Raw genomic sequence first — 56,539 nt, 5'->3', positions numbered from 1 at the left:
ATCGCTGTCACCGGCACGTGTGCCCGCGCTTTGAATTAAACCGCAAACGCATCTTGCGTTCTTCTTATTATGTTCTTCTACCTTAGCACAGCAAAGTTATTATATCTAAGTCTTTAATTGCCAAACAGATATGCCGCACATTCACCTTGGAGAAGGGTCATTCCCCCTCTGGGCGCTCGTGCTGTGGACGCTGCTTGGTGCTGGACTGATTTCCACCGTAGTCTATCGGATACGGAAAGGTGGAATAAAAACACACCAGATCGCACTCGCGGGTATTGGCGCGGCTGCGAGTTTTGCGGTCTTCCAGCTTAACATTCCAGTGTGGGGCGGAATTCACATGAACCTCACCGGGCTCGTGGGTATCATCGCCGGACCGCTTCTCGGCGCGCTTGTCGCATTGGTCGTCAACATCTTTTCGGCGGCGCTCGGACACGGAGCGGTCGGCCTAATCGGGGCGAACACGCTGATCAACGCCAGCGAAGCGATCGTCGCCTACTACGCGTTCAAGACGCTGATGGGGATGGAGTGGGACGTCTTCCCCGCCAGCGCGAGTGCCGCGACACTCGGCCTCTCGGCAGGGTCATTCCTGATGGGGGCGATCATCGTTATCAGCGGGGTTAACGGGAGCGCGCTCCCGCGTGGTGACCTGCTGATCGCCGTTGGTGGACTCTCCGCTCTCAACCTCGGTGTTGCGGTCGTTGAGGGGCTGCTTACGGGACTTATCGTCCAATTCCTCGCCTCAGTGCGTCCCGACCTCGTCGGACTTACCGACCGCGACACTCGCGATGAGCCCTCGGGGGTGACAGCCTGATGCAGCGCTGGAAGCAGTACGGTAGCATGGCTGCCGTCTTCTCGGCGTTCCTCGCCGTCGGCTACTGGGGGTTCACTGCGACCGGTGGTGCCGTTCCATGGGCAAAGCGGGCCTCGCAAACGCTTCAACGCGGCGTCCAAGACGGCGGTGGCACGCTCGTGAATCTTGGACGTGGTATCGTCGTTGCCGGTCCCATCCGGAAGGGCGGACTGATGGTCGAATTCGGCGGAATTGTTCTCGCCTTCGCCCTCTTGGGTCTCGGGCTGTACGTCTACGTCGACCGTTACGGCGGCTTCGGTGATGACGAACGACCGACACGGTAACCGTGACAACGCTCTCGAATCACGTCCCTGACCCTCGGCTCATTACGGCGTTCGCCGAGCGGCGAGACGGACCGTTACATCGAATCAACCCGTGGACGAAGGTCGGCGTCGTCGGTGTGCTCGTTCTCGCCGTCACGGTGTTCGACCGCCTCGCGCTCTTGGCCGGTCTGTACGGAACCGTACTGGTAGTCTACGGACTCGCTGACCTGCCGTTTCGGCGGCTCATCGGATGGTACACACTCCCGATGCTGTTCATCATCTCGGTCGCCGGACCGCTTGCGTTTCTCGAACCGGGGACGCCGATCGGGGGCGCAGTCCCGACGCCCTTCGGCGGTTTCTCGGTTACGTGGGAGGGTCTCACCCTCTTTTTGGAGCTCAGTTGTCGGTCGCTCACGGTCGTCACGTTTTCGCTGACGGCGTCGATGACGACCAAATACACGGACGTCGCGTACATGCTCGGGCGGTTGCTTCCGCGACCGATCGACCAGGTCGCCCTCCTCACCTACCGGTTCACGTTCGTTATGCTTGAGACGCTTGAGGACTTGGTGAAAGCCGCGCTCTCCCGCGGAGCGAACTTCTCAGAATTCTGGTCGAACAAACGGCTGTACGCCCGGATCCTCGGCATGACGATGCTGTCAGCGATCGAGCAGTCCGAACGACTCGTCAAGTCGATGGAAGCCCGCGGATACGACGGCGACCTCACGCTGTACGGGGACGTCCCGCGACCGCCCGCTCGTGAGCTCGTCGTTATCGGCGCTTGCTACGCCGGCGTCGTCGCCTACGCGCTGGTCGGCGTCTACGAGGTGATTCCAGTATGAGTACGGATCGCTCTGAAGACCGGCGGCCCCTAGTTGATCTACAGTGTCAAGCCCACACGTACCCGGACGGGACGGTGGGTATGCACGATGTCGATTTCTCCGTGTATCCCGACGAGGTCGTCGCCCTCGTCGGCGGCAACGGCGCCGGAAAGTCCACGCTCCTCGAACATCTGAACGCCACCCTCGTTCCCGACGACGGCGAGCTCGTCGTCGACGGGACCCCGATCTCCGAGGACAACAAGCCACACGCGCGAAAAGAGGTCGGCTTCGTATTCCAAGACGCCGATACGCAACTCGTCGCGCCCACAGTCCTCGACGACGTGATGTTCGGCCTTCAGAACTACGGGGTCCCCGGAGACGAAGCGAGGGAACGCGCTCGTGAAGCGCTGGCGACTGTCGACGCGAGCCACCTCGAAGACCGAATCCCACACTACCTGAGCGGTGGGGAGAAACGGCTCGCTGGCCTCGCCGGTGTGCTCGTCCTCGAACCGAGTGTGGTCGTGCTCGACGAACCACTCGCAGGGCTTGACCCCGACCGGTCTCAGCTGGTCGCGGAGCGGATCGAGCAAATTCACGAGGACGGTATCAGTGTCGTCCTGTCGACGCACGACCTCGAATTTGCCGCCGAAGTCGCGGACCGCGTCTGCGTGATGGCCGAGGGCAACATCATCGGAGGCGGAACGCCCCGAGAAGTGTTCTACGACGACGCCCTGTTGGCGGACGCGAACCTTCACCCACCGAGCGCGGTTCGTGTGGCTCGTGACGCAGGGCTGGGGGCGACGGCACAGCCGGTGACCGAATCGGACCTCGTGTCGCTCCTGACGGAAGCTGGAAATTCCAGCACCACACCGACACCCTCCGCAGATGGACACAGACATGACTGACCGCCTTCTTCGGCATCTCTCACGACTTCTTGATGGGACGCAATCTTGTGGTCGGAGCCTGCGTGAGCGGTCTCCCACGACTCGGGAGTATTGTGATATTCGAAGATAGATCACCAATAAAATAGAGAACAAAATCATGCGCACGAGCTTCAACATTCCCGATGACCTCCTGTCCGAGTTCGATGAAACGTGGCAAGCAGAAGGGCTAAATTCGCGTTCGCGTGGCGCCCGCGAAGCGATGCAAGAGTACATTGAGGCACACACCAGATTAGAAGATATCGAAGGCGACGTCGTCGTCATGGCCTTCGATTACGAACACGAAGCGGTTATTGAAGACATCCACGACGTACAACACCAGTTTCAGGACGTCATCACGACCACGAATCATATCCATGAAGGAGAGTGGTGTCTCGAGACGCTCTTTTGTAACGGGCCAGCCTCGCGTGTTCGGACTCTCACCTATCGCTTGCGCGATTTCGATACGGTGAGTCGTGTTAAACTGATGCTCCTCGCCGAGGACTGAGCGGTGCTCAAGACTTGATGCGCTGATCAATGTGGGCATCGCCTAGTGAGGCGATCGAGTAATCCACCGCTTGGACATTCGGCACTGCTCGAACGCTGTTGACGAATCCAGATAGTACTTCTGTGGTCCCCTCTAAAACGTACAACTCCATACAGTACTGGTCTTGGACGTGTGTGTGGGTAGTTGCGGAGACGATAGCATCGTACTCGTGGCGTGCTCTCGTGAGACGCTCCTGGACGGCGGGTTGACAGTACTCGAAGACGACCGTTACCGTACACATCTGCTTTTGTCCCTCGATATGTTGCTCTTGAAACTCTTCGAATAACGTGCGTGTGCCTTCGCGAACGACTTCGCTTCGGCCACTGTACCCGTGTTCTTCGGCGAACTCGTCGATGCGTTCCAGCAAGGCCTCGGGCATCGAGATGCTAACGACGCTCATATATTAAAGTTTTATTCAGTCTTATTAGTTCCTGTTATGACAGTAGAGTATAAGCATAATAATTAGTATTTTAGTGTAGTAGATTCATAATTAGAGTATGCCGTCCAACGACTACCCGATCCCGGTAACGATTCTCAGCGGAAGTCTCGGAGCTGGCAAGACGACGACGCTCAACCACATTCTTAGTAGCGAACAGGAACTCAACGCCGCCGTTTTAGTAAACGATATGGGCGAAGTGAACGTCGACGCCGACCTCGTCGAACGCGAGTCGGATCTCACCCAGAACGACGACGAGATCATCGAGATGTCGAACGGGTGTATCTGCTGTCGGCTTCGCGGGGACATGCTTGACGAGGTAGGCCGATTAGCCGACGAGCGAGACTTCAAGTACCTCCTCGTGGAGTCGTCTGGGATCAGCGAACCGATTCCGGTCGCGCAGACGTTCGCTCGCGGATTCGAAGACGCGGATTTCGACCCTACGGGGGTCTACGAACTCGACACGATGGTCAGTGTCGTTGACGCGCACAGCTTCTGGAAGGGGTTTGATTCCGGCCAAGCTCTCACCGACGACTCCATCGATCCACAAGGGAACCGGGTCCCCGAGGAGGCGCTGATGGATCAGATCGAGTTCTGTGACGTCCTCCTGTTGAACAAGTGCGATCTCGTCCCCGACGATGAACTTGAAGAGATGGAGGCAGTGCTACGGGCGCTCCAACCGAGAGCAAATATTATCCGAACCGAACACGGGGCGGTCGACCCCGGAGAGATTCTGAATACGGGTCGGTTCGATTTCGATCGCGCAAGTCAGTCCGCCGGATGGAAGCGTGAACTCCAGCACGGCCATCACCACGAGTCGGCCGCCGACGAACACGGGGTCACCTCGTTCGTCTTCGAATCCCGCCGACCGTTCCACCCCGAGCGGATCGCTCGCCTCTTCGCCGACCTCCCCGACGGAATCGTTCGCGCGAAGGGCTTCTTCTGGTCTGCCGGTCGCGAAGACATCGCCATGGGTCTCGACAAAGCAGGCCAGTCGGTTCGGGCCGGTCCGAAAGGGACGTGGATCGCCACGCTCCCGCAGGCCCAACAAGAGCGCTACTTCGCCGCCCGCCCCGGCATCAAAGAGGATTGGGACGACCAGTGGGGCGACCGTGGATCGGAACTCGTGTTCATCGGCCGCGAATTCGATCAGGAGACACTGATCGAGCGACTGGAAGGCTGTGTCCTCTCAGACGCAGAGATGGGGGAAGACTGGAACGAGTATCCGGACCCGTTCACCGCCGACGAACAGCGCGAACTCGCACTGGCTGACGACTGATGACCGTCGACGACCACCCGCCGGTCACGATACTCAGTGGCGGACTCGGGGCCGGGAAAACGACCCTGCTGAACCACCTCCTTACCGTCGGCGGCGAGGAGTACGATATCGCTGTTCTCGTCAACGACGTCGGCGAGGTGAACGTCGACGCCGGCCTCATCGAGAACGGCTCCGAACTCTCGATGGAAGACGGCGGCGTCACGGAACTGTCGAACGGCTGTATCTGTTGCGGCCTCCAGAACGAATTGGACCAGGAGCTGCTACGTCTGGCCTTCGACGAGGAGTTCGATTATCTAGTCATCGAAGCCTCGGGGATCAGCGATCCGGTCCCCATCGCCCAGCGGTTCGTCTCGCCCGCACGTGCGTCGACGCTGTACGATCTCGATACGACCGTCACGGTGGTCGACGCCGCACAGTTCCATCGAACGTTCGTCGACGGTCGTCCGATCAAGTCGACGGATGACGGCTCTCGACCGCTTTCGGATCTACTTGCTGAACAGGTCGAATTCTGCGACGTACTCGTCCTCAACAAGTGTGACCTCGTCACGGAAGACGAACGCGAGACGGTCGAACGCGTGCTCGAAACGCTCCACCCCGGTGTCGACATCACCCGCACGACCGAGAGCGCCGTCGAACCCGACGACGTTCTCGGAACTGGACGATTCGACAGAGAACAAGCGAAACGGTCCGCCCGGTGGAAGCAGGTGCTCTCGAGCGACCACGGAGGAACCGGAGAGCCGGAATCAGCAGAGATGGATCACCGAAAAAGTCACAGCCACGACGAGGCTTCCGAGCGTGACAACGGTCACGACGGTACCCACGATGGTCCGGGTGACGACCACGATCACCGTCACCCGCCGGAGGAGTTCGGCGTCGACTCGTTCGTGTACGAGCGCCACCGACCGTTCCATCCGGAACGGTTCAGTGAGTGGCTCCGCTCGTTCCCCGAGTCCGTCGTCCGAGCGAAAGGACACTTGTGGGTCGCTGGACGCGAGCGATACGCGCTGGACTTGAGCCAAGCGGGTACGCAGACGCACGTCGAAGTCAACGGCCGATGGGCGGTCACGGTCCCAAAGTTCCAGCGTGATTCCTACCGTGAGTCACGACCGGATCTCCACTGGGACGAACAGTGGGGAGACCGTGAAATAAAGCTCGTCTTCATCGGCGCTGGAATGGACGACTCGGCCATCGCCGCCGCCCTTGACGACTGTCTCCTCTCAGAACCGGAGATGGCGGGGAACTGGGACGAACTCGAGAATCCGTTTCCGGGGACGATGGACCGGTCTCAGCCACCGATGGAACAGCGTCTCGTGGTCGGTGAGGGACAGTGACCGGGAATCACTCGGAGCTCCCGTCGGCGGCGGACCGACGGACGACGGACGAAGACGGTCACGACTGCGTTGATCCACTCGGTGTCGCAATCGTGACCGTCTCGTCGTCCCGAGGAACCGCCACGGAAGCAGACCCGACCGATCCCGGCGGTGACGCCGTCGCGAACACTCTCGTCGACGCGGGTCACGTCGTCACGTCACGCCGGACGGTTCCGGACGACTACGTCCGGATTAAGACCACTGTGAGCGAGTGTCTGGATCGGTTGGACGTTGACCTTGTCGTAACTACCGGCGGGACGGGAGTCACTGTCGACGACGTCAGTCCGGACGCGGTGAGCGAGCTCTTCGACCGCGAGCTACCAGGCTTCGGCGAGGCGTTCAGGCGGCTCTCGTGGGAGGAGGTCGGAACCCGCGTCGTCGCGACCCGCGCAACGGCGGGTATCGCCCGCGACGTCCCAGTGTTCGTGCTGCCCGGAAGCGTGAACGCCGTTGAACTCGCCACGGCCGAGATCATCGTCGAAGAGGCCCCGCATCTCGCCGGGCTCGCGACGCGACACACAGTCGGTGAGATCGATGGGTAAGCAAGTGCGCGGAGCCCCAAGCTTACCGAGGGAGCAGCAACGATGACGCTCTACGGAATTGGACTGGGGCCGGGCGCGACTGACCTGCTCACGGTTCGCGGCAAGCGACGGCTCGAATCGGCCGACATCGTCTACTCACCCGGACGACTGTCACGGCGCGTCGCGACCGAGTACGTTCCCGACTCGAAACTGGGTGACCTTGAGTTCCCGATGACGACCGACCCCCAAGAGCTTGAGGCGGCGTGGGAGGCGGCGGTCGCGGAAGTCGCGCCGAACGCGCGCGACGCCGACGCGGCGTTCGTCACGCTCGGCGATCCCTGTATCTACTCGACGTTCGGACACCTGCGTCGGACGCTTCGCGAGCAGCATCCCAGCGTCGACATCGAAGTCGTTCCGGGTGTCAGCAGTGTGACGGCGTTCGCTTCAGTCCTCGGGGTCGACATCGACGCTGGTGCTGAACTGACGCTCCGCGAGGCGACCGACGGAGAAGCACCGATCGGTCCGAATCGGTTGATCCTGTTCAAAGTGACCGACGCGCCGACGACCTACGACAAGATGACCGAAGCGGGGTACGAGGTGACATTCGGCCGGCGACTCTTCATGAATACTCAAGAAACTCTCGTTACCGACGACCCCGGTGAGGTGACGGATCGAGACTACTACACGCTCGCGTACGCAGAGAAACAGGAGGCGACTAGGTCTAAATGACGGGCGGACGGTGTCGGTCGTCCGGGTAAGACCAACGTGAACTAGCCTCAGGCGGTGACGCCGAGGGTTTCTAGTTCTTCCGTGGAGTATTCCGCGCGGAGTTCTTCTGTCGAGTGTTCGCTGAGGATTTCCGTACGCTCTTTATCACTCATCTCGGCTAGGTCGCTGAAACAGTGGCACATTACATCCATTCATTCGGGATGCGAGTACGAAAAGCCTGTTAGCACCATTCTCGGGGTTGTGTAATACGGATTTCGAGGTAGCAATAATTAGCAATTCTACGACTCGCATTAGTTACCACGACACTAGTTACTAAACTCAGATTTTGGTTAGTGATTCTTATTAACTTGACTGACTAAAATCACAGTCTTTATTATCTAATTTGCTGATGTTATCAACAGATGCCTCGATACACTCGACGTCGACTCATCGTAGCTGGACTCGGTACGGCAACCATCGGTGCGCTCGCGGGCTGTACATCGAACAACGGCGACTCCGGCGCGGCGGAGAATGACGGCTCAACAGCGACAGAGAATACCGGGCCGGAAGCCCAGTCTTCGTTCTTCGTATTCGGGGACTTAGCCAGCCAGGTTGCAGGCGACACCGCGACCGCAGAGACGCTCGTCCCGATCGGCCAACACGGCCATGGGTGGGAACCGGGGCCACAGATCCAGGGAACAGTCCTCGAATCTGACCTCTTCCTCTACGGGATGGAGGGATTCCAGCCGTGGGCTGACGACCTCGTGACGAGTCTCGGTGACGACGACGCTGACGTCGACGTGGTCGCTGCCGGTGCTGGTATCAGCCTCCTTGAAGGCGGACATAACCACGATCACGGTCACGAAGGAGATCATGAGGGCGAACACGAGGAACGTCACGAGGGGGAACACGAGGAAGGCCACGACGGCGAAGGAGAACACGATCACGGTGGGGAGACTCCTTGGGAGTGGGCTGGCCTCTACCACCTCGAAGCTGGCACCTACACGCACACGTTCCACGAGGGCCCCGATCCGAAGATGCAGCTCGCCGTCATCGCGACCGACGAGGGTGGCGACCACGGCATTCACCACGTCGAGGAAACTGCGGCAGCCCTCTACGGCGACCACGACACGCACACACCGGTCGAAGGCGGCGAGACACTCACGCCGTCCAGTGAGTCACTCTATCACCTCCAGTTCGCGGACTCAGGTGAGACGACGTTCTCCCTCGACATTGAAACAGAGGGTCACTATGTCCTCTTTGCCCAGCACGCTCCCGCTGAGTTCGACGCGACGCTCACCGACGGCAGTGGGTCGGTCATCGAGCCCGAAGTGACTGAGAGTGCGGGCGGACACGGGCACGAGGGCGATGGCGAGCATGAGGGTGAACACGGCCACGAGAGTGGTGAAGAACACGAAGGCGAGCACGAGGGAGAAGCCGATCACGAAGGCGAGGAGGGACACGGCCACAACCACTCCGGCGGAGCGGACCCGCACTTCTGGTTAGACCCCGAGCGAGCGAAGCAGGCCGTCGACAACATCCGGAGCGGGTTCGTCGACGTCGACGGCGACAACGCCAGTGCCTACGCCGAGAACGCCGAGTCGTACCGTAATCGTCTGGACGAACTCGACGAGTCGTTCCGGTCCACGCTAGAGGGCGCCTCGAAAGACGTCGTGTTCGTCGCTGGTCACAACGCCTTCCAGTACCTCGGTCAGCGCTACGACTTCGAGGTCCGGACGCTGACGGGACTGTCACCGGACGACCAGCCGACGCCGAGGGATATCGAACGGGCCCAGGAGATCATCGCCGAACACGACCTCCAGTACGTCTGTGCGGATCCGCTCGAATCTCAGACGGCGGCGAACCAGCTGGTCGCAGAGACCGACGCCACCGAAGTCCTCCCGCTGACGCCAATTCCCGGACAGACCCAGGAGTGGGCCGATGAGGGCTGGGGCTACATTGAGATCATGGAAAACATCAATCTCGAGACCCTGAAGCAGGCCCTCGACGCAGAATGAGCGACACCACGTCTGGCGACACGGAACCGGAGTGGGACGGGAACGCCGAGCCCGGCCCATCCGAGAGCCCTCGTTCGGGACTGATGGCACTGGTCGTCGGCCCAGCGGAGAGACCCGTCTGTACGATTTATCCGCCGGACGTGGCTGTTCCGTATCGAACAACAACCTGGATTACGGCGTACGAGAACTCGTTCGTCGACCTCGACGACTACCGATGACGACAGCAACGATGGAGCGGCAACAGTCGGGGAACCCCCTCATCAGCGTCGATGACGTCACATTCGGCTACGGAGGGGCCCCAGTTCTCGAGTCGGTGTCGATCGACGTCGAGCCTGGCTCCTTCCTCGGACTAGTCGGGCCAAACGGGAGCGGCAAGAGCACGCTGCTTGACCTGATGCTCGGACTTCGTCGACCAGACGAAGGCACGGTTTCGCTGTTCGGCGAACCCGCCCACGAGTTCGACGCCGGTGAGCGGATCGGATACGTCGCACAGGACGCAACGAAGGCGGCGCGCGATATGCCAATCACGGTTCAAGAGGTTGTCGAGATGGGGCGGTACCCGCGGCGGCTCTTCGGTCGATTCTCGGCAGCGGACCGGCAAGCGATCGAAGACGCGCTGGAACAGGTGGGAATCACAGACCTCGCGTCTCGCCGGGTCGGTCGACTGTCCGGTGGCCAACGCCAACGGGTGTTCATCGCCCGTGCGCTCGCCTCGGAGGCCGACCTGCTCGCGCTCGACGAACCGACGGTCGGCGTCGACGCCGAATCCAGAGAGGAGTTCTACGGCCTCATCCATGAGCTGAACGCGACCGGGCTGACCGTCATCCTGATCGAACACGACATCGGTGTCGTCACCACGCACGCGACGGACGTCGCCTGTCTCAACCGTCAGTTGTACTTCGACGGCGACCCGGAGGAATTCGTCGAGACTGATGCCCTCTCGCAGGCATATGGGAGAGACCAACACATCCTCCAGCACGACCACAAATGATGTTCACACTACGTCGCCTCGGAGAGAGTGTTCCACTCGACGACATGATAGCGACTCCGCTTTTTGCTGTCAACGTCTTCGCCCCTATCGAGTGGTTCCTCAACTACGTCTTTGGTCCCGGAATGGACGTGTTGGCCGACCTGCTCGGCATGCCGATGCTCGAATACCCGTATATGCAACGTGCCTACCTCGCTGCGTTGTGTATCGCTCTCATTGGGCCGGTCGTCGGGACGTTCCTCGTCCATCGAGAGATGGCGATGATCAGCGATACGCTCGCACACACAGCCTTCGCCGGCGTCGCCGTCGGGTTGTTCCTCAATTCGGCCTTCTCGCTCACGCTGTCGCCGCTGTTCACCGCATTCGTGGTCGCAATCGTCACGGCGCTACTCGTAGAGTTGCTCGTCGAACACGCCGGGGCGTACAGCGACACCTCGCTGGCGATCGTCCTGACGGGAGGATTCGCCGTCGGCAGCATCCTCATCACTGCCACCGACGGCGGCATCGCGGTCGGTATCGACGCCTACTTATTCGGCAGTTTGGCGACTGTCTCGACGGAGAGCGTCGGTATCCTCGCGTTAATGAGTGTCCTCGTCGGTAGCCTCGTCACGCTGGCCTATCGGCCACTCTTGTACGTCACATTCGACGCGACGGCCGCCCGCGCGGCGCGACTGAACGTCCGCCTATACAAACGCCTCATGGTCGTGCTCACGGCGCTGGTCGTCGTCAGCGCGATGCAGATTATGGGCGTCATCCTCGTCGCTGCGATGCTCGTCGTTCCGGTCGCCGCTGCGGCGCAAGTCGCCGAGAGCTTCAAGCAATCCATCTTACTGGCGATCCTCGCCGCCGAGTTCGCGGCGATAGCCGGTGTGACGCTGTCGTACGTCTACGGAATTGCGGCCGGCGGCTCGATCGTCGTCGCGGCGATTGCAGTGTACGCCGTCGCGCTTAGTAGTCGAAAGTTGGGGTATCGGCTTCCGATCGTACAACGGTTCAGTGATCGTCAGTCCAATCACCACCGAAAAGAATTGGAAGTCGACGGAGGAAAACGAGAGTGACAGTCGGTAGGTTGACGGCTGATCACTCACTGAGTGGTGATCCCCCCTACGAGTACGTGATTGTTGGCGGCGGAATTCACGGCACTTGCCTCGCAAACCACCTCATTACGGAGGGTGAGTACACGCGCGACGAGATTCGGATCCTCGACCCGCGCGAGGAGTTACTCGCTTCGTTCGCCAAGGAGGCCAATCAGTGCGGCATGGAGACCCTCCGGTCGACGTTCGTCCACCACATCGACACCGAGTCGTTCTCGCTCGAGTCGTTCGCGGAAGGACACCACCGAGCGAACGAACTCGTGTCGACGAAGAACTACCCGGACCGACCGACTCTTGACCTGTTTCTCGACCACGCTCGCGACGTTATCGAGCGTCGTGAGCTTTCCGACTGTCATCATCGGTTGAAGATAACCAATGTTTCCCGGTCTGCGGGCACAGAGACGTATCTGGTGGAAGCGGACGCGGGAGCGATTGAGACCCACCGCGTCGTCTTGGCCGTCGGGCTCGGTGCGACACCGACGCTCCCAGAGTGGACGGCGTCGCTCCCGGACGACGCGCCGCTCGCACACGTCTGGGACGAAGCGTTCGACCCGGCGACGCCCGACCCGTTCGAGGGGCGAACGTTCGTCGTCGGAGGGGGTATCACTGCCGGGCACCTCGCCTGGCGTCTGGCAGAGCGGACCGCGGTGACACTCCTGTCGCGTCACGAACTCGAAATCGAACTGACCGAGGCCGACCCGCACTGGATCAACTGGCGTCACATCGGCAAAGAAATCCACACGCTCCCGCCGGGATCGGAGGCTCGTCTCGATCGGATCCGGTCCGCCCGCAACGACGCCACGATCCCGCCGTACGTCGAACGACGACTGGCCGAAGCGCGTGACGGTGGTGCGCTTGAACACCGGCAAGGCGAAATCACGTCTGCGAACGCGACAGACGAGGGGCTGTCCCTCCGCTTCGACGACGGCACGAGAGCGACGGCCGCACGCGTCGTCCTCGCGACCGGACTCGAACCGGTTCCCGAGCAGCCGTTGGTCGACCGCGTCAGCGAGTCGCTGTCGCTCGCACGCGGGGCCGAGGGATTTCCCGTCCTCGACGATCGAACCCTCGCATGGAGACGGACCGACAGCACTGAGTCCGCGGTGTACGTTTCGGGCGCGCTCGCGGAGCCCAGCGTCGGTCCCTTCGCTCGCAATATCGTCGGTGCCCGCCGGGCCGCAGAGCGGATTCTCGACCCACCAGATCAGGCGCGGACAGACCCCCTACCGATGAGCTCTCGAGGAGGATCGTGACGTGGCTTCGACCGATCTCACGCTCGCCGTCTCGCTTGGCGCACTCGAGCAACTCGCGCGGCCCGCCCGTGCCCTTGAAGATGCCACTACCTGGACCAGCAACGTCGGGATCGTCTCCTCGGAGCCGTCGTACATCGAACGACGGCGAGTGCGAGAGGCCGGATATCACCAAGAGTTCCTGTCCGGACCACGTTCGATAGCGGAGGCGCTGACGGCGGTCCGAGGACACTTCGAGACGGAACGGTACGTATTCGTCGGGACAGACGAGACCGCGAGGGTGGTAGAGACAGTACCCGACTGGGCCTACCAGTCGGTGACGGAGGCTGCAAAGGCCGCAGGCTGGCAGCTTGAGAGTGTGTCAACAGCCGACGATGATTGGCCCTGACAGAGAAGTGGAGTTTCAGCGAACTCGTGACGAGCCGCTCGCTCAGTGATTCTCGTGGATGTGGTCGCGTAGGGCGTCGGTCTCCTCAAACTCCTCGTTACACTCGGCACACGTGTTGTGGTGAAGCGCAACGTGCTGGGTCACGCCGGCAGCGCTCTGGAACTGTGCATCGCAGTTGGAGCAGGTGTACGACATTACATTATCAACTCGGGGCCATATATACAAGAATGTTATTAAGAAATGGTTTGTGTTGACTGCTTTAGAATATTAACTTGGACCGCTTACTAACTAACTTCCAAGCTCAAAACGAAACCCAACGAACCGAACCGAGCGCTAGCGAAGCCGGTCCGCCCGCTCTCGGAGCGCTGTCGGTAGGCTCGCGTCGTCGACCAGCGCACCGAGTTCTGTTGTCGCTCGGCATCGACCAAGCGCGTTCAACGCGTTCCGGCGGAACGACCCGTTGAGGCCGTCTGCGACGACGATCACGCGAAGCTGTGTCGTCGCGTCTATCTCGGCGAGCTCGCCGATCGCCGCTTTACGGGTCTCGTGCGGTGCGTTCTTGTTGACGACAGTCCGGAAGAGGGATCGTGGCGAGGACATCGTCAGTCCGCGAGGCCGACCTCCTCGGCGCCGTCGTCGGTCGTCTCGGTCGGCTCCTCGGTCCCCTCTTCAGGTGTGGCGGAGTCTCCGTCGTCCCACGTCGGGAACCGGTCGTCGAAGGCGGTCCAGTCGGCGTCCATTTCCTCGTCGGTCAGCAGGGCCGTATTGAGGTCGGTGCGGAGCGCGTCGTGGTCCATGTCCGTACCGATGAGCACGAGCTGGGTCCCCCTGTCACCCCACTTGTCGTCCCATATTTCTTCGAGCTCCGGATTGGCCTCGAAGTAGCTCTCGCGCTCGTTCTCCGGCAGCGTCGCAATCCAACCACCGGCCGACCCGACTCGGATCGACCGTCCCGCAACGTTCAATCCGAGTGCCATTTCTTCGCGACCCGCCAGCCAAAAGTGGCCTTTCGAGCGGACGACGTTTGCGGGGAACGAGTCGAGGAGCTCGGCGAACCGCTCGGGGTGGAACGGACGGCGCGACGTGTAGACGAATGACGTGACACCGTGTTCCTCTTCAGCAGATTCGTGCGGCTGCTGGAGCTCCCGTAGCCACCCCGCGGACTGGCTCGCCGCTTCGAAGTCGAACCGTCCTGTGTCGAGGATCTCGCCGGGATCGACCGCGCCGTGTTCGGTTCGGATGATCTTCGCGCGCGGTTGTAGCACTTCGATCATATCTTCGATCTCGCCGAGCGTCTCCTCGTCGACGAGGTCGCACTTGTTCAACAGCAGGACGTCACAGAACTCGATCTGTTCGATCAAGAGGCTTCCGAGGTCTTTCTCGGTGTCGCCGTCCATCAGCGATTCCTTCGAATCGAACGTTGTCCAGAACTGGTGGGCATCGACCACAGTGACGGTCGTGTCGAGTTCGTAGTAGTCCATCACTTCGATGCCGGTCTCCTCGTAGAACTCCGTGGGATCGAGGTCGCCTTGATCGAATCCCATGGTGAGCGTCTGGGCGACCGGCAACGGTTCGGCGACGCCGGTCGATTCGATGACCAAGTAATCAAACTCGCGGGCCTGTGCGAGCTTCGCGAGCGCGTCCAGTAGGTCGCCGCGTAGCTCACAGCAGATACAGCCGTTCGACAGTTCGATCAGGTCCTCGTCGTCCTCCGAGATGTCCGAGTGTTCGGCGACGCGCTCGGCGTCGACGTTCACCTCGCCCATGTCGTTGACGAGGACCGCGACGTCCAGGTCCGTTCGCGTGTTCAGGAGGTTGTTCAGCACGGTCGTCTTGCCCGCGCCGAGGTTGCCGCTCAGCACGGTGACGGGAATCGTCTCTCGACTCATCTGTTATTAAAACTATAGCGTATATTATTTATAATTAGCTATATACTATCTCATGTTGTTAACAGTGACCTCCGAAAAAGCCCGTAAACACGAGTCGCTCGACGTAGCGATTGTCGGGGCAGGTGCCGCAGGCGTCGGTTTTGGGGCCGTCCTCGCGGATCTGGATCTCGAATCCTACGCCATCCTCGAGCGAGGCGAAGTCGGGGCGGCGTTCCTACAGTGGCCAGAAGAAATGCGCCTCATCACGCCATCGTTTCCTAGCAACAGCTTCGGCTGCCGCGACCTCAACGCCGTCACCACTGACACCTCGCCCGCATTTGCGCTTGATCGTGAACACCCGACCGGCGGAGAGTACGCCGAATATCTCCAAGGAGTCGTCGAGTTTCACGACTTACCCGTCCGAACCGGTGTAGACGTGGAGTCGATAAAACGACACGACGACGGATTCATACTCCACACGTCTACTGGCGTCATCCACAGTCGATTCGTCATCTGGGCAGCCGGGCAGTTCGGGCAACCGAACGACGATCCGTTCCCCGGCGCGAACCACTGCGTCCACAACTCCCGAGTTGAATCCTGGAGTTCATTCGCCGACGAGTGTGCCGAGGACCCCATCGTCGTCGTCGGCGGGTACGAGAGCGGTATCGACGCGGCACTCGCACTCGCCGACTTGGGTCACGAAGTGCTCGTCGTCGACGAGGACGGGCCGTGGCAGTTCCGAGGACCGGACCCGAGCGAAGTCCTCTCCCCATACACGAGCCAGCGGTTACAGGACGCATTCGAACACGACGCACCGGTCGCCCTCGAAGACGGAATCCGAGTCGAGCGCGTCGACATCGAGGAGGGGACATTCGACGTAATCGGGACCGACGGCGCGTCGTTTAGGACACGGAATCGGCCAGTGCTCGCGACCGGATTCGAGAGCGGACTCGGCATCGTCGACGAACACTTCGAGTTCGAGAATGGGCAGCCCCAGTTGACCGAACGGGACGAGTCGACCATCAGTCCCGGCCTGTTTCTCGCCGGTCCACAGGTCACGCACAACGGCCAGCAGTTCTGCTTCATCTACAAATTCAGGCAGCGCTTCGCTGTCGTGGCTGACGAAATCGCCTCCAGACTCGACGTCGACCGAACTGTCCTCGACGAGTACCGTGAGAAGAACATGTTCCTCGAGGACTTGTCCTGCTGCGAACCCGACATGTGTGACTGCTAATCATGACACGAGATACTCCGCAGAAAGACAGTGGAACTGGGCAGTCGAACGATTCGAGAGACGACGACCGACACGTCTGCCGGATGACGGGGCGCGAACAGGGCCTCGTCGGTAAGTACGACATCTGGCTCTGCCGGCAATCGTTCCGGGAACTGGCTCCAAAGATGGGATTCAAAAAATATGACTGACGCACGGAGCGTCACTGACAAGATCCCATCGACCGAGAACGATGGGAAGGAACCCGTCGTGGTCGTCGGCAAGGAGAATATCGGGAAGTCGGAACTCGGCGCTGGACTCTCCGGGACGATGCCGAAGACAGGGAACGTCCGTGAATCGACCGTCGAGGTCGGAAGATACGAGTCTGACGAATCAGGTGACGTACTAGCTATTCGATATGTAACCAAAGATTGAATCCTTTCAGCAGGTGGAGACTGTAAGAGCCGACGACGTAATCGGGTGACAGAGGACCATCCTTGGAATCCAGTGAGGTTCCAAGCATTATTTGAATCCGCAGAAGGCGACAGGATAGCCTCACTCTGAACGCAGTAGCGGAGCGGGAGAGTCGAGTGTGCTTAACGCCGTCATCGGATTCAATAAAACAGAATGGTCTGGTACACCTCTCAGACGAAACGGACCGAATTCACTCGGTGAACGCGCTTGCGATCAAGAGTGGGAATACAAGTGTTGCTTCTGCCTCAACCTGAGTATAATTCGTTTGCTCTTTTTTGATTTTTCCCCAGGAAACCGCCTCATTCGGTGGTGCACCTGATAACGACCCATCTCCTTCCATCCCAGTAGAGATATAAACGACATAATCTGCACCACCTCGAAAGAGATTCGTCATAATGGCGTGATGTTTCGGGACACCACCGCCGACAGCAATAAGACCGGTTGTATCTGCTAAAAGACCGTCTTCGATCAGAGAATCGTAGTCGTCTAAGATTTCGATTCCAACGTCCGAATCGTAGCCTTGTCGGTAATAATAGAGAAAGTTCCCAACCTCAGCATCCGTCAGGGCCGGACAGTACACCGGGACATCGTTGTCTGCCGCTTGCTTCAACACAGAATCGTCGTCATCAAGCGTTTTTCCTAACTCGCGTGCAAAGGCTGTCGGGGTCCGGATCTTCTCATCTGCAAAGAAATCGTCAAAGAAGTCATACAGATACTCTTCCAACCATACGTATCGATCGGAAGGGACGAAAATATTCCCGAGTCGGTTGATACCCTGATCTCGAAGTGCTGCCTCGTCGGCGTCCCAATCACCCATCTTGAACGGTTTCGCTGTCTTGATGACATCCTCAGTTAGTGACCCAGACGTCGTGATGAGAACGTCCACATATCCTTCTCGGACAAGGTAGGCAACAGCCTCACGCAGGCCCGAGGAAATGATATTTGATGTGAATGTGAGGTAGACCGTAGCGTCCGCCTCTTGCATGCGGTCGGCAATATCAATGGCTTCCGCGAGTTGTGTTGCTTGGAAGCCTGTAGTCGCGTAGGCGTCAAGCATCTCGTGGAAGTCGAATTCTCCGCGGAAGTCGTAGCCACGGACGTCTGGTGTGTTGAGTTCCTCATCACTTCCGGGGACGACGTGGTCATACGAATCGTCGTTGTGCATATAGCTGGGTACTCTTATACTGATTTGAAGAACCCGAAATCGGTTTGTACAACTTCAATATGTCAAAATACTGACTGACAGTAACTCTCCCATCGGGGAGTACTACGAGGTCTGTTCTATTGAATCCGATGACAGCATGGAGATCACGATCCCTGAAGAGAGGATCATCTCACTCTTCCTCATCGAGGAGTTAGATCGATCCACCTAGTGACCTTGGCCCTCACTCTCTCTGCCAAGATTCCACATTTGATTTTTTGACAGCGCTCCAGAGCCGAGTACAGAGTGACCCGATCCAGACACTTTCTGCGGATTCAACAGAACAGTCAAACCAACCGTCTTGGGAATTGATGGCGGAGTCACTAGACCCGCTTTCTGACCGTGCCTGCCGGATGACCAACGCCTACAACACAGGAATCGAAATCACTGAACAGTTGCGAGAAGGTGACTCCCTGCTATTGAGCGTCGCTGAGAGTACGATTCGAACCGAATACCTCAACGATGGCTATCCCGAGTGGCACCCTACTCCACACTCCTTTCTCGGAATGGTTCGGCTCCTCATCTACAAAGAGGCCACAGGTACAAGCTATCGAGCGCTGGCTCGGTACCAAGAACTCGCCGAGCCACTCGATTTGGAACACATCCCCGATGAATCCGTGTTGTCCCGAACGTGGCGGAAACGCTTCGACGAGGGCGTTCGGGAGTTCGTCCAGATTGCTTCGCACTTCGTCATTAAACAATCGCACGACCGCGAGTTTTCAGCTCCCGCTGTCCGGCCGAAAGCAGAGATCGTCGACGAAGTGGACCCCTCCACTGATGATGAGACGGCTGGGTGTGAATTCTCCGACAAGCAAATCTACCGGACGGCTCGACTTGCTCGTGATCACGGCTTCGATGAGTTTGATTCCGGTCGCGCTGCGAACGCGACCTACGAAGACACACAGTTCTTCGAATTGCAAACGTTCATCGGAATGGTCAGCTGCGGGACACCGCAAGGAGCGGCTCGGTTTCAATATCGACACGGCTCGGACAGCAGCCCACACGGCGATACGCATCTTAGAACGATCAAACAGTTTGCGCCAGGGGAGCTGATCGATGGATTCGATGCAGTGGCCGATCGGCTGCTCTCGGTCATCGAATCCGAAGCATCGTTCCGTCGGCCGGTGACAGCTGCGATCGACATCACGACTATCCCCTATTACGGGGATGTCGACGGGATGCCGATGGTCAGCGGTACGAAAGATAGAGACAGTCGGGCCTTCAAATTCGCAACGCTCTCGATCATCGGACAGAATATCCCGCTCGTTCTTGCCGTGGAACCGGTTCGAGAAAGTTCTGGATGGGACGACAACCCGTCGAATCAGATCCATCGTACTGTTCGGCGACTCGTTCGACGAACGAAAAGACACGTTCCGATCGAGACAGTACTCTGTGACCGAGAGTTCGATTCGATACAAGTGTTCCAGACGCTCTCAAACCTCGATGTGAACTACCTCATTCCGAAGCGAGTCTCCAGCTCCGAACGGGATGTACTCAAACAAATGGAGGGAGACGACCAAGAGGTGGCTGTTGAGTCAGCTTCTGTCCATGTGGAATCTGGATCGCATCCAATGCGGCTCCTGTACGTACCGTCGACGAGTGGAGAGGGAACGGCCGTCTTCGCGACGAATCTTCGAGTCGGTCCCGAGGAAGCCGAGACGTTCTGTCAGCGTTACAGCCGCCGGTGGCAGATCGAGAGTGAGTACAAATCTATCAAAGGTGACTTTCTCGCGAAGACCTCCTCGAAAGACTACCGCGTTCGTTTGTTCTATTTCGTGTTCGCGGTCCTCTTGTACAATATCTGGCGGCTGACCGACTTCCTGCTGAAAGCGGACATCGACGGCGAGATGGACTACGCACCTGTGATTACTGCGGGTGAGTGTGTTGAGCTCGTTGCCTCGGCGTTGATCCCGCACGACTAATCGGCTGAGCTCTCGCTGGGTCCGCCGCTCAAGAGTGACAACCGTATTCAGCAGCGCCAAAATCCACGCAATTTCGTACGCCCGTCCGGTAGTTCGAGAGTAAGGATTCAAAACCGATGCCTGATCGGTGAGAATCACCACGACTTGATGGCCATTCGATCCAAAACTAGCCTATCCTCCGAAACTGTGGGGCAACTCCACTGCCCACAGTAGTTGAGACTGGGTCACTCAATGCATATGATCCCAATTATCCACGCCCACTAATCAAGTTTAGTTGTACTACATCAATTCAATTGGGTAAGCTTTATGTGACAGTCCTCACCACCAGATATTGCGGTCGAAATCGAGAGGACCCACATCTGGGGTTAAGACCCTGGAGGATTAAGTAGTGACAACTATGAACTGCCCGGACTGCGGGAACGAGCGAACACGCGTCATCGATACAGGGACCAGTGCCGACGGAACCTCCGTCCGACGGCGCCGCGAATGTCAACGCTGTTCGTTCCGCTTTACGACCTACGAACGTCCGGAGTGGGAGTCACTCCAGGTGAAAAAACGCGACGGAACCATCGAATCGTTCGACCGACAGAAACTCCGTGCAGGGATCGAGCGAGCCGTTGAGAAGCGCGATGTGGCCGAGACAACAGTGACTGCTCTCGTCGACGATATCGAGAGCGAACTGCAAGGTCGAGAGGCACGTATCGTCTCTTCGAGTCTCATCGGCGAACTCGTCTCTGAGAACCTCCGCACGCTCGATAAGGTAGCCTACATTCGATTTGTCTCCGTTTACAAAGCATTCTCTGAGCCGCAGGAGTTCCTGAGAGAACTTGACGCAGTCTTGGATGCAGAACTCGATGACTTCGATGCCTCGAACAGCTCACTATGACACAAACATACGCAGCTCAAACGAATGTTCGGTCAATCCTTGACCGGGCGAGCATGATCCACTTCCAGACGTACAGAGAACGACGGAAACAGAAACCAACCAACAGAGAACGATTCCTCCGGGGTACGTGCCAATGACTGAAAACAAAACCAAAGGCGGAGATCCGGAGACCGACATCTTCTCCGAACGAACGCAGCTCAAACCGTACGAGTACCCCGACGTCCTCGAGTACAAAGACGCGATACGGAACAGCTACTGGGTTCACACGGAGTTCAACTTCTCAGGAGACGTTCAAGACTTCAAGGTCAACACGACTCCGGCCGAGAAAACCGTCATCAAGCGGACGATGCTGGCCATCGCGCAGATCGAGGTCCAGGTCAAGACCTTCTGGGCAGAAATCTACGACGAGATGCCCAAAGCGGAGATCGGGAACGTCGGCATGACCTTTGCGGAGAGCGAGGTCAGACACATGGACGCGTACAGCCACCTCCTCGACATCTTGGGGATCACGGAGGACTTCGAGGAGGTGACCAACGTCCCCGCAATCGAGAAGCGGATCGACTACCTCGACGAGTACCTCGAGAAGAGCGAGAGCGACGACAAACAGGAGTACGTGATGAGTCTCCTGCTGTTCTCCACGTTCGTCGAGCACGTCTCGCTGTTCTCGCAGTTCCTCATCATGACGAGCTTCGACAAACACGAAAAGAAATTCAAGGGGATCGCGAACGCCGTCGAAGCGACCAGCAAGGAGGAGCAGATTCACGGACTGTTCGGTGTCGAACTCGTGGAGACGATTCGCGAGGAGAATCCGGACCTCTTCGACGAGGACTTCGAAGAAGAGGTCCAAGCGGCCTGTCAGCAGGCGTTCGAGGCAGAGATGAAGATACTGGACTGGATCTTCGGTGAGGGCGAACTGGAGTTCCTTCCCCGGGCGCACGTCGACGCGTTCCTGCGGGACCGGTTCAATCAGAGCCTCGAGAACGTCGGTGTCGAGCCGATATTCGACCCGGACGATGACCTGCTCGAGGAGACACGGTGGTTCGACGAGGACATCATGATGACAAAGGATAACGACTTCTTCAGCAAGCGGTCGACCACGTACAACAAACACGCACAGAGCGTCACCGCGGAGGACATGTTCTAACGATGGCACAAACAGAACCAGCACTCGACGAGGTCAACCAGCAGCACGAGGAACCGTTCTACTGGCTGAACGAGGACAGCCGGGAGTTCCTCGACGACGGGTACCTGATCGAGGGCGTCACGGCCGAGGAGCGGGTCAGGGAGATCGCGGAGCGGGCCGAGGAGATCCTGGACGACGACGGCTTCGCGGACAAGTTCTACGACTACATGAGCCGGGGCTTCTACAGCCTCGCGAGTCCGGTGTGGTCGAACTTCGGTCTGGACCGAGGCCTGCCCATCAGCTGCTTCGGTAGTTACATGGAGGACAACATGGAGAGCATCCTCTACACGCAGGCCGAAGTGGGCGAGATGACCAAGCTGGGCGGCGGGACCAGCGGGTACTTCGGCGAAATCCGGCCCCGAGGCAGCCCGATCACGAACAACGGCAAGAGCAACGGGAGCTACAGCTTCACCGAGCTGTTCGACACGATCATCAACGTCGTCAGCCAGGGCGAGACGCGGCGCGGCCAGTTCGCGGGGTACATCGACGTTGAACACGACGACCTAGACGAGTGGCTCAACATCAAGACCGAGGGCGACCCCGTACAGGACATCTACTACGGCGTCATCATCGGTGACGATTGGTTCCGGGCGATGGTCGATGGCGACGAGGAGAAGCGAGAGACGTGGGCAGAGATCATAGAGACGCGGATTAACATTGGTGTCCCGTATATCATCTTCCGGGACAACATGAATGACGGGAAGCCACAGGTCTACAAGGACAGGGGCTACGAGATCAACGGCTCCAACCTGTGTACCGAGATCGCGCTGCCAGCCACGCCAAACGAGAGTTTCGTCTGTTGTCTCTCGTCGATGAACGCGCTCCACTACGACGAGTGGAAGGATACCGACGCAGTAGAGACGCTGACGCGGTTCCTCGACGCCGTCATGGAGGAGTTCATCCAAGAGGCGGAGGGGACGCAGTTCATGGAACGCCCAGTACGGTTTGCGAAACGGCACAGGGCAATCGGCATCGGCGTCCTCGGCTGGCACAGCTACCTCCAGAGCGAGATGATTCCGTTCGACAGTATGGAGGCCATGGAGAAAAACGAGGCAATCTTCCGCACGATCAAGGAGCGAAGTTACGAGGAGAGTCGTCGGCTCGCCGACGAGTTCGGCGAGCCGGAGGTGCTCGAGGGCTACGGTCGCCGGAACGCGACGACGATGAGCGTGGCCCCGACGAAATCCAGCAGTGTCATCCTGGGGCAGGTCAGTCCGAGCATCGAACCGCTGAAATCGAACTACTTCGTCCGCGACGGTGCGAAGCTGAAGTCGACGCAGAAGAACCGGTTCCTTGAGGCGATACTGAAAGAGCGAGGCAGAGACGAGCGCGAGGTTTGGGACAGCATCGCACAGAACGACGGGAGCGTGCAACACCTCGACTGCCTGACCGACGAGGAGAAGGAGGTGTTCAAAACCTTCGCCGAGATCCCACAGATGGCGATCATCAACCAGGCAGCGCAGCGGCAGAAACACATCGATCAGGCACAGAGCCTGAACGTCTCGATCGATCCGAGCGAAGTGAGCGTCAAGGAGATCAACCAACTCTACATCGAGTCTTGGAAGAAAGGGGTGAAGAGTCTCTACTACCAACACAGCGTGAACGCCGCACAGAAGTTCAGCCGAGACATCCTCGAATGCAAGGCCTGTGAGAGCTGATCTCCCATCGGCCGGTATGATAGAGCGGTTAATGTAAACTACGCCACCCTACCCCTCGGCGTATGCGTGCCTCGGTCCTTGACGGCTTAGGCGTGGATCTCATCAAACAGATTTGGTCGGAGAATCCCAGCGTGTGGACCGACGAGTTCGGCGACGAAGTAGTCGACCTGATTACCGAAGCAGTCGAGTTAGAGAGAATCACACCTGCGAGGCGTGTCCTGACGAAATACTTGGCATGAGTGCCGAGCAGTTCGCCGAGGACGTCGAACACATCACCGACCGGCGCCTTGGACAACTCGACTTACCGGAACAGTATGGGACTGACAATCCGTTCCCGTGGATGTCCGAGTAAGTCAACCTGAACAAGGAAGAGAATCCCTTCGAGACGCAGGTGACCGAATACCAGAGCGGGGGTAGCCTCAACTGGTAACATCCGACCGCGTTCCGCATAGCAACGTGGTCCCTAGCTGTCTTCGAAGCATGGCTGTACCTCCTGACCGAAGAGACCTTACAGCGTCTCTCGGACGGATTATTCTCGACTAATGTCATCAACAGAGCAATCGCGACAGGATGTCTTTCGGACTATCGCACAGTTACAGCACGTCGAGTGGCCTGCATACGGGTCGACACCACTATACGACCGGAGTTCAGTATCCGCTCTCCAATCGGACATTCGAACCGTCGCTAGAGTCTGGTTCGATCACGACGCCCACGAGTCGATTGCGGAGTTCATATGTCAGTATCCGCTGAAATACGTCGATTTCGAACCGCATGACGAGTATTTTGGCTCTACGCGGTATCAGATGCCACAGTTGGTGCGGTTATTCTTGCTCAAAGAGATTCACGGCTGGGACCACGAAACGGCACTTTTGACGTTCCTCCAACAGCGACCGGCACTTCGACGAGACCTCGGTTTTGAGCGTATGCCGAATCAATCGACGGTATGGCGCAGTTGGCACGAGCGGTTCTCTGTCGACCTACGCGAGGCCGTCCAAACAGCAGCTCGAACGATCTTGATCAAGGCCCAGAATGCGGGTATCGAGATTCCACGAGAACTAGAGCGGAAGCTCAGCTATCGGAACGATAATGAAGACGACTCAGTACCGGACGATCGGACCGTTCTGGAGCGGGCAAAGAAAATCACCGACCACGTCAGTCGCATCATCTTCCCAGCATTCTCGCTGGATCGTGGAGACGGCTGTGAGATTCACGAGAACGCATACTGGAACTTACAAACATATCTCGGACTTCGCGAGCGGCTGGCTGCGAACGAAGGAGCCCGCAGTTACATTCATGAGTCAACGCGGGATCGAACACCACTCGGACACGCCCACCGCAGCCACATTCGCGATCTCTCTATCGAGCAGACTCGCGAGATGTACCGACAGGCGATCCGGCACCTCATCGACGAGATTGCAGAGACAGAGGAGTTCTTCCGCGCAGGCATCGTCGCAATCGATATCACCGAAGCCGATCCTTTCACCGGCGACAGGACCGGGCACGAGGACGAGATCATCGGGACAAAAGAGAACACCGAGGAGTACGCCTACCAATGGGCGACGGTCCAGTTGGTTGGCAATGCCGTCCCAATCGTGCTGGACGCGCGCCCCGTCCGAAAGGGGGAGACACGACTGGAAATCGTCGAGGACTTGCTCGATTCGGCTGAAGAGTTGGTCCACGTCGATAACGTGCTGATGGACAGGGAGTTCGATAGCCAGCACGTCTTGGAGATGATCAGCCAGCGCGGGCTCTCCTACGCCGTTCCCAAGCGGATGCAGACCAGCGAGAAAGCCCAGGCCAAGCGGTTGCTTCAACGGAATCAGGACCGATACGAGACCGACCGCAAGCTCCACCTGGGCAAGAATGAGTGGCACGAGACGACGCTGATCTACCGCCGGAAAGAGGACTCCGAGCACGACGATCATCGGCAGTATTCGGTGTTTATGACGAACCGGGGGAGCGGACACCTCACGGAGTACGGCTACCGGTGGGAAATTGAGAGTGGGTACAGGTCGATCAAACGGTTCATGGCTGCCACCACGTCGAAGGATTTCGGGCTGCGATTCTTCTACTTCGCGTTCGCCTGCCTGTTGTACTCGATCTGGCGGGCCGTCGATCTGCTCGTGCAGGTTGAGTTGACTGGTGAATACGAACATTCGCCGATGGTAACAGCCGACAACACGGTGACGTTGCTGAAGAAGGAAACGGGAATCGGGTAGAGAGACACTCTGTCTGGGTTAGCGCGCCGTCTGAGTGGCTACACTATTGGATGTCTCGAAAATTCGCCCTTACGATTGGAAGTGTGACAATAATGGCCGCTTGGAGAGTGATCTGGAGCAGTTTTCGCTGACCGAATCGGCCAAATTCGCGCATCACAGGCCCGCTAAACCCACTGTAGTCTCAACTTCCCCCGCCCATATTCTGTATAGCGACATGCAATTTACAACACGAAGAATCTAGCCTATTTGTCCGTAATCAGCCGCTAGACGGGTTATTGGGGCGATATTGAAAATTTTGCCATCTACTTTGGATTAGTCGAGTAGTCACAAGTAAATTTTTGAGGGTCGCCGCCGTCGGTGAAGCTGAATCGATGGCACCGCCAGCTGATGGCCCGCAACCCAGGGAAATGACCGGCGATACAGCACTCGACGAGCCGCTGCCTGATTTCCTCGACGCTAAGGCGAAGACGATCGAAGAAACAGATTCGCCTGAAGACGGGATCCACCGCTCAGGGAACTACGTTCAAGCGCTCGAACGCGTCGTCCCGGACTGGATTGAATGGATGGACAGTCGCGGGGTAACCACCCTGGAAGCGCTCGACAGCCGGCACCTCGCCCGATATGCTGGTCATCTCGCCCGGCGCGTGAACGCTCGACGGGCGAACGGTGATGCCGAGGGGATCACACCCGCTACTGCGTGGAACTACTACTCGCTCGTCTCTGCGTATCTCCATTATTGCCAGCAGTGGGAGTACATCGCAGAAAATCCGGCAGACACCGACCGGGCGAAAGACGAAATGCCTGACCGCCCCACGACGGATTCTGGGCAACAACAGTTCTGGTCTCAGCAACAGCGTGAGACCATTGTCTCGTACGTCGACGAACGAGCACACGATGCCATTGATGCGGATCCTCGGAGTCGAGAGGCACTCACAGCCGCTCGTGACCGGGCGCTTGTCTACGTCCTCGGATTTTCAGGTGTCCGTGGCGCTGAGGTTCTGGCTGCCAGTCGCGATGACCGGCGGACTGGGATTACGTGGGCAGACATCGATACTGACCAGGAAATTCTGACGGTGCTTGGAAAGAGCCAGAAAGTCGAGAAGGCACCGTTAACTGACCGTCCTGTCAGGGCTCTCAGCCGCTGGCAGACGCTCTTAGACCCGCCTGCCGAGACGTGGCCCGTGTTCCCTTCGTTCCACCTTGCCTCATTGCGAGAGGCCGCACGGAGCCAGCTTCAGGACCGTGGAGTCGATACTGAGACGATTGACACAGTCACCAGCCTCAGCACGGCTGATCTCGCCGATGCCTTCCGCGAGCGAGACCTTACGCCACCGGCGTTAACCACTGAGGGCGGTCGGTACACGCTTAAGAAGCTCTCTCAAGAAGCTGCTGTGGATTGTTCAGCCGATCCAAAAGACTATCTGACGCTCCATGGCGCCCGCCGCGGTGTTGGGGAGGCATACTACGACGAGGCAGGATTCAGTGACGCACAACGCGCCCTCCGACACGAGGATCCGTCGACGACGTCGAAGATGTACGCTCACAAGGAAGCTAGCGAACTGTCCGACGTCGGCAGCGAGATCTTCTCATCTGAAGAGTAGTGTTCGTCTTGCCGTCTAGCGATCAGCGGGAGAATGAATAAACCACTTACTGCGATTTGACCTCCTCCCGCGCCTAAAGACGCGGGAATCCCACCACGGGATTTCAGGCCGAGCGTCTGCTCAACCCTACGGTTTCAAGACGCATTCGTTCCACGCGTCCCTTGCTGGGTTTCAGCATCGGCGTGGGTGTCTTGTGGGGCGGTCAAACGCCCCCCATCCTCAGCCGAGTCATCGTCATTCTCGTGTTCTCTGAAACGACTCTCTCCGCTGAGGTAGCGGTCTGCGATGTTTATCGCGCCGTTCACGTCCGCTTGGTACTCGCCCATCCAGCAAGCGTCGTTCGTACACTTGAACGTCGCCTGTCGCGGGCGGTATCCTACCTCACCGCACGCATGGCACTCCTTCGAGGTGTTGCGCGGGTTCACCGTCTCCACCGGGATACCCTTCTCGACGGCTTTGTATCGAATCTGTGCGTGGAGTTTGGCGAATCCCCATCCGTGGAGACGCCGGTTCATATACTCGCCGTAGTCCATCGACTCCCGTATGTATGTCAGGTCTTCCAGAACAAGCACGGGGTTCTCGACGGACTCGGCGTATTCCACGACTTCGCGGGTGACGCGGTGGAACACGTCGTCTATCTGGTTCCACAGTTCGTCACCGAACGATTCAGCGATACGCTCGCTTCCGCGCGTCTGAAGTCGCCTCGTGGCGGTGAAGTGGGTCTTGCGTAGCCGACGAACGGTCTTCCCCTCGTCGGCCCACAGTTCGGGAGCGGTCGGGCAACCGTGGTCGTCGCGGTGACACACCGTGACGAGCGACGCTTCCCCAATGTCGACACCGATGGGCGTCCGTTCTTCAGTGGACACCTCGGAACCATCCTCCACGTCGCGGGTGGCGGTGACGTGGAGGAACCACGTCCCGTCTCGCTCGAACAGCCGACTCTCACCCATCTCCGCGTCACCAGCGTTCAACGCTTCCAGCCAGTCTCGCTGTTCCGGATTCGGCTGTGCTGGCATCCAGAGGTGGTAGTCCTCGTGGTGCGGGATTTTGACGTACCACTCGATCGCGTTCTCGGGCTTGTGGTTAAGCCGTAACCCTTTGTTCGTGAAGCGAACAGGGTGGTCGTCGTGAAGTTCGCCCGCGTTGTAGGTCGTCGTGAGTTGCGGGACGTACTTCTTGAGCACGTTCTTGGCGTACCCGCTCAGGTCGTAGTTGACCACCACGTCGTTCGCTTCGGTCTGCGTGGTACATCGGGCGTCGAAGGCATCTTGGAGGGCGTGCTGGTACGCTTCTCGCGTCTCACGGAGTTTTCTCCGCTTGTGGGCGTTCGGCTCTACCAGTTTGAGTTCGAGCGTCTTCGTGAGTTCGGTCACGAATCGCCTTCCTTGTGTTGCTGGATGTAGTTCTCGACAGTCTCACTCGAAACGTGCCCGGCAGTCCCTGCGTAGTATCCTCGCACCCATCCGATTTTCTCGCCGTCGTGGTCGGCGTATCGATGGTTGTACTTGCGGGAAGAGATACCCTTGAACCAGTTGGCGAGGAGCGCCGGTTCGTTCTTGGGCGGACTACTGACGAACAGGTGAACGTGGTCGGGCTGTACGGTAAGGTCGAGAATTTCGACGCTTTTGTTGTCGGCTATTTCGTGGAGGATGGTCCGCACACGGTCTGCGACCTCGTTGACGAGTACCGAGTTGCGGTACTTCGGCAACCACACTATGTGGTAGTTGAGGTTGTAAGTCGCGTGCCGTGTGGTCTTCATCCGGTTGTATACTATAAGGCCACAGGATTTTAATACTGGCGGTGACTTGGTGGGAAATCGAGCAGTGGCGTCGTCGTTGGAAGTGTACGCTATTGTCTGCTTGACCCCCGCGTAAAGACGGGGGTATGCGCTCGTATTTCTATCATTCCAGATTGTACCCCCACTCTTGGAGGACGTCAACGACATCGTCTGTGTGTTGGAGTCCGACCAATAACGCTGCTTCCCGGAGATCGGCTTTTCGAACGCTCTCTCCAAGCCGGGCCTCGATGAGGGATTTCTGTTTCCGCTGAACGTTCATCGTCTCCTCTTGGAGGTGAAGCTGGACCGTCTGGTCGCGGCCGTCAGTGATGCTATTTCGCCGGAGAACCCAGGGGATCTCTCTCGCTGAAGTGCTGTTCGTACCGCTTTCGACTGTATCGTCAGCTTCGGTCTCGATCTCCACTTCGGTCGATCGCTCTTCCGAGCTGCCGTCCTCATTACCTACGGTCTCCTCCTCGAACTCAGGCCCGCTGTCAGCATCTTCCTCTTCCTCCTCATCGTCCCACCCGTTGACGGTGCCTTCCTTGAATCCCCCCATCAGACAGTCACCTCCTCAGGATCGTCTAATGCGCCTGGTTCTGGCGGGGACGGGGCAGTAATTCCGCCTTGGGTCTCGAGGAATCGAGCAATCCGATCGAACTTGGCCAGTGTCTCAACTTCGTAATCACGACGCCGACTCCGGTGCGTTCGTACGAATTCGAATGCACTACACTGGTGTCGCCAACATCCTTCCATCATTGATGTCCGATCGCCGATAACCTCAGGCACCTCGAACGGCACCTCTTCGACGATCTCGTTCTGGTCTTTCGTCCCTTTGAACTCGATCGGGACCGCACCGAGGACGCCGACGTCAATACTCAATTCGTTCGCGAAGTTTGTCGCCAGCTCTTCTAGGCCCTCAACAGATGCTTCCCCCTTCGCCGATGGCTCAAACGGAATGAGGAGGTTTCGCGTCGCGTAAATCGCATTATAGAGGTGATCTGACTCTGTCGCTGGCGGGTCACAGACGAGAACGTCATATCGGTCCGGTACATCGTTTTCAGCCAGTACACGGCGGAGCTGCGCATAGATGTTGTACGCGTCGCCGAAATCCTCTGCCCGGCTCTTTTCGCGAGCAAGGTGGTCTGAGAGGTCCGAGAGCGTGTTGTGCTCCGGGATGATGTCGATTCCCTCAGCCGTTCGAATCAGGTCATCGAACTCTCCACCAGGGTTATCGACGAGATGTCGAACAAGACTATCTGCGGACGAATCACTCCGATCGTCGTCGACATCGAACAGACGACTCAGATTGCCGTCTTGTGGGTCTAGCGGGATCACTAAGACATCAAGCCCTGCTCGGGCGTGCGCACAGGCGACGTTCGCTGTCAACGACGTCTTGCCGACGCCGCCTGCCTCGCTGTAAACCGTGTACGAGAGCATACCAAATTATTAGATACGCATCAAATAAATCTATGCCAGACACATTTCTGAGATAGGTTTCTTAGATTTCTCAGATACTAATATGTCTAAGACAGCTTAGATTGCTATCTAAGATTTCTCATAACATTCGCTCGTCGCAGCCCACGTAGAATAGACGTTGTGATTCTGCTCGCAACCCGGACTTTCACCTGGTTTCGCATACAACCGAGGAAGTCGCTTTCTGGAACGTATCTCTAAGTTGTATTTCTGAGACACCTGACTAAGACACTTAACTAAGATAGATGTCTAAGATAGACGCTTAAGATATTTTTCACTGCCACGCTAAAATCACTAATTGGGTTCGAGGTCTCTTTTGACCGGGAGGCTCCAGATCTACCGACATATCTGATCGTGAATGAAGTTTGGGCCTTGGTAACCTCGCGATTGGGGTGCGGACAGTTTCAGGTACGGTCGTGGGGTCAGCTTCTGGAAAGAAGGAGGCACATCTGATAGTTTCCATCAATCTATTTGATCAGTGGATTAGACAGTCAGAAAAACTGGTGACGGTATAGAAGCCTAATCGTGTTGTTGCAAACATCCCCGATCGACCTCCGACACGAGCGTTTGTTCTGGCAGGAAGGTCGGTACGGCGACTGCCCGCAGGCACTACGTCGCACAAAATAAACGACCACAGTCGTTAGCAGACACAATGATAGGCTATCCAGGACTGAACCGGACACTCCGCGACCGCGATCCGCCGGTGCGATGTACACGCGGTATGCAGAAACAGACGTTCGAAGAACGCGGTCTCTCGTATGTCTCGACGCTCGCACAACAGAACCTGACTGACTTGTATGAGCTACTCACGTGGAATCTCGAGCATGAGATTCGAACGTACCGTTGTACGTCGTCGCTGATCCCGTGGAACTCTCAGTTTAAACTCTCCGAACTCCCTGAATACGAAGAAATCCGCCGCCTTGCGCGTCGCTGTGGCAATCTCATCAAAGAGACCGACATGCGGCTTACGTTCCACCCTGACTACTGGTGTAAGCCGGCGAGTGACTCAGCAGATACCCGTGACCGCGCTCGAACGGCGTTAGAGTACCACGCTGACTGGTTTGACCTGCTAGGGCTCCCAGTTACACCGTACTACGGTATCACAGTCCACATCGGTGCGACGTACGGCGACGTTGAGGCAACTGCCGAGCGCTTCCACGCATTCGTCGATAGCCTGTCGGATGCCGCACGAGCGCGGCTGACCGTCGAAAACGACGACAAGGAAACCCTGTGGAGCGTTTCAGAGCTCGTGGAACTGATTAGCGAGCCAACTGATGTTCCGGTGGTGTTTGATTACCACCACCACTCGTTTGCTGACCGCGGCTACACGTACCGTGAGGCCTTCGAACTCGCAGCAGAGACCTGGGGTGATGTCCGGCCGATGGCACACTACTCCGAGCCGGCTTGTCTGCGTGACCCGGCCGTACGCCCACAAGCGCACGCCGAGTTTGTCGTGGACCTGCCAGCATGGCTAGTGGCGAACAGCGACGTTGTGATCGAAGCAGACGGTAAGGAACAAGCCGTGTTACGACTTCGTGACGATGCGTAGGTCGGCCGTGCCGCATGCGAGATTCCCAAGAGCGTGATTCAGCGGCCTAGTGCCCAGCACCACACAGTGCTCATCAACGATAGCAATCAGGCAGTCCCGTCTTTTGTCAGACTCTGTAGCGTTTCGACCGCTTCGTCACACCACTCCGAGCAGTCGGTTGTGTAGCAGTGAAGACGGCGGCAAAACGTTGCTGACGGTGTTCCGCTTACAGAAACAATTGGGTCCGTTCGTTGCTCCCATGAGAGCGTCCACGAGGCATCCGGTTCGATCCGAAGATATATTATAGTCTTACTCACGCTTTCGAGGTCCGAGACTGAGTGGTGTTGCCTCCCGGCAACGGTTGTGTCGTCGACGACTACTGACGCCGTCGATGGAACCGCGTCAAGCGCACGGGCCGCTTCGACGAACTGCGACCGGCCCCCAGCTTTCCACGTCAATGTCCGATGAGTCGCAAACGTTTCGACGTGGATCACCGGATCGACAGGAATCTTCCGCGGGCCGTCAGCTGGCGTGTTTCCTGGCATCTTTTTTTATTGGTCACACCGGCGAGGCATCTCAATTGTGGCGCACGCCGATCGATTCAACTGTCGAACTCAGGTATTTATCCCCCATCGACCGCGACGTTCTCCCTGCTGATGTAGTCGGCCGCATCACTCAAAAAGAATCGCAGCGGAGCAGCAACATCCTCGAACGAGGCAGGACGCCCTCGCGGGAGCGTGTCCACGCCTCCCTCTGTACTTGAGGCCCGCACATGACGCGGTTGGCAGTTGACGTGCGGCTCACTAACCCAGACGGCTGTCAGCCTTCGAGAGTAATACGTAGTCACCAGTGAGCTTGTCGTGTCGGTACACCCCACAACTGGGGCCACTCCCGGTCTGTGTGTTCGACTGGATGACCACGCTTGGCCGACCTGGTGTCTCCTCGCGGACAATCCGTCCAATTACTGGAAGTCCGCGCATGGCCGCGTAATATAGCTTGTCCCCGTCGAACTGCGATATTTCGCTGGTGAATTCTGACGAGAAGTGGTCTGGAAGCGCGTCGTCAGTGACTGCGTGGATGTCCTCTATTGAATCCGACTCCGTGCCCGTCAGGTGTTGGACGTCGCTGATGTCGGGGGCTAGTCCGTAGTCGAAAAACGCTGCCTCAGCGTCATCAATGACATCTAGTAGTGCGTTCCGATCGGGCGAAACGAGACTGAGATGCGTAGTTACCGGCATGGACGGAAGTGGGTAGGCCGTTTCGCGTTGTTGTCGCCACTCGTTGGCGAGTCGCGTGACGCCCAAAGGCTAGAAGTTGAGCACCAGTTCATATTATAATATCCGGCCCCATGCGGATACTCGTTACGGCCTGCCAATCGATACGCCAAGCCCCAACCGCGCGCTTGACACGCTGACAGCCGACATCGTCGGGACTTCGGTTGACCGGCCGACGCATTAAAACGCTGTCCCAGCAATATTATTAATGTGAATGCCGGGCGATACCGAACGCGAGACTGAGCGCTCGGCGTCTGTAGATAGCGACGAACTGTCACAGCCAACGAGTCCGCTGTCGGCAGATATTCCGACGCCAGACGCGGTCTGCGATGCCGCCAACCCGACGGGTATCGTTGTGTGGCACCGGAAACACCTCCGCGTGGAAGATCAGCTGGCAGTGTCGCGTGCGGTCGCTGATGGTGACGTGTTCTGCCCGCTGTTTGTGTTCGACCCAACGTTCTACGCGGACAGCGGCCTCGCGTGTGACGCTCGGGTCCGCTTGTTTGAGGAAGCGGTTACAAGCCTCGACCGACTGTATGCCGCGGCACCTCCTAACGCGACGCACGTGGCTGCGACGGATTCAGCAGCGCGGCTCGCCGACACGCTGGATTCATCGCCGCCTACGACCGAGGCTGTCAGTGAGCAGCCGGAGACACTCCAACGACCGGACGCGCCAGGTTTGACGCTCGGGTACGGCGATCCAGTCGATATCCTGTCTCGCTTCGTTGATCGCGGCTGGCATATCATCACGATGGCGACCCCCACCAGTCGCTATGGTCAGCGGCGAGACGAGCGTGTGCGGGACGTGTGTGGCGACGCAGTCACGTTTGTCTCCGGTGACGGACTCGTCCGCGATGAAGAGTGGCCGCGGTCGAACTGGCAGACACAAATCACCGAGTGGCTCGCGGCCGATCAACACACGCCAGGGTGGGACGACCACAACACAGTCCGAGTCAGTATCCGCACTGGCGTTACGCCGGCAGCGGTTGACCGCCACTTCGACGTCTCCCCCGCGAAGACGCAGGTTCCGGTGGGAACCCACCGGGCAGCGATGACTACATTACGAGAGTTCACTGACCGCGTCCGGTCGTACCCGAGCAACATCTCAGCACCGCAGGACGCTCGTGACGGCACAAGCGGGCTCTCGCCGTACCTCAACTTCGGCCTGCTCTCGGTCCGGCAGGCACACCAGTATGTCGCCGATAATGCGCCGTCGTGCCGGGGAGCAGATATGTTTGAGAGCCGGCTCGTCTGGAACCTCCATTACAGCCAGAAGCTTGTCGACTGGCCGGGTTGGACTGAGCAGGCGGTCAATCCGGCGTTTGAAGACCGTAATGAGGCATTTCACGACCCCGAGCTTGTGACCGCGTGGAAACGCGGACAGACCGGGTTCCCGATGGTCGACGCATCGATGCGATGTCTCAAGGAAACCGGATGGCTCAACTTCCGGATGCGCGCGATGTGTGCGTCATTTTTCACCCACGTTCTTCATCAACCGTGGTGGATCGGCGCCGACTGGTATCACCACCATCTCATTGACAGCGATGTCGGCATCAACTACACGCAGTGGCAGAGCCAGGCGGGGCTCATCGGCAAGCCGTCACAGCGGGTGTACAATCCTCGGAAGCAGGTCCGCGATCAAGACCCTGATGGCGACTGGATCACGCGATGGATTCCCGAGCTCGCCGACCTGCCCAGTGAGTTCCTTGATCAACCCGAGAAGGCGCCGCTTGCCGTCCAGCAGGAATGTGGGGTCCACGTCGGTGAGGTGTACCCGCGTCCGGTTGTCGACTTCGAGGCGCGCCGCGAACAGTTCTGGTCGCGGTATGAGGCCCAGCGGCCCGAGGCCGCGCGAGAGCTTCGACGCCCAGCGATCGCAAAGCGGGCCTCATTCTCCGGCGGCTATAGCGCTGCGCGGGCCATCGCGGACAAACACGGGACAGTCGAGGCCGACGCTCCAGACGGAACGCAGGCCTCGCTCGGTGACCTCGCCGACACAGACACCGCCACTGCTGAGACCGAGGGAGCCGCAGCGACGCCACCGCAAACGAACACGGCGGAGCCGGTCAACCCGACAGTGACTGATCCACGTGAATCAAGTACGCAGACGACGATTCCAACGGGAGCGGGCCGGAACGCCGGTGAACCGTCGCCGGACGACCGCGCAGCGGTGTCGGGCCAACGCCGAGATAGTGAGGAAGGTGCTGAGCGTGACGAAGAGAGAGACGTGCGGTCCACCGGACAAACGAGATTCGGTGACTTCGAATGACAAGCGCTTCAGTGGCTCGTTGACAGCACGCGCCGTCACGACCGTCCTCATCAGCTCTCAGCGGTGCCACCAGAGGAGCAGCCGACTTGGTCTCGCCGTTAAACCCTCGAATCGATACCCAGTAGCGAGGGCTTCGATGGTGACCGCAAGCTATCTTGTGCCGATTCTGTGACCCGGGTGAAACGCTCTGCGGGTACAGTAGGTGCCCGGTTGGAAGACGCCGACACTGGTTTGTGCGTGACGACCGAACAACTTGTATGTCCACCACAAGCGTCGCAACAGCGGCGAATCCAAGAGTGCTGGTCAACGAGCTTCCAGCGGCGCCTGGCGACTGGGACCGAAACGAAGAGCCCGGCGGGATCGTCGAGTACCGACTTCCAGACGAGGAAAGTCCCTGTACTGCGGCGAAAATCGCAGTACGTCCTGATATCCTGAGTGACGCGGCTGTCCGACTCGTCCGTAAGCGCGGCTGTAGTGATGCGGGGAGCGACACATTCGATTCACTTGATGCCGCCGTAGACGCAGTCGGCCGAGAACTCAATCACGTTCTTGCGGCTGTCAACGAGGACAAGGCGCGGTAGGCACGGCTGCGGGCTCGGTCGTAGCTTTATTTCTAGCACCAGTGGATAGAGCGTGTGACGCCGGTCAGGTCGGTCACGACCAATATCGATATTTAAACGGGCGATAGACTATGAACTATGTCGACACGACGCACTGACGCCGCTTCGGCTACGTTGGTCGCACTCGTCGTTTGGCTCGCTGGACGACGAGAGGGGCTGTCTCCACGATCGATGCTTCGGCCGGTCCCGTTCTTTGGCGGTGCGGCCGTCGCGGTGCTTGTTGAGGCCGTGTTCGCACGGTGGCCAGACCGCATGGCTCGCTTCTGGCGCCGTCCAGCGATCCGCTTCGGTTCGCCTGTCGCACTTCTCGCCGCGACCCTGTCAGTAAAGCCTCGCAATGGCACGCCTCACGCGGTGACACTCGGAGGTCTCGCCGGCTACTTTGCGCTGCTCGTCGGGATTACGATGGGCGTCGTTCCTGAACCAAAACAGTGGTTTCAATGTGCCGGCCAGGACGCGAAGTTGGACCGCGACGACAGAAGTCACGGCCGCGACTAATCGGCTTCCATATCAGGTCCAACACTAAACTAGAGTCCGTTTCAGCGGACGATTAATGCCGCTCGCGACCCTAAGTCTGGCATTCAGATGGCTGAGCAGTACGCAATAGCGGAGTTCCCAACGCCAAGCCCCACGTACGATCCCGGCCGGGTGGTCTCAATCCAACTCAAGGCACTAGCGACCAACGACGAGCCGTTCGAAGACACCGGTATCGGCGTCGCGTACAACTTCGCTTCCCCGGCGAACAGACGGACCACAGGCCCGTTTGACCGCTTCCGAAAGATGGTGCACAATCCACGGTATGCTCCCATGATCGACCACGTCGAGGCAACGACAGGCCCCGTTGAGCGTGACGACGATGATGCCACACAGCGCGTCACGCTGACCGGTCCCAACGGGCGGACAGTGACATACGTTTTCAGATTATCGCGACGTCGACCCGGCGAACTCGATGAGCACTGGCTGACAGACAGCGTCGTTCAAGCGTAGCCTGACCGACTGCCTGTGGACGCTTGTGTCTGAGTCACTGACCCCGCCACTCGAGTGATTGCCGATTTAGCGCCTCAACGGTCCGCTTTCCACCTTTGAGCATCCTCTCGGCGATCTCGATCGCCTCACGCAGTTCCTCGATTGACAATTGCTCGTATGCGGGAGTTCCATCGATGTGGTCGTACCAGACTCCTTGGAACAGTGTGTCCAGCACCACACGGGCAAAACAGTGGTCTTGGTGAATCGGCCAGTCGCCGGCCTCGGCTGCCGCCTCGGGGAGTGCCTCGGTAACCCGTTGGAGATATCTCTTGCGTAAGAGCGTGATGTCGTCGCCGCCGAGCGTTTGTTGGCCCATTCGACACTCGGGATATGAGCCCCAGTATTAATACGGCTTTCCCCACCACCCAACTGTCTCCGTTGGAGTCCTATTGAACAAACAGTCTGTTGGGATCGATATTCCTGACCCCTTTGACTTGCTGAACAATGGCGTCAATACCTGTCTGAACACTGTTTTATTCTCAGCGGATGTATTGTCGCCGACATGGCTGGCTTCCGTCTCCTGGTCACCGACCTTCGAGAGATACTCTCAGGGGCACGTATGAGATACCGACGCTTTTCGTATGTCAACATCTTCACTCCGATATTTTGAGCTTCTAACCTTTATGTGTCTAACCTGCGTATCTACACGTGGTGTGTTCACATGAAACTCGCATTGATCGGGGTCGGACAGGCGGGTGGGAAGGTGGTCGACGAATTCTTGGCCTACGACGCACGGACAGGCGCAGATATTGTTCGTGGAGCGATCGCTGTCAACACGGCGAAAGCAGATCTCCAAGGAATTGACCACCTCTCGAAAGACCGCCGGATCCTGATTGGTCAATCGCGAGTGAAGGGCCATGGTGTGGGCGCAGATAACGAACTCGGCGCAGAGGTGGCCGAAGAAGACATCGATGAGATCCAGGGAGCGCTCGACGATGTGCCGGTCCACGAGATCGATGCGTTCCTCGTCGTTGCGGGGCTTGGTGGCGGGACGGGGTCGGGTGGGGCACCCGTGATCGCCGAGAACCTCAAGCGGATCTACACCGAACCTGTGTATGGACTCGGTATCCTGCCCGGCAGCAACGAGGGCGGGATCTACACGCTGAACGCCGCTCGGTCGCTCAAGACGTTTGTCGATGAGGTGGACAACCTCATGCTGTTCGACAACGACGCGTGGCGCAGTTCGGGTGAATCCGTTGAGGAGGGGTTCGATGTGATCAACGAGGAGCTGGTCCAGCGGTTTGGCGTGCTCTTCAGTGCGGGCGAGATAACCGAAGGAAACGACATCGCCGAGAGTGTGGTCGACTCCTCGGAGATTATTAACACGCTCAAAGGGGGTGGGATCTCCTCACTGGGCTATGCCGACGTTGAGGTAGACGAACCAGAGCGGAAGGGGTTGCTCTCGCGACTTCGTGGCGATTCGAATTTTGGGATCGACAGTACAGAGGCGACCAACCGGATCACGAGCCTCGTCCGGAAAGCGACGCTGGGTCGACTCACCTTACCCTGTGAGGTGAACGGGACAGAGCGGGCGTTGCTTGTGGTTGCCGGCCCCCCGGAGTATCTCAATCGAAAAGGCATCGAGCACGGTCGCAAGTGGCTCGAAGAACAGACCGGCTCGATGGAGGTCCGAGGTGGTGACTATCCGCGGCGTGGAGAAGGGACGGTCGCAGCGCTCGTACTGCTCGGCGGCGTGACGAACGTCCCGCGAGTGAAAGAACTCCAGCAGGTCGCAATCGAAGCACAACAGAATCTCGGGGAGATCACTGACGAGAGCGAGGACCGTTTCTCGGAGCTGATGGATAGCGACGGGGAGCTGGAGTCGCTGTTTTGAGATCGTGGTGGTCTATTCGTCGTATCGATCTTCGAGGGCGTCGAGTGCTCGCCAGAACTGCCTGTTGTTAATCTCTGACTCTGTTGATGCCCGTGTTTCCAAAACACCCGCGTACGTCTCGAAGTCCTCGGCGTTGGAATCAGCCGCCACTACACAGTCGATGTATCCATCGAGAGCTGTCTGGAGCGTCTGTGCGTAGTGGTCGTAGGAACCGTCGATCCAAGTGAATTTCTCATCGACTTCTTCGAACACTGCTCGATAGACGGTCGCAGCGGCGAGGTATCGATCGCGCTCACGGCACTGTTCGGCAATATCGAAGAATCGGGAGAAGTCGATCGCTTCGAACACGACCGGGTCGGCGTGTTGCTCGAACAAGTGGCTAATCTCTTGTCGATACTCATCGACCGATTTGTGTTCGTCACCGAACTGAGCGAGAAACTGTTCTCGGGCCCTGTTGTGTGTGGCGAGAATTTCACGGACAAACGTACGCAGCTCTTCGTCAGAGACGTCCGCAAGGACGGAGTCGATACGCTCACTCCCGTCTTCTGGCGGATCGTCTGCGACAGCGAGGAGTACCGCGACGACGTGTTTACAGTCGCCTTGGCCGTCGTACGGACATGTACACCGGGTCTCAAGACTTTGGCCACCGAATTTGACAGTCACGTCGTAGGGGTTCGATCCACTGACGACTGCTGAAATGCGCTCGTCGAACCGGTTGAGCTGCTGAATCCGTCCCTCCTTGCGATAGGTTTGTCCCCGCTCAAACACGGGGTCGGTACATCGGTCTCGGATGGTTTCTGTGTCGATGTTCATACGGAACACGTCCGAAATTATCCTACTGGGATCTCGGTACTCACGTCATACTCGTGACCACCACCGTTCAAAAGCGTCGTCTTCGAGGTCTTTAGCGGTCACGGGCCCGAGAGCGGGTCACTGAGTGCCGGGATAGGATGGAAAACAGACTCTGGGGCTCCCTCTATGTGTCATCAGTATTCGCTACCAATTCTGAAACGGCCTGATAAATCGTCCGAGGCTCTCATGCATCGGGTTCTGGATTGCCTCGATCCGTTCTGGTGTGAGCGTCTCTCCCGGCTGATCACCCAATTTGTCGATGACGGCACGGGTCGCGTCGTCGTTGGCCATACTGTATAGGATTCACCACCGCCACCTAACGGTACGGAAATCCGACCAGAAGTGGAATACGCGAGCACTCTGGCTACCACTTCGATTTTCGACGAAATGGTTATATCGCCGGGAGACAAACACTAATACACAATGTCCCGGCCTGACGCCACCCCGCTCACCCCAGCCGAGAGTTCAGCCGGACTCGATCCGATCGCAGCGTTGAGTGCCCTCGACGACACGACCCGTGCGAATATCATCGGGGTCATCGTCGGTCACCCGAAAGGCGCGCCCTCGAAGAAAGAACTCGAATACTACAATCCGAGTATCGCAGCGTCGACGCTCACCGACCATCTCATCCGGCTAAAAGAAGTGGGACTGATCGAGGCCATCGAACGGGATCGTGAGGGGCTCGAACGGGGTCATCCATACCGGTTCTTTCAGCTGACCGACGCCGCTCGCGAACTGTTCGACCGAAACAACCTCTTTGAGCCCGACGCATACCGAGAACTATTCGCCGAAGTCGAGAAAACAGACGAAATCGAGGCCGCAGAGGAGGTCGAGCGGCCGAACAGATGAAACTGAAATCCACCGCAAGGCGTACGTTCTGCCGGACAGAGAACTCGACGTCTGGGATATTCCGGAAGTAGAACCAGCGCAGAGCAGACAAGAGAGATCAGTCTCGATTTCGATCTAGAACAGATGAATCGAACAGAAGGCACGTATCAATTCTATCCTCCAAGGCCGTACAGAAGCGACTACGCCCCCTAATCACGTCGTTATCTACCCATGCGGCATCACCCCCGATACGTATGATCGGAAGATGATTCCGAAACGCATAGACGACCGGTTCGAGAAATGACATCCGTTACGTATGCCCTCCACCCACAACGAATCCGCCATTCTGGCGACCGATCTCCGGAAGAGCTACGGCTCAGAAGTTGCTCTCGACAGTCTCACGCTCGACATCCCGCATGGGACCGTCTACGGCTTTCTTGGCCCGAACGGTGCGGGGAAGACGACGACGATGCGGCTCCTTACCGGTCTCAGCGATCCGGACGGCGGATCGGTACGCGTCTGTGGCGTCGACCCAAGCGACCGGCGTGCGATCGCCGGTCGGGTCGGCTATCTCCCTGAGACGCCACCGCTGTACGACGAGTTCAGCGCCCGCGAGCAGCTCGAATACGTCGCCGATCTTCGCGACATTTCGCGGTCCGTTGCCCGCGAGCGCATCGGTGAGTACCTCGACCAATTCGGGTTAGTTGGTGACGCAGACAGGCGGATCGACGGGTATTCGAAGGGAATGAAACAGAAGACCGCGTTCATACAGAGTGTCCTACACGACCCGGACGTCCTGTATCTAGACGAACCGACATCGGGGCTTGACCCCCGAGCGGCGCGAACCATCCGGGAATCGATCACCGCGTTCGCCGACGCAGGAACCACGGTGTTCCTCTCGACACACATTCTCCCGGTCGTCGAAGCCGTCGCCGACGAGGTCGGGGTGTTGTTCGACGGGAGACTCGTCGCCGAGGGGACGCCCGCCGAAGTACAGGCCCGTGCGGAGACCGGCGAGAGCGGATCCCTCGAAGACGCGTTCCTCGCCGTCACGAGCGAACCCGAAACGGACGCGGCCTCCCAGAGAGAATGAGCGTCCGACAGGACGTTCGCCACGGGCTCCGAATTGGGCGGGCGGAGTTCGTCCGAAGCCTCCGTGGGTACCTCGGAAACCCCCGTCGAGTCCTTGGACTCCTGCTCACGGCGCTGTTCTTCGGCGGCGCGCTCCTGTTCGCGCTGCCGACGGCGTATGTGCTCGGGCAAACCGCGCGCTCCGTGGCGGCGGTCCCGTTCTTCGCGCCCGCTGCGACGCTCGTTCCTCTCAGTCTCCTGTCGATATCGGTGTTTCGGACCCTCGAACGGCTCGGACATATCGACGGTGCGGATTTCGTCCTGCTGGCGGTTCACCCGCGAGCAGTCGTTATCGGGCTCATCACAGCGGAGGTGGGGCGGCTCTCCCTGTGGTTCGGGATCCCGGTCGGGGCAGTGGTGGTCACATTCGCACTCGGAATGGGCTCGCCGCTGCTCGTTGCTTCGGGCGGGGCGGTCGCGCTGCCGCTCGTCTGCTGTGCCGCCGTCTGGGGGTACGCCGGGGGAATTGCTGTGTTGCGACTCCTGCGGCAACTCCCCAGCCTTCGCCGTCTCCTGAAAGCGGTGGGTGTCCTCGCGATGGTCGGACTCGTCGTCGCGTCACAGTTCGCCGGGCAGTTCATCGTCGAATCCGACCTCTCAGTGCAACGGCTGTTGTCGACAGTAGCGTTCGATCCCCTCGTGGAATACGTTGCGCTCGCGTTCGTCGGAACACCGGTCTCCAGACCGACTTCCTTAGGGGCGGTGGCGGTGTTCGCGGCGTTAATCGCTCTCACGCCGGTCGGTCTCGTCGTCTCGACTAAGCAGGTTTCCACGCTCTGGTTTACCGATTCGGTCGGTAACAACGAGTCGACGCAGGTGCGGCGATCGAGCGGCGGATTCTCTGCCCCACGACCGTTCGCATGGACTAAACCCGGTCGTATCGCGTGGGGGATTCTCGTGCGCGGTCGGCGTGATCCGGCGGAGTTGAGTCATCTGCTGATTGCCGTCTTTTTTATCGCACCGTTCGGGACGATGTTTCTCGAGTTTTCGGGCGACGCTCTCGGACCCCTCATCACTGGGGGCGGCGTCGTTCTCGCAACATACCTCTCAGGCGCTACCTTCGGGTTGAACCCGCTCGGTGACGAGCGGCCGCAACTACCGTTCCTTCTTCTTACCGAGACATCATCTGCAGATCTTGTCCGTGGACGGCTCCTCGCCGGCGTTGCGATTGGAGTGCCGATCGCTGTTCTCAGCTCGCTCGTCTCGATCGGTTTCGGTATAACGGTGCTTGAGGCGGTGGCGACCGCCGCCGTCGGAGTTGTGATGTGTCTCGCTGCGGCGATGTTCGCGGTCGGCATCGGCTCGGCGTACCCGATCTACGAGGAGCGCGAGTTCTGGGGGACGGAAACAGTCGTCCCGTCGACGCTCGTCATGATGGTGTACCTGTTCGTCGTGGGTGGCGGAACGGTTCTCGGGCTGTTCGTGACGTGGTTCGCCGTCACCGGAAACGTTGTGCTAACGCCCGTGTTCGGCGTGCTCTTCGGTACGTATCTGCTGTTGACGGTCGGCGTTTCGTACGGCTCCTACCGCTATGCGCTCCGGCGGCACCAACGCTATACCCTAACGTGACCCCGCCGGTCGTTTTAGACGAGCCGTCTGGTGAGCACACGTTCGCCGTTAAGTCGACCTCATTGCCGTGGCAAATCTTCGTTCTCTGACTTCGGCGACATCGAGGAGTTCTTCGAGGAAAGCCCATGGACGGTTGAGGACGAGAAAGACTTCGAAGAGATACCAGAAGATGGGTTCGATGCGTACGTCGAAGACACAACGATGTTCGCTACTTGGGAATCGATGCTCGGGAAGGCTGGAGAAAATGGATGGCAGACCAACTTGGGTTATAAATCGCAAGAAGAATACCCGCGCCTTTAGGCGCGGGATGAATCCGACAACCCGTTCAACAATCCACCGCCGATGGCAAGGCCGAATATTCCACGTTCTCAGCCGAACCTTTACAAGAAAAGCTCGTATAACAGGTTATACAGGCGTTCAGAATGCTGGAGGTCCACCGCACCCACCGCGCCAAAATTCTCAACCACAGTCAAGTGGCTGAGATACTCGACCGGCACGGGTGGAGCGCCAGCAAACTCTGGAACGTCGCCAACTACCACTCCCGAGAAGTCTGGGAAGAAACCGGGGAGATTCCCGATCACGGCGACCTCAAAGACGAGTTGAAGACTCACAACAAGTACAAGGGGCTACATTCGCAGTCCAGTCAGCGCGTTCTGGAGGAACTCGCTGAAGCCTTCAACTCGTGGTACGAAAAGAGGAAGTCCGACGACAGGGCGAATCCGCCCGGCTACCGCAAGCGCAACTACTACGATACCGACGGCAACCGCGTCCACGAAGAACACCCGCGTAGCACGGTATCGTGGAAGCAGAACGGCATCCGCCACGACACCAAGAACAATCGCGTGCGACTCTCGAAGGGCGCGAACCACAAGGAACACCCCCGAGCGCGGGAATACATCCTTGTTGAATACGAAACGCGCCCCGGCGTCACCGTCGAGAATCTTCAACAGGTTCGCGCCGTCTACTACCAAGCGAAGGAGCGGTGGGAACTCCACCTCGTCTGTACAGACGAGATCGAGACTCCCGCTGCTCCGGGTACCGAGACAGCGGGCATCGACCTCGGCATCAGCAACTTCGCCGCTGTCGCCTACAGTACCGAGGCCGCTGACCTGTACCCCGGAACCCGTCTGAAACAGGACGGGTACTACTTCCCGAAGGAAATTGCCAAGTGCGACGACAGCGGTGGTGAACGAGCTACACGTCTCCATGCGAAGTGGTCGGAACGCCGCACCCACTTCTTCCACGGTCTCGCCAAACACGTCGTCCAACGATGTATCGAGAAGGGTGTTGGCCGTATCAATGTCGGTAACTTGGAAGGCGTCCGTGAGGACGAGAACGGCAACTCGAAAAACTGGGGCAGGCACGGCAACCTCGATCTACACGGGTGGGCATTCGACCGCTTCACCAACATCCTCGAATACAAAGCGAAGGTCGAGGGGATCGAAGTTGTGGAAGTAGACGAGAGTGCCACGAGCAAGACGTGTTGTATGTGTGGGAGAAAGGAGGACAGCCAGCGCGTCGAGCGTGGCTTGTACGTCTGCGAGGAGTGCGATGCGGCGTTCAACGCGGACGTGAACGGAGCGGAGAACATCCGACTCAATATCAACGAGAAAAGTAACTCCGAGTCTCCCGGACAGCTGTTCGGAGATAGGCGTACCGGCTGGTTGGCACAGCCCGCAGTCCACCTATACGACTTGTCCAGCGGATTCCAACCGCAGGAACAAGTGGTAGACTGTAAACCCTAATATCCCAAATGCGGTCGGGATTCCTCCGCGTTCACGCGGAGGAGGATGTCAAAGATTATAACAGCTAGTCCTTGAGGCCGAGCTCTTCTTCAATCGACGTCCCGGAGAGCCCCGCCCGGATTACTTCTGGGTAGAACTTCTCGTTCTTTGGTAGCTGCTCGCCGTCTTCACGCTGCCACTCGACGTTGACCTCGGAGTAGCGGATGTCAAGTTCGTCGACGTCGTCGTCCGAGAGGTAGATTGTCCGCCCGTTCCAGTCCTCTCGCAGCACGAACCCCTCATCGCCGGGGGCGAGCGTGTCAGTCGTGTTGCCTGTTTCGGACGTTTCGATCGTGTCAGTCGTGTCAGTTGATGCGCCGAAACGGTCGGCAATGCCGCCCATCTTCTCCCCGGTCTTCCCCAGCTCCTCGCTAGCGTCGCCCTCGTCGTCAGTCATTAGCCTGCCCCACGAGTTCGTCGTCGACGAGCGCCGCAATCTCGGCGATCACCTCGGCCATGTCAGTGTCGAGCTCCTCGGCAGCAAAGATAGAGCGCTCCTGCGTAGCGATCGCTCGCTGGAGGTCGACTCGCTTGTACACGTCGAACACTGGGATGCCGAGTCCGTCCTCGAACTCGGCGTGGAGCTGCTCAAGCATCGCGTCGGCCTGCTTGTTGTGCTCGACGCGGTTTGCGACGATTCCGAGGATCCTGACTGTACCAAAGTACTCCCGAACGCTATCGATCTGCTTTTGCAGGCGATCGAGCCCCTGTACAGAGAGTGCCTCGGCGTACGCCGGGATGAGAACGCCATCACTCGCTACCAAGGCGTTGTCCGTGAGAACGTTGATACTCCCCCGTCCGAGAGTCGGAATGGATCAGAGGGGCGCACAGGCGCGCACAGCGAGGCCGGAGATCAAGACGACGCAGACACCACGCCCGACGCCGAGACGGAGACAGCGAACGTCGACGGCGCCGAGACGAACACTGGGGGCGAGGACAGCGCCGAGACAGACGCCGGAAGCGACACCGACCCGGACGACGGCGAGACAGAGCCGCCCGCAGACGACGTAGCCGACGCAGAGAGCGACGTCGACGACACACGCCCGACGGGACAAACCGCACCCGGCGAGCCGCGTGCCGAGCCTAACAGCACGCTCGTCGACGCCGACCCCACCGACCTTCGCTTGAGCCCCACGCCGGACCTCGGCGCAGTCCAAGCGTGTCTCGAGGAAGCCGCCCGCTTCTTCCACAGCCAGCTGGATACGACGATCGACAACAACGTTACGTGGAACGAGGAACAGGCGTTTGAGGCGGGCTACCGGAAACCCGAGACGCCCCGCGAGTACTTCACCGCGCTTGACGAGCCCGACCCGGCATACCCTGTTGAGCAGGATCCCGACGCTGCCGACGCGATGCCGCCGAGCGAAGACGCACAGACCGCCGGCATCCAGTCCACCGAAGACGCAGCCGAACGCATTGCCGAGCCCGAGGACTTCGCCGCCGACGAGCAGCCCTACCAGTATCTCGGCGCTGACCATCGGGGCTGGAGCGACGACCTCGTCGACGACAAGCAGCTCGGGTGGGCGCCTGCGTTCGGCAAGGAGTTGTTCTTCCACCTCGAGGAGCAGGGCTTCAGTCACCACACGATGGTCGCGACCGGGCTGTTCACATACCCGAACGACGCCTACGGCGAGAACGAAGAAGGCGAGGAGTACGTCGATTACACCACGATTGATGATCCTGACGATCCCGACGACCTCTCGTGTCTCTTCCGGGGGCGGTACATCTTCCCGTACTACGACGAGGACGGCAAGGTCGCCTTCTTCATCGGGCGCCAGCCTGACTTCGACACCGAACACGGCACGCACCCTGACGACTTCACGAAGGGGAAGTACGCCAAGCTCGCGACGACGAAGAACTACACCGTTGCCGACGAGCCGATCTACGGCCGGGAGACCATCGTTGAGGGCGAACCTCTCGCAATCACGGAGGGGATGGCCGACGCGATTACCGCTCACGCTCACGGGATTCCGTGTATCTCCCCGGTCACGAAGTCGTTCAAGATGAAGCACCGCGACGTACTCGCGGAGATCATCAAGCGCCGGGAGATCCCCGACGTGTACTTCCTCCAAGATTCGGACCCGCCAAAGCGGGTGGTATTGGCCGAAGAAGACCGCGACCACGACGAGCGGCAGTGTGAACGCGACATGAACATCCGCGAGTTGTTCTGTACCGGCGAGTTCCCCGGCGACGAGATGTTCACCCGGAAGCTGGTTCTCAAGGCCGCTCGCGACGGGACGCTCCAAGACAAACTCGACGATCAGGACATTTGCGTCGCGCCGCCGGCTGACGCCGACGTCGACGCCGACGAAAAAACGCCCATCACGGCCGAAGAAGTGCCTGTTCACCTGTTGGAGTCGGAAGACGAATTCCACGGGAAGGGCCCGATCAGCGAGGTCATCGAGATTCACCAGTACGGGCCCGGCGTGGACAGCGCCGTCAACATGGGTCGGGTGCTGGACACGCATACGCCGTCGCCGGACGATACGTTTACCGGGACGGTCCAAGCGGCCGCTGAGGTGTATCGCGAGGAAGTCCTCGAGGGCGACGCCGACCCCAACGAGGATGATCACGAGCTCTGGGAGGAAGTCGCGACGCGGCTCGGTATGATCGACGTCGACACCGAGACAGACGAGACTGCTGAGAGCGCCGACGCGGACGGACAGACGGCGCTGACACCCGACGAGGAGCCGACCCACCCTGACTACGGTGGAACCAATGTATGGCTCTTAGAGCTGCCGCAGTTTGGCGATGAGAAGCGCGACCTTGACGACTTCCTCCAAGAGGGTTGGCTCGCGCTCACGCCGCCGGCTGAGTGGGCGCTTCGACTGACGATGGGGAATGGCCCGACGACTACCGACGACGGGAGTGATGGACCGGCCACGGCCCCTGCGTGGATGCGGGCGCTCGCCGACCGGTCGAACCCAGTTGGCGAGTACCCAACCGGGATGGATCCGGCGTCGCTTGGCTACCCCACAGCCCACGATCTGCCCCAGACAGTCGGGGCGATCGACCGGACGGAAACGGGTGTGGATCTGCCCGTTCGTGACCCCCACATCATCCCGGCTGATCCCGACGCTGACACGGGGGCACTAACGGCCGCTCACAGGTGGCCTGTTGGCGACGCGAGTACGCTTCGTAGCGAGGGTAATGTTCTCGATCCTGTGCCTGAACAAAACGCGGTGTATCCACCCCTCTCGCTGTTCGGATTCATCCCGACTATCCACCCGTCTCAACACCCCGCCGCGACGGGCAACATTGGGGGGCTGGTGAACGACGCCAACACCGCGATGGACATCGACCCACAGGAGATCGAAGACCGGATCGAAGAAGGGGATTATCGCGAGCTCACTGGGAGCCACAACCCCCTCTGGAACCTCGACCTGCGCGACCTTGGACTCACGCCCGGATCCCGTGGGAAAAACCCCTTCGGTCACTTCGGTGAATCGGAGAACTACTTCGTCGTCATCGACGACGAAACTGCCTACTGCCACAAGCGCGAGGCACTCTATAACTTCCAACACTTTGCCCTCTGTGACATGGGCAAGCGCGACCCGAAGGATTCCGCGAGTGGTCAGAATCTCGATGATTTAGAGTACCTTCATCTGTGGACCTACGCTCGCCAGAACAACCTCGTTCCAGAGCACACGCCCATCCCCCTGAAGGGGCTTGTGGGATACGCGATCGAGCATGATTATTGCGAGCCTGACGACCTCGAACAATTCGGCGGGGATAGCGATGATTCCGACGATAATTCGGACGAACAGAATGCCGACTCGCCGGGCAGGAACAAAGCTGGGAAGCGCAACCTCAAGCTCCCGGATGATGTGTACTTCCCAGTTCTCAAAGATATCGAGGACACGACAGGATACACGCCCGCACGCCTCGCGGACAGTAGTGGATCCGGTGGTGACTCGGGCGGAGACGAGAGTAGTTCGACGACGCCTTCGGTCGACACAGAAGACGTTGCGTTCGACAGCATCCACCGCAAGTATGGCCAGCCGCTCATCGGGGACGACATGCCCGACCCACTGAAGCAGTTCCTCCGTCGTTACACCAACACGGAAGACGAGACGATCACGACCGACACCGACGAGACGGTGTTCGTTCCGAAGGCCGAACTCCGCGATGCGTTCAATTCGTGGGCGCAAATCTGCCTCCGGCACATTCATAACAGTACTGATACGTCGGTAGATGACGTGGCGATCCAAGAGTACGCTCCGGGTGCGTTCACCAGCCCACTGAAAGCGCAAGTCGACGTCGAACTGAAGGAAGGTCGGCCCGAACTTGAGGATGGTAGCCGGCCAACTGTCTGGTACGGAATTGAACTCACAGGAGAGGGCGAGAACCTCTTAGAGCTCAAAGGAAAGTTCTCCCTCGAGGACGAATAGCGACTTCACACGTACGCCTTCAACGTCAAGTTCTTCCTCTGACGTTCACCTTTCTCTGGTACATCTATCAACATTCATAGGTTTGTTTTAGCTCTGTAATCATCTGCGGTTCACCACTTACTGAATGTAGTGGCCTCAACTATGAGTTGGAATTTGACGACACACAGGTTTGCCATCAACCACCCAACCTCGGCTATTCTAGCGCAAACTTTTGCCTCGTCACAGGCGCTTATCTAGCCACTCCGCTACGTTTCTATTGAGCACAAACAACACTCAACAGTGCCTACTTTGGACCGGGGCGATACACCCCTTGACATAGATCTCAAAATCGCATTACAGCGGGCTATGTCAAGGGGGTAGATCCCCACCAGATGCCCAGTATAATTTCTCTAATTCTACCCTGTATACTATACTGTGAATTCACTCGGGGCTCATCTGGTTAATTCCAACATCCAATGTGCGGAATGTGGGAACATAGTAAAACCTGAAAATAACCATACGGGAAGTGCGTCAAGGGGGTCCAGCAGTATCGGAACTTACCCCCTTGACGCAAATCAAAATCGCATGACGGCAAAGGTGTACTGTGTGTTAAACTCTTAGAACAACCCTTATTTTCAATTTTTAGTACCATATCCCTGACTATTCGACCTTGAGCAGTGAAATTAATGTGACGGGGGCGGATTCTGACCGATTTACAACCCAATCTAGACCACCCCCTTGACATGGATTCAAAATCGCATGACGGCGGCGTGTGTCAAGGGGGTCTAACTCACATTATGGAACTACACACTAATATGACTCGCTCGCATACCTGAGCGTGTTCTAGAAAGCCGTTTCAGCCGGTTTCCGAGACCGACTTATTTTCACCCTCTCAGAACACCCCCGATTTTGCCAGCGGCGTCTGAGATATACCGGGTAATACCCCCTCTGGGTGGGGGGTGTTCAGGCCCAAGGGCCAAGAGTAAGATGCCTGATACAGCAGGCAACCGGAATCACCCCAGCAGTCCCCTGAAGGGGACATGAAGAGACAGGGTCTCAGACAGAAGCACCACCAGCTGGATGACCACCACGATCGAGACTGACCGCAGCGGGCAGTCGGCCAGCAAGACGGGGACACCACTACACGGCGGTCGGCACTGCCACCGCCTCATCGACACTGCGTGACTCACGAATCCTCTCAGAATCTCGAAATAGTCTCAACACACTTCCCCACGGGTCAGGTGGACCCCGGACGCAACACGACTCGTCGTCTCGATGACCGCGATCGACACAGCTGACTCCACATCTCCTGACGGTCGATGACCGCCACCGGGACAGTCCCCTCGAGGGTCAGTCGACTGCCGTCGACACGCCGTCCGATCCACAGACGAGAGACTCCCTCAACACACCGGCTGTCGACCAGTCTCTCACCGCCGAGTCGTGGCTGTGGTGACTATTTCAGGAACCTGATGAGTCAGCCGACAGTCGGCCCTACCTCAGATGCCGACCGGCTGTCACCACCGCCACGATCACACGCCGTGTGGAACGGCTTCGACCCCGGCGGGATTCTCACCTCCGACGTCGGTGACCGGCTCTGCTGATCCCCTCGTCCGGGTGGGCTTGTCGATGCGACTCGACTCGTCGATCTCGACTCGCGGCGTCTCCCGACCGAGGGTCACGACGTGGTCACCAGTCGGCATCGACACCGCCTCTCCTCGAGGCCACAGACGCGGCGACCAGTCGCTGCTTCACCATCGATGGGCATCGGCTCGGATCCGACGATCAGGATCCACAGCGAGGTAGACCTCTCAGTATTCTGATGATGACGCTGTCGGCCGTCACCAGCGACGGATCGCCACCACCACAGACACGGCAGGTGACCGCTTCGAGCCTGACAGCCGACGGGGACCGAACGGTGTCGGGTCCACCCCACCAACAGTGGTTGCGACCGACACGCCTCGAGGGCAGCTGGCCGTCGCACTGCTGGGTAGGTTGCCCCCACCTCGACGACTCCCTCTTGGCGGGAGTCCTCGCCAACATCCCCACCGGGAATCTCTCAGCAATCTGGTATACAGAATGGCGTCCACGAGCCACCCACCTTCGGTGGGGCCTCTTTCTGTCTCAACACGGTGAGACGACACCGTCTCAATCCGGACGGAGTGTCGGCAGGCCCCAACCCAATGGTGGCATTATTGTGGCCGGGCCAGCGGTGAGGTTTTCCCAAGATGAATACGCTTCTCGCACTCGTCGTTTTCACCGCGTCGTTCGGCACCGCAATCGCCCTGCTCGTCGGCATCATCTTTGCCGCTCTGTTGTCGATGAATGCCCGGAGTGGATCGGAGGGTTGTGACTTCTGTTCGAGTGACGCCGCGACTCGTCTCGGGGGTGGTGACGTGGCGTGTAGTGACTGCAAACGCCGGGTGCTTTGACCGGCTTCTCAGCGGAGGTCAAGACCCCCTCTCCACGCCCTGTTCACTGGTGGGTTTGTTGCGGCAGTTGACGGAACCGCAACCAGCCGGCAGTGGAGACAGTCGATCACTCGGGTCTGTTCGGGGTCGATCTCGGAGGGCGACTAGTGGAGGATTTGTCTCGTACCTCCCCACTCGTAACGGTCCCAATGGGACGGCTGGTTGTAACGTTAGTAGCAACTACTAACCCACCGTTCAGCACGGTGGCGGAGACACCGGCTACGGCCGAGTCTTGACCTCGCTTCAGATGGCGACATTTTTGCCTCCCACCAGTGGTGAGGGTTTCCCCCGAGGGGGTGACCCGACCAACCGACTATGAGTGAAACACTTCGCGGTTCGACGCCTCAGTCCGAGTTCACCCTGACGACTACCCTTGACGACGAGATCGAGTGTGCCTGTGAGGGCTGTCACGACGACGTCGACGACCAGCTGAAACTCCTGCTCGGGTGTGACGCCCGTGGGATGGTCGCTGACTACGGGACGGTCGGCTTCTGTTCGCTTGAGTGTGCCCGCCAGTTCGTCTCGGCGGGCCCGTACCAGTCGCTCGAGGAGGACCTGATCGTCTACACCCAGCAGCCGGTCGTCGCGACCGTCGTCCACAACGGCGAGGTCATCGAGGCCACGCTCGGCTTCGACGTCAAGGAGGCCATCGAGGCGGCCGCCGAGATCGTGGCCGACCTCGTCGACGACGTGGAGCTCTCGCCTGACGACTTCTCGATCCAGACCGAAGCACTCTGACCAGCCGGTCTCCATTTTTTCTGCGCTACCGGACCGGCGCGATACTCTCGCCAATCTCATGCGCCAACTCTTCTCTGGTGGCCCAACTGCTACTCGGCCCATGCTTTCTGCCCTTGGCCTTTAAATACGATTGGTTTTGACAGATATGTATGTCAGAATCCTTTGATCCTGATCATGTGCCCTCCACCTCCCGATTCTCTGTAACGTATCGCCCGGAGCAGGGCTCTCGCCGCCGACTCCAATTTGTGCCTCGTGAGGACAGCACTGGCTGGTGGCTAATCGAACTGCGCGACGCTGAGAATCGCTGGCAGATCGTTGGTCGGGAACCGCTCACAACGGCTCAACTTAGGACACAGCCGCTACAGGGCCTGGAGACGTCTCAGCACCGATCAACGGGGCCGTCTCGTCCGCTCGAACTGTTCAAAATTGTCGCTAAAGAGCGCGCGTGGCAGATTCTTCAAACGGTGAGTCTGCTTGATGAACCTGTGCGCCGTGAGCAGCTTGAACGATTTGTCACAGCATACGACCACGGCGACACCAATACTGACCAGCCCATCGATCCGGATCTGAAAGTGACACTCGATGAGGCAATCAAAAAGATGGCCCAGCTCAATGTGATCGAGGCGACACCAGATGGTATCACAAGTGGCCCACAGTTTGGACACGCATTTGCAACGGTCGTCATCTCGTAGGTCACGTAAGTGATAGCTTAGTACACTATCTGACTACTTCCGCTCTGGGGCAAGCAGTTTATTATCGCCTTGTTGTACCTTACTTACTGATAGATCTGATGTCGACAACGGACCTCCACACGACTGACGACGATATTGCCTCGCAGATCTCGATTTACTGTAGCGAGGAAGAACGGCTTCTCAATCGTGCTGACCGCACAGCGACGCCGACAGAACTCGTGTTGGCGCCGACCGAACTCCACCAACGAAACCTCCAACGGCGACTGCGAGAGCGTACACAGCCACAGAATGCGTTTGAATTTGTCGACCCGAAAACCGTTGCGGAAGTACTGCTTGGAGCCGCAGACCCGACCCCGACGAGCCTCGATCGCGTCGATCGCTTAGCGCTCCTCCAGTCGCTTCCGACGACGACACCCGATCAGCCATCGGGACTCCGTCCGTTGCTTGCTGCCCGTCGAGACGTCGATCCCCAACAACTTGAGCAGATCCGTTCAGAGGTCGAATCAATGACGAACTTCCATCCGGATCGGATTGCGGCGCTGCGCGATGTCACCGACGAGTTTGCGACTCCCATTGCGGACGAGGCGACCTCACTGGTTGATGGTGGCCTCGCCGTCGAGACGTGGCTGCGCAACCAGACTGACAAAGCGGTCTCGAAGACGGCGTTTCTCAGACGGGCGACGCGTCGCCTCATCGGCGGCGACGAGGTGTGGACCGATTGCTATCCCGATATCGAGCGGATCTCGCTCGTCGGTGTGAGCAGCATCCCGGCACCAGAGGTTGACTTCCTGTATGGCCTCTGTACCGCAACAACGGCAGATATCGAACTCCACCTCCGCCCCGGAACCAGCGAGTACCTCACCATGCGACTCCCGGACCTCTTGTCCATTGATTATCCCGGGCGAGAGGTGAATCTGTGACCCACGCCCACCGCACGGCACTCACTGGCGAGCTGCCAGCACCGTCATGTCCTGTTGTCGAATTGCCCGCACCGACGCGTCGCGAGGAAGCGCGTGCTGTGATGGCGACGATCAGCGAACTTCGCGATCGTGGCGTGGACGTCCGCGACATCGTCGTTGTGGCTCGCGATCTTGATCCGTATGAACAGCCGCTGACCCGGGCAGCCATCCAGTATGGGGTGACGCCAGTGTTTTGGACACAGTTGCGCGTGACCCGCACCGAACCATACGCGCTGATAGCGGCGCTTTGTACGCTCTTTGGCGCCGGCGACGTCGCTGCTACAACGCTGTTGGAACCAGTGGCGCAGCGGTGGGCACCACTTACGGATACAGCCAGCTGGCCACTCGAACAGTCGACGATCCAGGCCGCTCTCGAGGCCCTTCCCCCTGGGCATCGATCGATCGCCGAGTGGGCCGAAACGATACAGACACACACCACGGACGAGCGACTCACAACCTACTGTGACTGGCTACTGTCGCATGCCGAGCGCGAGCCAACGCCAGAGACAGTTGGAACGGTTCTGGGCGCGTCGATCGACGCGTATCGCGAGACGAGCGTGCCCGCCCGCAAGCAGGCTGACTCACTGGCGCTCATGGCGACGGAGACGGCCGCGCGAGCAACCGTCAGGGTCACTCGGCTCGTCGAGCAGGTCTCGCACAAATACGACGAATGGCTCGCAGACGGGACGGTCTCCCGATCGTGGGACGCTGTACAGGAGCTGTGTGAGCTGCTGGCGACACAACGCCCGGGCCGCCGTGAACACTCGAACGCCTGGGCCATCGACATTATGGAGGCAAACGACGTGTGGGCGCTGTCTGCTCCATTCGTTATCGCGGTCGGCGCGACAGCAGCCGAGTGGCCGGCCCAGATTGACAGCGTTGTTCCCACAGAGCTCCAGGAAGCCGTTCTCGCGGGAGGTGGTGAGACAGATATCGTTGCGCCGCGAACCGCGTGGGGAAACGGCCGTGATCGCGATCACTTCGCCGATGCGATGCGTGCCGCCGAGCGCGGCGTGATCGTGACGCGGTACACACAGACCGCCGACGGTGGTGTTGTGTACCCCTCGCCGTTTCTTGCGTCACTCGAGATGGAGACTGTCTCCGAGCAGGCTCGCACCCAACTGGTGAGCACGACACCGCAGCTTCCTGAGCCGATTGCCGCGCTCCTCTCTGCGAGTACAGATACCGTTCCAGCACCCACCAAGACATCTCATGAGTAACGACGACGACCCACGGAGACTCCGGAACGCACAAGCAACGATCAGAGACCGATTCGTCGACGCCGAGTCGGGACTGTTTACCATGAACTGTGTCGCCGGTGCTGGCAAATCACTGACGATGCAGCGAATCGCGGCCGAAACCATCATTCGGCGGTACGCTCGTGGCGATCGGACACCTGCCCAGAGCGTGGCCGTCATGTCGTTTACCACCGATGAGGCGGCCGCGATCGGACCCGGTGTCTGTGAACACATTCGGGAGATCGTGGATCATGCGTTGATCCCCGAGGCAGCGTCACTCACCGAGTCAGATATCGCGTATCTCGTGACACGGGTCCGGCACGCACCGTTCATCGGTACTGTCGACAGCGTGTTGCGTGACGTATTCGAAGAGCTGGCTACCGACCTGGGGTTCGAAGAGACGCCAACGGTCGGGAATAAGGCGTTGTTGAAAA

The 56,539-nt window shown here is 58.9% G+C and carries 56 protein-coding genes and 1 pseudogene (1 of these 57 only partly in view); 41 read left to right on the top strand and 16 right to left on the bottom strand.

What is annotated here, in order from left to right; all coding sequences use genetic code 11:
* Positions 1-130: 130 nt before the first annotated feature.
* From EXE50_RS09060 to EXE50_RS09040, 5 genes are all read left to right on the top strand, one after another.
* Positions 131-811: an energy-coupling factor ABC transporter permease gene (locus EXE50_RS09060; protein ID WP_137704860.1), complete on the top strand. Its 681-nt coding sequence runs from the start codon at positions 131-133 to the stop codon at positions 809-811.
* Positions 811-1,134: a cobalamin transport operon protein gene (locus EXE50_RS09055; RefSeq protein WP_094494812.1), complete on the top strand. Its 324-nt coding sequence runs from the start codon at positions 811-813 to the stop codon at positions 1,132-1,134. The genes EXE50_RS09060 and EXE50_RS09055 overlap by 1 nt, the downstream gene beginning before the upstream one ends.
* A gap of 2 nt (positions 1,135-1,136) precedes the next feature.
* Entirely contained in the window at positions 1,137-1,952 is an 816-nt protein-coding gene (locus EXE50_RS09050) for an energy-coupling factor transporter transmembrane protein EcfT (protein ID WP_053770083.1), read from the top strand.
* Positions 1,953-2,032: 80 nt separating this feature from the next.
* Positions 2,033-2,836 carry an energy-coupling factor ABC transporter ATP-binding protein gene (locus EXE50_RS09045; protein ID WP_199241341.1) on the top strand — a complete coding sequence of 268 codons (804 nt, stop codon included), beginning with the start codon at positions 2,033-2,035 and terminating at the stop codon, positions 2,834-2,836.
* A 136-nt stretch (positions 2,837-2,972) separates the two neighbouring features.
* Positions 2,973-3,359, top strand: coding sequence for a CopG family ribbon-helix-helix protein (locus tag EXE50_RS09040; protein ID WP_137704859.1), 387 nt, complete (start codon positions 2,973-2,975; stop codon positions 3,357-3,359).
* 7 nt (positions 3,360-3,366) lie between these two features.
* Here the strand turns inward: EXE50_RS09040 and EXE50_RS09035 are convergent, their stop codons facing one another.
* On the bottom strand, positions 3,367-3,798 hold the full coding sequence (locus EXE50_RS09035) for a CopG family ribbon-helix-helix protein (protein WP_137704858.1): 432 nt from the start codon (positions 3,796-3,798) through the stop codon (positions 3,367-3,369).
* A gap of 97 nt (positions 3,799-3,895) precedes the next feature.
* On the opposite strand from EXE50_RS09035, the gene EXE50_RS09030 reads away from it, so the two are divergent.
* The 10 genes from EXE50_RS09030 (at position 3,896) to EXE50_RS08985 (ending at position 13,450) form a co-directional block, all read left to right on the top strand.
* Entirely contained in the window at positions 3,896-5,113 is a 1,218-nt protein-coding gene (locus EXE50_RS09030; protein ID WP_137704857.1) for a GTP-binding protein, read from the top strand.
* Complete coding sequence (locus tag EXE50_RS09025; protein ID WP_053770078.1) at positions 5,113-6,444, top strand: GTP-binding protein; 1,332 nt, start codon at positions 5,113-5,115, stop codon at positions 6,442-6,444. The genes EXE50_RS09030 and EXE50_RS09025 overlap by 1 nt, the downstream gene beginning before the upstream one ends.
* Complete coding sequence (locus EXE50_RS09020) at positions 6,441-7,025, top strand: molybdenum cofactor biosynthesis protein B (RefSeq protein WP_137704856.1); 585 nt, start codon at positions 6,441-6,443, stop codon at positions 7,023-7,025. Before EXE50_RS09025 ends, EXE50_RS09020 begins: the two co-directional genes overlap by 4 nt.
* A 42-nt stretch (positions 7,026-7,067) precedes the next feature.
* A complete protein-coding gene (locus tag EXE50_RS09015) occupies positions 7,068-7,733 on the top strand; it encodes a cobalt-factor II C(20)-methyltransferase (protein WP_137704855.1) in 666 nt (221 codons plus the stop codon).
* A 401-nt stretch (positions 7,734-8,134) separates the two neighbouring features.
* Entirely contained in the window at positions 8,135-9,730 is a 1,596-nt protein-coding gene (locus EXE50_RS09010) for a metal ABC transporter substrate-binding protein (protein WP_053770075.1), read from the top strand.
* The gene (locus tag EXE50_RS09005; protein WP_077152236.1) at positions 9,727-9,948 is read left to right on the top strand and encodes a hypothetical protein; all 222 of its coding nucleotides are present in this window, start codon (positions 9,727-9,729) and stop codon (positions 9,946-9,948) included. The genes EXE50_RS09010 and EXE50_RS09005 overlap by 4 nt, the downstream gene beginning before the upstream one ends.
* Positions 9,945-10,721: a metal ABC transporter ATP-binding protein gene (locus EXE50_RS09000; RefSeq protein WP_053770074.1), complete on the top strand. Its 777-nt coding sequence runs from the start codon at positions 9,945-9,947 to the stop codon at positions 10,719-10,721. Before EXE50_RS09005 ends, EXE50_RS09000 begins: the two co-directional genes overlap by 4 nt.
* The gene (locus EXE50_RS08995) at positions 10,718-11,776 is read left to right on the top strand and encodes a metal ABC transporter permease (RefSeq protein WP_053770073.1); all 1,059 of its coding nucleotides are present in this window, start codon (positions 10,718-10,720) and stop codon (positions 11,774-11,776) included. Before EXE50_RS09000 ends, EXE50_RS08995 begins: the two co-directional genes overlap by 4 nt.
* On the top strand, positions 11,773-13,065 hold the full coding sequence (locus tag EXE50_RS08990; protein ID WP_241982703.1) for an FAD/NAD(P)-binding protein: 1,293 nt from the start codon (positions 11,773-11,775) through the stop codon (positions 13,063-13,065). The genes EXE50_RS08995 and EXE50_RS08990 overlap by 4 nt, the downstream gene beginning before the upstream one ends.
* A 1-nt stretch (position 13,066) precedes the next feature.
* Positions 13,067-13,450, top strand: a complete 384-nt coding sequence (locus tag EXE50_RS08985; RefSeq protein WP_137704854.1) for a hypothetical protein — start codon at positions 13,067-13,069, stop codon at positions 13,448-13,450.
* A 42-nt stretch (positions 13,451-13,492) separates the two neighbouring features.
* Here EXE50_RS08985 and EXE50_RS17425 read toward each other — a convergent pair whose 3' ends face one another.
* The 3 genes from EXE50_RS17425 to EXE50_RS08975 all read right to left on the bottom strand — a co-directional run bounded on the left by EXE50_RS17425 (position 13,493) and on the right by EXE50_RS08975 (position 15,339).
* Complete coding sequence (locus EXE50_RS17425) at positions 13,493-13,645, bottom strand: hypothetical protein (RefSeq protein WP_008847116.1); 153 nt, start codon at positions 13,643-13,645, stop codon at positions 13,493-13,495.
* 138 nt (positions 13,646-13,783) lie between these two features.
* Entirely contained in the window at positions 13,784-14,050 is a 267-nt protein-coding gene (locus EXE50_RS08980) for a hypothetical protein (RefSeq protein ID WP_137704853.1), read from the bottom strand.
* A 2-nt stretch (positions 14,051-14,052) separates the two neighbouring features.
* Positions 14,053-15,339, bottom strand: a complete 1,287-nt coding sequence (locus EXE50_RS08975; RefSeq protein WP_137704852.1) for a GTP-binding protein — start codon at positions 15,337-15,339, stop codon at positions 14,053-14,055.
* A 52-nt stretch (positions 15,340-15,391) separates the two neighbouring features.
* Here EXE50_RS08975 and EXE50_RS08970 point away from each other — a divergent pair, with 52 nt between their 5' ends.
* The 3 genes from EXE50_RS08970 to EXE50_RS08960 are packed head-to-tail and all read left to right on the top strand — an operon-like array spanning position 15,392 to position 16,963.
* A complete protein-coding gene (locus EXE50_RS08970) occupies positions 15,392-16,552 on the top strand; it encodes an NAD(P)/FAD-dependent oxidoreductase (RefSeq protein ID WP_199241340.1) in 1,161 nt (386 codons plus the stop codon).
* A gap of 2 nt (positions 16,553-16,554) precedes the next feature.
* Positions 16,555-16,740 carry a 30S ribosomal protein S14 gene (locus tag EXE50_RS08965; RefSeq protein ID WP_077152235.1) on the top strand — a complete coding sequence of 62 codons (186 nt, stop codon included), beginning with the start codon at positions 16,555-16,557 and terminating at the stop codon, positions 16,738-16,740.
* A complete protein-coding gene (locus EXE50_RS08960; protein WP_241982649.1) occupies positions 16,733-16,963 on the top strand; it encodes a hypothetical protein in 231 nt (76 codons plus the stop codon). Before EXE50_RS08965 ends, EXE50_RS08960 begins: the two co-directional genes overlap by 8 nt.
* Positions 16,964-17,192: 229 nt before the next feature.
* Here EXE50_RS08960 and EXE50_RS08955 read toward each other — a convergent pair whose 3' ends face one another.
* Entirely contained in the window at positions 17,193-18,167 is a 975-nt protein-coding gene (locus EXE50_RS08955) for a deoxyhypusine synthase (RefSeq protein ID WP_137704850.1), read from the bottom strand.
* Between the two features lie 347 nt (positions 18,168-18,514).
* Here EXE50_RS08955 and EXE50_RS08950 point away from each other — a divergent pair, with 347 nt between their 5' ends.
* The 7 genes and pseudogenes from EXE50_RS08950 (at position 18,515) to EXE50_RS08920 (ending at position 27,672) form a co-directional block, all read left to right on the top strand.
* Positions 18,515-20,125: a transposase gene (locus EXE50_RS08950; protein WP_082356837.1), complete on the top strand. Its 1,611-nt coding sequence runs from the start codon at positions 18,515-18,517 to the stop codon at positions 20,123-20,125.
* 397 nt (positions 20,126-20,522) lie between these two features.
* The gene (nrdR, locus tag EXE50_RS08945; RefSeq protein ID WP_137704849.1) at positions 20,523-21,011 is read left to right on the top strand and encodes a transcriptional regulator NrdR; all 489 of its coding nucleotides are present in this window, start codon (positions 20,523-20,525) and stop codon (positions 21,009-21,011) included.
* A 133-nt stretch (positions 21,012-21,144) separates the two neighbouring features.
* Positions 21,145-22,155 carry a ribonucleotide-diphosphate reductase subunit beta gene (locus EXE50_RS08940; protein ID WP_137704848.1) on the top strand — a complete coding sequence of 337 codons (1,011 nt, stop codon included), beginning with the start codon at positions 21,145-21,147 and terminating at the stop codon, positions 22,153-22,155.
* Positions 22,156-22,157: 2 nt separating this feature from the next.
* Complete coding sequence (locus EXE50_RS08935) at positions 22,158-23,852, top strand: ribonucleoside-diphosphate reductase subunit alpha (protein ID WP_137704847.1); 1,695 nt, start codon at positions 22,158-22,160, stop codon at positions 23,850-23,852.
* A gap of 83 nt (positions 23,853-23,935) precedes the next feature.
* Positions 23,936-24,282 (top strand): annotated as a pseudogene (locus EXE50_RS17985) (ribonucleotide-diphosphate reductase subunit beta); the annotation flags it as partial.
* Positions 24,283-24,394: 112 nt separating this feature from the next.
* Complete coding sequence (locus EXE50_RS17710) at positions 24,395-26,071, top strand: transposase (protein ID WP_137704846.1); 1,677 nt, start codon at positions 24,395-24,397, stop codon at positions 26,069-26,071.
* Between the two features lie 371 nt (positions 26,072-26,442).
* Complete coding sequence (locus tag EXE50_RS08920) at positions 26,443-27,672, top strand: site-specific integrase (protein ID WP_053770063.1); 1,230 nt, start codon at positions 26,443-26,445, stop codon at positions 27,670-27,672.
* Between the two features lie 134 nt (positions 27,673-27,806).
* On the opposite strand, the gene EXE50_RS08915 is transcribed toward EXE50_RS08920, so the two are convergent.
* The 4 genes from EXE50_RS08915 to EXE50_RS08900 all read right to left on the bottom strand — a co-directional run bounded on the left by EXE50_RS08915 (position 27,807) and on the right by EXE50_RS08900 (position 30,889).
* Complete coding sequence (locus EXE50_RS08915) at positions 27,807-29,045, bottom strand: RNA-guided endonuclease TnpB family protein (protein WP_137704845.1); 1,239 nt, start codon at positions 29,043-29,045, stop codon at positions 27,807-27,809.
* Positions 29,042-29,431 carry an IS200/IS605 family transposase gene (gene tnpA, locus EXE50_RS08910; RefSeq protein WP_053770061.1) on the bottom strand — a complete coding sequence of 130 codons (390 nt, stop codon included), beginning with the start codon at positions 29,429-29,431 and terminating at the stop codon, positions 29,042-29,044. Before tnpA ends, EXE50_RS08915 begins: the two co-directional genes overlap by 4 nt.
* Positions 29,432-29,573: 142 nt before the next feature.
* Positions 29,574-30,008, bottom strand: a complete 435-nt coding sequence (locus EXE50_RS08905; RefSeq protein ID WP_053770060.1) for a hypothetical protein — start codon at positions 30,006-30,008, stop codon at positions 29,574-29,576.
* On the bottom strand, positions 30,008-30,889 hold the full coding sequence (locus EXE50_RS08900) for a ParA family protein (RefSeq protein WP_137704844.1): 882 nt from the start codon (positions 30,887-30,889) through the stop codon (positions 30,008-30,010). Before EXE50_RS08900 ends, EXE50_RS08905 begins: the two co-directional genes overlap by 1 nt.
* 688 nt (positions 30,890-31,577) lie before the next feature.
* Between EXE50_RS08900 and uvsE the strand changes: the two genes are divergently transcribed.
* The gene (uvsE, locus tag EXE50_RS08895; protein WP_053770058.1) at positions 31,578-32,474 is read left to right on the top strand and encodes a UV DNA damage repair endonuclease UvsE; all 897 of its coding nucleotides are present in this window, start codon (positions 31,578-31,580) and stop codon (positions 32,472-32,474) included.
* A gap of 782 nt (positions 32,475-33,256) precedes the next feature.
* Here the strand turns inward: uvsE and EXE50_RS08885 are convergent.
* Positions 33,257-33,691, bottom strand: a complete 435-nt coding sequence (locus EXE50_RS08885) for a hypothetical protein (RefSeq protein ID WP_137704843.1) — start codon at positions 33,689-33,691, stop codon at positions 33,257-33,259.
* Between the two features lie 250 nt (positions 33,692-33,941).
* Between EXE50_RS08885 and EXE50_RS08880 the strand changes: the two genes are divergently transcribed.
* From EXE50_RS08880 to EXE50_RS08870, 3 genes are all read left to right on the top strand, one after another.
* A complete protein-coding gene (locus EXE50_RS08880) occupies positions 33,942-35,996 on the top strand; it encodes a cryptochrome/deoxyribodipyrimidine photo-lyase family protein (RefSeq protein ID WP_137704842.1) in 2,055 nt (684 codons plus the stop codon).
* Positions 35,997-36,253: 257 nt separating this feature from the next.
* Positions 36,254-36,577, top strand: coding sequence for a hypothetical protein (locus EXE50_RS08875; protein ID WP_077152232.1), 324 nt, complete (start codon positions 36,254-36,256; stop codon positions 36,575-36,577).
* A 624-nt stretch (positions 36,578-37,201) separates the two neighbouring features.
* Positions 37,202-37,603: a DUF4864 domain-containing protein gene (locus tag EXE50_RS08870; RefSeq protein WP_077152231.1), complete on the top strand. Its 402-nt coding sequence runs from the start codon at positions 37,202-37,204 to the stop codon at positions 37,601-37,603.
* Positions 37,604-37,637: 34 nt separating this feature from the next.
* On the opposite strand, the gene EXE50_RS08865 is transcribed toward EXE50_RS08870, so the two are convergent.
* Positions 37,638-37,958 (bottom strand): hypothetical protein, encoded by a 321-nt coding sequence (locus tag EXE50_RS08865; protein ID WP_053770056.1) that lies wholly within the window; start codon positions 37,956-37,958, stop codon positions 37,638-37,640.
* Positions 37,959-38,303: 345 nt separating this feature from the next.
* On the opposite strand from EXE50_RS08865, the gene EXE50_RS08860 reads away from it, so the two are divergent.
* Positions 38,304-39,476, top strand: coding sequence for a tubulin/FtsZ family protein (locus EXE50_RS08860; RefSeq protein WP_082356834.1), 1,173 nt, complete (start codon positions 38,304-38,306; stop codon positions 39,474-39,476).
* Between the two features lie 12 nt (positions 39,477-39,488).
* Here the strand turns inward: EXE50_RS08860 and EXE50_RS08855 are convergent, their stop codons facing one another.
* Positions 39,489-40,289: an SWIM zinc finger domain-containing protein gene (locus tag EXE50_RS08855; protein ID WP_137704841.1), complete on the bottom strand. Its 801-nt coding sequence runs from the start codon at positions 40,287-40,289 to the stop codon at positions 39,489-39,491.
* Positions 40,290-40,472: 183 nt separating this feature from the next.
* A complete protein-coding gene (locus tag EXE50_RS17150) occupies positions 40,473-40,619 on the bottom strand; it encodes a hypothetical protein (RefSeq protein ID WP_158293658.1) in 147 nt (48 codons plus the stop codon).
* 132 nt (positions 40,620-40,751) lie between these two features.
* On the opposite strand from EXE50_RS17150, the gene EXE50_RS08850 reads away from it, so the two are divergent.
* From EXE50_RS08850 to EXE50_RS08830, 5 genes are all read left to right on the top strand, one after another.
* On the top strand, positions 40,752-41,177 hold the full coding sequence (locus tag EXE50_RS08850) for an ArsR family transcriptional regulator (RefSeq protein ID WP_137704840.1): 426 nt from the start codon (positions 40,752-40,754) through the stop codon (positions 41,175-41,177).
* 295 nt (positions 41,178-41,472) lie between these two features.
* Positions 41,473-42,249, top strand: a complete 777-nt coding sequence (locus EXE50_RS08845; protein WP_137704839.1) for an ABC transporter ATP-binding protein — start codon at positions 41,473-41,475, stop codon at positions 42,247-42,249.
* Positions 42,246-43,856, top strand: a complete 1,611-nt coding sequence (locus tag EXE50_RS08840; protein WP_137704838.1) for a hypothetical protein — start codon at positions 42,246-42,248, stop codon at positions 43,854-43,856. Before EXE50_RS08845 ends, EXE50_RS08840 begins: the two co-directional genes overlap by 4 nt.
* Before the next feature lie 30 nt (positions 43,857-43,886).
* The gene (locus EXE50_RS08835) at positions 43,887-44,156 is read left to right on the top strand and encodes a hypothetical protein (protein ID WP_137704837.1); all 270 of its coding nucleotides are present in this window, start codon (positions 43,887-43,889) and stop codon (positions 44,154-44,156) included.
* A gap of 122 nt (positions 44,157-44,278) precedes the next feature.
* On the top strand, positions 44,279-45,601 hold the full coding sequence (locus EXE50_RS08830; protein WP_137704836.1) for an RNA-guided endonuclease TnpB family protein: 1,323 nt from the start codon (positions 44,279-44,281) through the stop codon (positions 45,599-45,601).
* A gap of 64 nt (positions 45,602-45,665) precedes the next feature.
* On the opposite strand, the gene EXE50_RS08825 is transcribed toward EXE50_RS08830, so the two are convergent.
* Positions 45,666-46,037 (bottom strand): hypothetical protein, encoded by a 372-nt coding sequence (locus tag EXE50_RS08825; RefSeq protein WP_053770049.1) that lies wholly within the window; start codon positions 46,035-46,037, stop codon positions 45,666-45,668.
* Positions 46,030-46,404, bottom strand: a complete 375-nt coding sequence (locus tag EXE50_RS17955; RefSeq protein WP_321167086.1) for a hypothetical protein — start codon at positions 46,402-46,404, stop codon at positions 46,030-46,032. The genes EXE50_RS08825 and EXE50_RS17955 overlap by 8 nt, the downstream gene beginning before the upstream one ends.
* Between EXE50_RS17955 and EXE50_RS08815 the strand changes: the two genes are divergently transcribed.
* Positions 46,330-50,031 (top strand): hypothetical protein, encoded by a 3,702-nt coding sequence (locus tag EXE50_RS08815; protein WP_321167085.1) that lies wholly within the window; start codon positions 46,330-46,332, stop codon positions 50,029-50,031. The two genes, EXE50_RS17955 and EXE50_RS08815, sit on opposite strands and share 75 nt — an antisense overlap.
* A gap of 1,508 nt (positions 50,032-51,539) precedes the next feature.
* On the opposite strand, the gene EXE50_RS17145 is transcribed toward EXE50_RS08815, so the two are convergent.
* Entirely contained in the window at positions 51,540-51,710 is a 171-nt protein-coding gene (locus tag EXE50_RS17145; RefSeq protein ID WP_158293657.1) for a hypothetical protein, read from the bottom strand.
* 1,083 nt (positions 51,711-52,793) lie between these two features.
* On the opposite strand from EXE50_RS17145, the gene EXE50_RS08810 reads away from it, so the two are divergent.
* From EXE50_RS08810 to EXE50_RS08790, 5 genes are all read left to right on the top strand, one after another.
* A complete protein-coding gene (locus tag EXE50_RS08810) occupies positions 52,794-53,216 on the top strand; it encodes a hypothetical protein (RefSeq protein ID WP_137704835.1) in 423 nt (140 codons plus the stop codon).
* A 149-nt stretch (positions 53,217-53,365) separates the two neighbouring features.
* Positions 53,366-53,908: a hypothetical protein gene (locus EXE50_RS08805; protein ID WP_137704834.1), complete on the top strand. Its 543-nt coding sequence runs from the start codon at positions 53,366-53,368 to the stop codon at positions 53,906-53,908.
* A gap of 98 nt (positions 53,909-54,006) precedes the next feature.
* The gene (locus EXE50_RS17695; protein ID WP_241982647.1) at positions 54,007-54,828 is read left to right on the top strand and encodes a hypothetical protein; all 822 of its coding nucleotides are present in this window, start codon (positions 54,007-54,009) and stop codon (positions 54,826-54,828) included.
* 101 nt (positions 54,829-54,929) lie between these two features.
* Complete coding sequence (locus EXE50_RS08795; protein ID WP_137704833.1) at positions 54,930-56,087, top strand: hypothetical protein; 1,158 nt, start codon at positions 54,930-54,932, stop codon at positions 56,085-56,087.
* A protein-coding gene (locus EXE50_RS08790; protein ID WP_137704832.1) for a UvrD-helicase domain-containing protein crosses the window boundary here: on the top strand, positions 56,080-56,539 show its beginning. The gene runs 3,083 nt beyond the window's last position; 460 of the gene's 3,543 nt are visible here — the first part of the coding sequence; its start codon is at positions 56,080-56,082; the stop codon falls past the right edge of the window. The genes EXE50_RS08795 and EXE50_RS08790 overlap by 8 nt, the downstream gene beginning before the upstream one ends.

This window comes from Halorubrum sp. ARQ200 (genome assembly GCF_005435115.1).
GTDB classification, from domain to species: domain Archaea; phylum Halobacteriota; class Halobacteria; order Halobacteriales; family Haloferacaceae; genus Halorubrum; species Halorubrum tropicale.
Note: the sequence above shows the minus strand (reverse complement) of the source record. Positions and strands in the feature narration are given on the sequence as shown.

Excerpts from the sequence above, each read along its gene's own strand:
- EXE50_RS08920 (WP_053770063.1), top strand. The coding sequence starts at position 26,443 with ATGGCACCGCCAGCTGATGGCCCGCAACCCAGGGAAATGACCGGCGAT.
- EXE50_RS08955 (WP_137704850.1), bottom strand. The coding sequence starts at position 18,167 with ATGCACAACGACGATTCGTATGACCACGTCGTCCCCGGAAGTGATGAG.
- EXE50_RS08900 (WP_137704844.1), bottom strand. The coding sequence starts at position 30,889 with ATGCTCTCGTACACGGTTTACAGCGAGGCAGGCGGCGTCGGCAAGACG.
- EXE50_RS09060 (WP_137704860.1), top strand. The coding sequence starts at position 131 with ATGCCGCACATTCACCTTGGAGAAGGGTCATTCCCCCTCTGGGCGCTC.
- EXE50_RS09025 (WP_053770078.1), top strand. The coding sequence starts at position 5,113 with ATGACCGTCGACGACCACCCGCCGGTCACGATACTCAGTGGCGGACTC.
- EXE50_RS17710 (WP_137704846.1), top strand. The coding sequence starts at position 24,395 with ATGTCATCAACAGAGCAATCGCGACAGGATGTCTTTCGGACTATCGCA.
- EXE50_RS09035 (WP_137704858.1), bottom strand. The coding sequence starts at position 3,798 with ATGAGCGTCGTTAGCATCTCGATGCCCGAGGCCTTGCTGGAACGCATC.
- EXE50_RS09010 (WP_053770075.1), top strand. The coding sequence starts at position 8,135 with ATGCCTCGATACACTCGACGTCGACTCATCGTAGCTGGACTCGGTACG.
- EXE50_RS08995 (WP_053770073.1), top strand. The coding sequence starts at position 10,718 with ATGATGTTCACACTACGTCGCCTCGGAGAGAGTGTTCCACTCGACGAC.
- EXE50_RS08840 (WP_137704838.1), top strand. The coding sequence starts at position 42,246 with ATGAGCGTCCGACAGGACGTTCGCCACGGGCTCCGAATTGGGCGGGCG.
- EXE50_RS08860 (WP_082356834.1), top strand. The coding sequence starts at position 38,304 with ATGAAACTCGCATTGATCGGGGTCGGACAGGCGGGTGGGAAGGTGGTC.
- EXE50_RS09015 (WP_137704855.1), top strand. The coding sequence starts at position 7,068 with ATGACGCTCTACGGAATTGGACTGGGGCCGGGCGCGACTGACCTGCTC.
- EXE50_RS08830 (WP_137704836.1), top strand. The coding sequence starts at position 44,279 with ATGCTGGAGGTCCACCGCACCCACCGCGCCAAAATTCTCAACCACAGT.
- EXE50_RS09040 (WP_137704859.1), top strand. The coding sequence starts at position 2,973 with ATGCGCACGAGCTTCAACATTCCCGATGACCTCCTGTCCGAGTTCGAT.
- nrdR (WP_137704849.1), top strand. The coding sequence starts at position 20,523 with ATGAACTGCCCGGACTGCGGGAACGAGCGAACACGCGTCATCGATACA.
- EXE50_RS08935 (WP_137704847.1), top strand. The coding sequence starts at position 22,158 with ATGGCACAAACAGAACCAGCACTCGACGAGGTCAACCAGCAGCACGAG.
- EXE50_RS09000 (WP_053770074.1), top strand. The coding sequence starts at position 9,945 with ATGACGACAGCAACGATGGAGCGGCAACAGTCGGGGAACCCCCTCATC.
- EXE50_RS08885 (WP_137704843.1), bottom strand. The coding sequence starts at position 33,691 with ATGCCGGTAACTACGCATCTCAGTCTCGTTTCGCCCGATCGGAACGCA.
- EXE50_RS08975 (WP_137704852.1), bottom strand. The coding sequence starts at position 15,339 with ATGAGTCGAGAGACGATTCCCGTCACCGTGCTGAGCGGCAACCTCGGC.
- EXE50_RS08865 (WP_053770056.1), bottom strand. The coding sequence starts at position 37,958 with ATGGGCCAACAAACGCTCGGCGGCGACGACATCACGCTCTTACGCAAG.
- EXE50_RS09045 (WP_199241341.1), top strand. The coding sequence starts at position 2,033 with ATGCACGATGTCGATTTCTCCGTGTATCCCGACGAGGTCGTCGCCCTC.
- EXE50_RS08805 (WP_137704834.1), top strand. The coding sequence starts at position 53,366 with ATGTCAGAATCCTTTGATCCTGATCATGTGCCCTCCACCTCCCGATTC.
- EXE50_RS08795 (WP_137704833.1), top strand. The coding sequence starts at position 54,930 with ATGGCGACGATCAGCGAACTTCGCGATCGTGGCGTGGACGTCCGCGAC.
- EXE50_RS08950 (WP_082356837.1), top strand. The coding sequence starts at position 18,515 with ATGGCGGAGTCACTAGACCCGCTTTCTGACCGTGCCTGCCGGATGACC.
- EXE50_RS08905 (WP_053770060.1), bottom strand. The coding sequence starts at position 30,008 with ATGGGGGGATTCAAGGAAGGCACCGTCAACGGGTGGGACGATGAGGAG.
- EXE50_RS09030 (WP_137704857.1), top strand. The coding sequence starts at position 3,896 with ATGCCGTCCAACGACTACCCGATCCCGGTAACGATTCTCAGCGGAAGT.
- EXE50_RS08845 (WP_137704839.1), top strand. The coding sequence starts at position 41,473 with ATGCCCTCCACCCACAACGAATCCGCCATTCTGGCGACCGATCTCCGG.
- EXE50_RS08880 (WP_137704842.1), top strand. The coding sequence starts at position 33,942 with ATGCCGGGCGATACCGAACGCGAGACTGAGCGCTCGGCGTCTGTAGAT.
- EXE50_RS08870 (WP_077152231.1), top strand. The coding sequence starts at position 37,202 with ATGGCTGAGCAGTACGCAATAGCGGAGTTCCCAACGCCAAGCCCCACG.
- tnpA (WP_053770061.1), bottom strand. The coding sequence starts at position 29,431 with ATGAAGACCACACGGCACGCGACTTACAACCTCAACTACCACATAGTG.
- EXE50_RS09055 (WP_094494812.1), top strand. The coding sequence starts at position 811 with ATGCAGCGCTGGAAGCAGTACGGTAGCATGGCTGCCGTCTTCTCGGCG.
- EXE50_RS08825 (WP_053770049.1), bottom strand. The coding sequence starts at position 46,037 with ATGACTGACGACGAGGGCGACGCTAGCGAGGAGCTGGGGAAGACCGGG.
- EXE50_RS08980 (WP_137704853.1), bottom strand. The coding sequence starts at position 14,050 with ATGTCCTCGCCACGATCCCTCTTCCGGACTGTCGTCAACAAGAACGCA.
- EXE50_RS17150 (WP_158293658.1), bottom strand. The coding sequence starts at position 40,619 with ATGGCCAACGACGACGCGACCCGTGCCGTCATCGACAAATTGGGTGAT.
- EXE50_RS08940 (WP_137704848.1), top strand. The coding sequence starts at position 21,145 with ATGACTGAAAACAAAACCAAAGGCGGAGATCCGGAGACCGACATCTTC.
- EXE50_RS08850 (WP_137704840.1), top strand. The coding sequence starts at position 40,752 with ATGTCCCGGCCTGACGCCACCCCGCTCACCCCAGCCGAGAGTTCAGCC.
- EXE50_RS08810 (WP_137704835.1), top strand. The coding sequence starts at position 52,794 with ATGAGTGAAACACTTCGCGGTTCGACGCCTCAGTCCGAGTTCACCCTG.
- EXE50_RS17695 (WP_241982647.1), top strand. The coding sequence starts at position 54,007 with ATGTCGACAACGGACCTCCACACGACTGACGACGATATTGCCTCGCAG.
- EXE50_RS17425 (WP_008847116.1), bottom strand. The coding sequence starts at position 13,645 with ATGTCGTACACCTGCTCCAACTGCGATGCACAGTTCCAGAGCGCTGCC.
- EXE50_RS17145 (WP_158293657.1), bottom strand. The coding sequence starts at position 51,710 with ATGCCGACTGGTGACCACGTCGTGACCCTCGGTCGGGAGACGCCGCGA.
- EXE50_RS08855 (WP_137704841.1), bottom strand. The coding sequence starts at position 40,289 with ATGAACATCGACACAGAAACCATCCGAGACCGATGTACCGACCCCGTG.
- EXE50_RS09005 (WP_077152236.1), top strand. The coding sequence starts at position 9,727 with ATGAGCGACACCACGTCTGGCGACACGGAACCGGAGTGGGACGGGAAC.
- EXE50_RS08875 (WP_077152232.1), top strand. The coding sequence starts at position 36,254 with ATGTCCACCACAAGCGTCGCAACAGCGGCGAATCCAAGAGTGCTGGTC.
- EXE50_RS08965 (WP_077152235.1), top strand. The coding sequence starts at position 16,555 with ATGACACGAGATACTCCGCAGAAAGACAGTGGAACTGGGCAGTCGAAC.
- EXE50_RS08960 (WP_241982649.1), top strand. The coding sequence starts at position 16,733 with ATGACTGACGCACGGAGCGTCACTGACAAGATCCCATCGACCGAGAAC.
- uvsE (WP_053770058.1), top strand. The coding sequence starts at position 31,578 with ATGATAGGCTATCCAGGACTGAACCGGACACTCCGCGACCGCGATCCG.
- EXE50_RS08970 (WP_199241340.1), top strand. The coding sequence starts at position 15,392 with ATGTTGTTAACAGTGACCTCCGAAAAAGCCCGTAAACACGAGTCGCTC.